Below are 57,671 nucleotides of genomic sequence, written 5' to 3' on the forward strand. Positions count from 1 at the left end.
AACAGGCTAAAACTGATGTTCAAGAAGCAAATAAAGCTTTAACACAAGCTCAAGAAACAGCTAATAGGTTAAATACTGAAGCTACAAGTGCGCAGCAGAAGTATGAAGAAGCTGAGCAGAAGGCTCAGGCTGCAGCTCAGCAGACTAGTGAAGAGCGCAATAAGCAGATTCAAAATCTTCAAGGTGAGCTCGATCAGCTGAAAGAAAAAGCCAAAACTCTGGAGCAGACTGCTAAACAAGCTAAGACAGCTGCTGATGCAGCAAAAAATGATGCTCAACTTCAAAAGAATAAGATTGATGGAGAGTTAACTCAGGCTGTTACACAAGCTAAGCAGAAGGTTGATCAAGCACAGCAGGCTGTTCAAGATGCAATCAAAGCTAAAGATAGTGCTGTTGAAGCTCTTGAGGCAGCAAATAAGAAGGTTACTGCGTTAACTGAAAAGATATCTGGATTTGCTGCAGCAATACAAAAGCACGACAATGAGATTAAAGCTGCTAAAACAAAGGTAGCAACTGCTCAGAGCGATCTTAAAACAGCAAAACAAAAGCAAACTAGCGCTGAAACTGAGTTTAAGAATGCAAAACAAACAGCAAAAGAAAAAGCTGAAGCTGTTAAGACTGCTGAACAAAATGTAGAAAAAGCAATTGCTGCTATTAGTGCTGCTAAAGAATCTGTTAAGCAAGCTAAGATTACGGTTGCTTCTGCTCAATCTGCTCTTGCAGCTGCTAAAACTAAGGTTACACAAGCTAAAACAAAGGTTGAGTCTTATAAGACTAAATTTGCAGCAGCCGTAGCTGCTCTTCCTGAACAAGTTCGAGTGACATATCAGGCGAATTTTGCTGCTGTAACTGGTAACTTTACAACAATGCTAGCAACCCTTAACTCTTGCTCTACTACTTTGAGTTCTGCTACTAGCACGTTGCAAAAATCAGCAGAAAGCCTGTCCAAGGCTGTTCCAGAACCAGCTCCAGAACCACCTGCTCCTGTGCCACCAGCTCCTGTGCCAGTACCAACACCACCTACACCACCAGTAGTACCTGCACCACCAGTGGTACCGGAACATCATAATGAAGGTGGTTCTAATACCAACACTGGCAGTGGAACACAAGAGCAAAACACTGAATCAGGCAATGCTAATCAAAATACTGGTTCAACTAGTGCAACGCAAAATAACACTAGCAGCAGTACGAGCAACAACACGAGTTCTAGCGAATCCTTCGAAAACTACTACAACCAGTATCTTGCAGGATACGCAAACAACTTGTTCGGAAATGAGCAACTCGGATTCCACGCTGCTATTCCAGCTGCACAATCGCAAAGCGCAAACGATGCTAACGGTGCTAACGGTGCAAATGCTCAAAATGCTAATGGCGTTGCAGCGAATAATGTTGCAGGCGCAGCACACGCTAACACTCTTAGCGCAAGCAGCGCTAACCGCATAGCAGCTGCTCTTGCATCTGGCGCTAAAGCTGCAGCTAAAGATCTTGCTAAAGCACAAGATGCTGCTAAGGATTCTGCTGCTAATAGCGAGTCCAATAATGATAATGCAAAGGATTCTGCAAAGAGTAAGTCTAAGAGCGAATCCAATAAGGATTCCAAGAGTGAATCTAGTGAATCCAAGGATGAGTCTAAGAACACTCAAGCTTCTGGCGGCGCACAAGACGGCGCGCAAAGCGCATACAACAACACTACACTTAAGGTTGTTGCAGCTCTAGCGGCTGTTGTTGCAGGGATCGCAGCAATCGGAGGCGGCACTTACTTCGCTCGCCATCGTCGTGCATAATCAAAACTAAAAAACAAAAATAAAACCGCGGTTAACTGGTCTTATAATTGACTAGTCTTCCGCGGTTTTTGTATCTGTCATATACAAAAATCGGCTCGTATCGCTCGAACATTCTCCTTATCTGTTGTTGAAGCGAGGGCTGGGTGATTCTTGTCTCACAACGCTCTGCCTCTTACGTGTAGTTTGTTGTTGCGGTTGTTCCGTTTTGTCTTTGATTTTGTTTTTGGGTTGAGGTTTGTTTGTAGTGGTGGCTCATTGGATTGTTTGGTATCGGCTGCCGCTCTTATATTGTTCGACCAAGAATCACCCAGCCCTCTTACATGCTAGGACTTTTGCGTATCTCGAATCTCCACCACACTTGACTCAGTCATGTAGTGCGATTGTACCTAATTTACGGCGTGTCGAACAACAAAACCCGTCACATCGTTCACACGGATTAGCCGCGCGAACGTCTTCGCTCGCGTTGAAAGCACACCGTGCTTTCAACCTTAAGCAAGCTCAGCGCTCCGAATTGCCTTCGCGCGCTACGCTTTGAGAGCTCAGGCAGGTCGTCGCGCCTGCGAGGAGAGAAATACTCAAACCTCGCGCAACAACAAATAGGAAATGTCGCGCGCTACGCTTTAAGCGCTTATGTAGGTCGTCGCGCGACGACCTACATAAGTAGCAACTAAACGCTAGTCGCGATTAGCGTGCATTGCGCGCATGCGACGAGTTACAAACGCTCCTCCAATTGCAGCAATCATAGTTGCCATCAATCCAGCAGTAGCAACGTCTGCGCCCGCAGCAACGCCTGCATTCCCGCGAGAACGCATGCCCTTTATAACGCGGCTGCGAACAGCTGCACGCACTTTTGCAGCATTGTCTTGAGCATCCGCAAGTGCTTTACGAGCATCCGCAAGCTTAACAGCAGCAGCGTCAACTTGCGCTTGCGTTGCATGCGGATCTGCAGCAACGCGCTTAGCTTGTGCCAAAGCTTCGTCTAGTGTAGCAGCAGCCTGCTTAACGGCAGCATCCGCTTGCTTTACTTCTGGAGCGTTTTCTACAGCGTTATTTACAGCCTTGTTGTCAACACCTGCATTGGCTGCGCCCGCAGTGCCAGTGCCCATTCCTGAGCCTGAAGATGTACCTGCAACACCCTGGGCGCCTGTAGCTGAGCCAGCGTTTGCGTTACCAGCATTACCAGAACCAGGATTGCCAGGCTTAGAATCAGTTTCAGCACTATCAATCTGAATGTTCAACTCGCCCTTATCTACAATGGTAGGCGCATTATCGTTCACACCATAACCTGCTTCAGAACCAGAACCAGCATTACCAGAACCAGCACCAGGATTTGGAAGTGGGGTTGGAGTTGGCTTCAAATCATTCTCAGCCTTCTTCAAATCCTCAGCAGCCTGATTCACCTGATCCTGAGTAGCATTAGGATTATTGTTAACCTCGTTAGCATGATCCAAAGCGTGATCATAAGCCTGCTTCTTATCCGAAGGAGCATTCGTATAATCATCAGACTTCTTCACATCACCGCTACCATTAATACCCTGCTGCAAGTGAGACTTATCAACAGAAGGCGTTGGGGTTGGCTCGACTGGTTTCTTACCATCAAGAGCCTCTTCAGCTGCCTTAAGCTTTGCAAGAGCCGCATCAACAAGCTTCTGCTTTTCAGCTTGAGTCTTAGTTGTTACATCTTCCTCGCCTTGAGCAGCCTTCTTCGTACCAGTTAGCTTATCGATAAGATCCTTAGCATCCTTAAGAGCCTGATCAAACGCATCCGTCTTAGACTTATCAGCATACTTATACTTATCTAAGTCTTTAACGGTGTTATCCTTACCAATCTCATTCTGCAACGCGGTTGTGTCAACGCCATCAAGCGCCTTACGCGCATTTTCAAGCTTCTGAAGTGCGTCGTCAACAGCCTTCTGAGCTTCTGCTTCCTGCTCTGGAGTTCGTGGAGTAGAGTCTGGCTTCGCTTGATCTGCGTTATCTTTTTTAGCTTTATTCAATGCTGCTTCAGCGTCAGAGAGTGCCTTGTCAAAGGCCTCTTTCTTCTCCTTAGAAGCGGTCGTGTACAGAGAATCGCCTGGCGTCTTAGGATCAGCTTTATCATTTGGCTGCAAGTTCTTATCGGACTCAATCTCTTTGTTTAGAGCTTCGGTGTTAACGCCAGCACCCTTAACTGTGTTGTCAAGATCCTGCATGGTCTTAAGAAGATCCTTATACAGCTCATTAACCTGATCAGCATTCTTGGCGTCGCCCTTGGCTTTGTCGAGAACGGCACCAGCTGCGGTAGCGGCCGTATTGAACGCATCCTTCTTGGTCTGATCAGAAGATCCAGTGAACTTTTCGCCCTTAGCGAACTTATCAGCGATCTCTTTCAGCTTCTCAAGACGACCCATGGCAGTATCGGTGTTAGTGGCATTTACGAGTGCATCGTCAATGTCGTCAACACCAGTGTCATTGCCATCATCATCCTTGTGATTACCAGCATCAGTGCCATTGATGATTGCCTTAAAAGCATCCTTTTGAGCCTTGTTTAAATGCTTAAATTCATCAATCTTCTTTAGAGCATCCGCAATCTTCTTGGCTTTCAAAGCACGATTAGCAATACCCGTTGGGTCGCCAAGCTTCTTTGCATTATTGATGTCTTCAATAGCCTTCTGCTTGTCAGCATCTGGAAGATTGCTATCGTTAATACGCTTCTTCTGAGCTTCCTTTTCTTGGTTGAGAGCGTCAGCGTTATCGTTGGTGTTACCAGTCTTATCGCGCTCAGGCGTATTATTCTTGATATCTTCCTTAGCAGCATTAAGCGAAGTATCTACACCATTAACAGCAGTCTTGATGTCAGAAGGCTTTGTTGCGCTATTAACTTTGCCTTTAGCTGTATTTATTTCGTTAACAGCAGCCTCATACTTAGCTTTAGCTTTTTCTTTCTGCTCATCATTCAATGCATTATATGCTGCATCAAGCTCTGCTTTCTTAGCTTCAAGCTTGGCAAGGCCAGCATTCTTGGCATTCTGCTCGTTAATTGCGTTCTGGCGCTTGGCTGCATCAAGAGCAGTCTTAATCTCTTTTGCAGTAGCTGCAGGATCCTTCTTTGCAAGAGCGGTTTCCAAAGCAGTGAGTGCTGCATCCTTCTTGCTTGGATCAGAACCGATTAACTCCTTAAGAGCCTTATCGTCGTTACTATCAGACTTGCCGTGGCTTAAGAATGGAAGCGCACCTTCCTTCAAAGCACCTCGAGCGTCGTTAATCGCCTTGGCCTTTTCGAGAATATTCTTAACTTCCTCAGGAGTTTGAGCATTATCAATTTCACCTGATAGCTTATTCTTATCGCCAGAATCACCATCAGTCAGATTGGTCAGGTTCTTGAGAGCTTCCTTGGCATCTGTTTTATCCTTTTGAAGCTGTTGTTTGTTATGCTCCTCCTCTTCTTTTTGCTTCTTGTCTTCGGCTTCTTTCTTTGCGTTGCCGCCACCCTTGTTGTCGGTTATAGTTTGCTTCTTTGACGGATCGTTTTGGTTATCTTTGCCCTGCTGAGCCGCTTTATTGAGAATTTCTTTGATCGCATCAGGAGTTTGAGCTTGCTCAATCTGCTTCTTATATTCTTCTTTTTGCTCTTTTGTCAGATTAGGATTACGGTCGATTTGCTTCTCAGCGTCCTTCTTCATTTGCGCAAGTGCATCAGGACTTGGCGCAGGGGTTCCCGCCTTCTTCTTGTATTTTACAGAAACGGTAAACAGCTGATTATTATTTTTGTCTTTGAAAATAAGCGTCTTAAAATCACTGTTTGCGTATGTAATCGATGAAATACCTGTTGCGTTAGTATCGGATGCAGGTTCCATTAAGACGGTATCTGTTTTTGGCTTGAGACTCGTAGGAACAGTATACGGCGCCTTATCTCCTGTTAGTGAACCCGTGCCATCGTAATTGGCTTTCAAGAATGCTTCCGCAGCTTTCTTAAAATCATCTTCAGACAGATTTTCTGGGTCGGTAACTTCAATCTCAGGAATTGGATTGTACTTGCGCTCCGCCTTCTTTGCATCGGTAAGCTTGCGGATAAGGTCGCGAAGATCCTTTTCACTCATACCGTCAATCTTGTCATTATTCAGCTGATCAGGATCGGAAATACCAGCGCGCTTCAAATCGTCGTTGGTAAGCTTGTCAGTATTCCTGCGTTTATCTAACAGATCTTTTGCTTGCTTCTTTAGATTGTCAATCGTATTATCCTGCTGTTGTGCACCACCTCTTTTGGTATATAATTCATCTGGCTTGATGGTAATCAAATCCATTATTGTACCAGGATCCCAATCTGGGTCATCGTCATCCAACCAAGGATGACCACTAACCTTAATGCCATTATCAAGACCTAAACTAATAGTTAGCATTGGTCCGGCATTGTTGTTAGTACCACCATAGGGACCCATATTTTTTGTATTAGCTTTTGGTTTCCAATTTGCACCGACAGCAACATCACTCGTAACATTTTGCAAATCAGAATCAGATACATTATCGTAATTGTCTTTTACAAATTGCTTTAAAGCCTTTACAGCTTCTTGAGCAGTTGGTGTATCACCTTCAGTCTCCGTCTTTGTAACCTTATACGTAAAGGTATTTTTCGGATTATCATTATCAGTTTCCGTCTTGGTTTCCGTAGAAGGCGTCTGAGGAGTTTGCGTACCAGGATCTTTCTTAAAGAATACGCTCATTGGGTAGGTAGCATCTTTGTACTTATCAGCCTTAAACGTAATGTAACCCTTACCATCTTTCACGCTATACGAAACATCGGTAATAGTTACATCTGAATTATCTTTAGCGTCCTTACCCTTAACCTTCTTTAAAGCATTTTTATTTGCATCAAGAGCTTGGCTGTAAGTTGTTAAATCTGTTTCCTTCATATTGAATGGATCAAATTTAACTCTTGTTTGCGTCGTAGGTGCTTCAACAATGAACTCTTTTTCGGCAGCAGGAGTTGGAGTTGGCGGCTGAGGATTTGGAGTTGGAGTCTTTGGCTTCTGCTTAAGGAATTGCCACGCGGCGATAGTGGTGGTTGAACCATCTGCCCATTTGATTGTTGCGTCGCCCGTCTTAGAATCAACCGTAACAGGAGCTTTATTGCTATTCTTAGTTTTAGCCTCATCGTATGGCGTAATACCAGTGTTGGCTGTATCAAAAGCAGATACTATATTGCTTACTTCAGTATCAGAAAGCTTTGTAAGATTCTCAACCTCAATCGCATCAGGCACAACGTACGGCGCCCAATCTGAGATCTTTGGCCCTTGGAATACCAAATCTTCAGCAGGAATAGTAAGTTTTGAATCGTCCTCGTACGTAACTTCTACGGAACCATCTTCATTAACTTTGAAGTCATACTGATTATTGGTTTGCTTCACATGCTTCAAGAACTCGTTTGGAGATGAACCACCATTAGCATCAATAATCGCTTGACGAATTTTAGTTTTTTCATCAGAAGTAAGATTCTTCAAATTCACTACAGGCGTGCGCTCAGGCATGACTGGCTTGTACTTATCTTTATCAGTCTCGTCTTTAGAAACAAGCAAGCTAGCTGGCATAGTGCGAGTCGTCTTATCTTTAAAGGTGATAGTTGCAGAGCCGTCCTTATTTATAACAATGCCGTCTTGACCGTCTTTAACTAATTCATCAAACAGAGTTTGAGTACCAGCCTTGCCGCGATTAGCGTCTTCTACGGCTGTTTTAACCTTACCCTTTTCCTTATTGCTAAGCGCATCAAGCTTCTTAACCTTCGTAACCTCTGGATAGTTAAGCTTCAAATGGTCCGCAATCTTTGGCGTATTGTGCTTTTGACCAACAGCATAGTGCCAGTTACCAGCAAAACGATACACGCCAGCAGCAAAACGAAGCGGATTCTCATCGCGCTTCTGCCAAGCATCATCCGTCATCTCGCCAACATAAGTCATATCGTAGAATCGCTGCCCTGCAGACTCCCAGTCTACAAAAATGCCTTGCAAGCCAGCGGTTTGATCTTTGTAATCACCCCACTGATCCTCCGTATTTCCAGCGTTATCGTAACTTCCGCCATTAAGACCAAGCAGCTGCTTCCACCCCTTACTTGCAAGCACATTTTGCTCATCAAAGTAGAAGTTGGAGATGCTTTTCCACTGCTTTGGAGTAGGATATGTTTTCTTAGACACAACGCCGTAGCCGTTTGTATCTGTAAACGTAAACTGCGAAGAGCCAGTTGGCACAAACGGCTGATTTCCGCGCTGATTTGTTAGTTTTTCAACGCGCGTATACGTAATATTTTGAACGTTCTTCAAGCCTTTTGGAACGCCATACCACCACATTGGGCGGAATCGCCAATCGTCAGCTGCGCCGTCTTTTTTGGCACAATTAGAAAGATAATGAACGCGAACAAACTTTCCAAGCGGGTCTTTACCTTCATCCTTGCCCGCCTGAGCATGCTCAAGAGTATCGTAATAATCCACTTCTATGTGGAAACGAGCTTCTGTATAACTTGCGTCTGTTTTATAACCGTAATAAATGTTGTTGCCAGTGCCGTCTACATAACCGTCAGCATAGGCAGGTGAGGAAACGAATACCCCCCCCCCCAAGCACCATTGCGCCAGTCAACATTGCAGCGCAAACGCTCTTTGAAAGAACTGGCTGAGAATCAGCCCCAACACCAGAATTAACGCCAGAATAGTGCTTAACTACACGAATCTTCTTAGACATACTCTTACTCCATTATCTTTTTCTTTGGATTAATGCGCCAACCCGACCGCAAAATCCACATAACTATGCAAGGCATATTTTACTAATTGTTTTATACAATTTAAGATTAATTCATATGATGAATTTTATGCGATTAACGCGCGCAACACACAAAAATCTCGGTGATGAAAATCACGCAATTGTTCTAGCATGTAAGAGGGCTGGGTGATTCTTGGTCGAACAATATAAGAGCGGCAGCCGATACCAAATAATCCAAATGATCAACCACTACAAACAAACATCAACCAAAAAACAAAATCAAAGCCAAAACGGAACAACCGCAACACAAGATAACACGTAAGAGGCAGAGCGTTGTGCGAATCGACGACTTCGAGCTGCATAATGCGCGAGAAGTCACTTCGATTCGCTGAGCTTGCTCAAAGTTGAAAGCACAGTGTGCTTTCAACGCAAGCGAAGGCGCGAGCGCGCTTAGACCGCGCGAACGTAGAAACACACAGCCCTCGCGCAACAGTAAACAGAGAATGTCGTTCGCGCAGATTAGCTGCGCTCACGTCTTCGTCGCGTGTAAAGTCCAGTGGACTTTACACTTAAGCGGCTCAGCGCTATATTCCTCACGGCTATTAGTAGCCGTTCGGCTGATTTGGCACATAAAGTCCACTGGACTTTATTCTTGAGCCAAATCACGCTTTGAAGGAGCTTGAAATGCGTTATGCAATTTCAAGCTCAGTCAAAGCGCTTGGTGCGGTTTACAAACGGCTCGCCCGAATATATGTACAAGTCCTCAACGAGGTCTTTTACGCGGTTCGCATACTTCTCATGATCCTTTTTAGCCCACGTAGCATCTCGCCTAAGCCCATGATAATCGTAGAAACTAACATCGCAAGCCGTATCTGTGTGCAAAAAGTAGCGATTCACTCCGCGGCTGCGCAAATGTTGCATTGTGCGCTTCCACAATCCGCCGCCGACTCCGTGCCCGCGAGCGTCTGGAGAAACAATAAAAAGCTCCAACTCTGCTTGCGTTAAGTCGTTAATATGGCTCATCGCCTCTAACTTGCGCTCAATCTGTCCCATGCCAATCGCAGAATCCAACGCTTTTGCGTGCAAAGAATCGCCTTTGCTAGACATCTTTGCTTCTTGCTCTTCTAGCATCTTCTGAACTTGCTTAAACAGCACTTTATCTCCGTAAACACGCGCAAGAAGCAGCCCCATAAATTTGCCGTTTATCGTTGCAACAGTTCCAAACGTGGATGGCTCTAAATAGTGCAGCACGAATCGCCTAGAAAGATTGCGCGAAGCGTCTGCTCCAACAGCATTCGCAATACCCCATGTGCGCTCGTATTCTTCTACGATTGCGTCAATGTCGTTAATTTTAACTGGACGAAACTCAACCGTCATTTTGTCCTTCTTTTACTTTTACTAACTTTACTTTTACTAACTTAAATCGGCTTATATTCTACTTTTAGATTATCAAAAAAGTTGATTTTAAAAAGACGCTTCACTCAAAATTTCGTCGCGCGTTTTACACAATGCGTGAATCTCGCGATTTTCCGCACGCGCCTCGCTAACGTAGTAAAGAGTGGCGTCAATGCATCTTAAATCAACGTTTGTTGCGCGCGCTAGCAGCATCCTATACCAGTCGAGCTGCTCTAGTTTTAGGCGAATATCTTCCGCGCTTTTTGGCCGCTTTCCCGTCTTCCAGTCAACGATTGTGTAGAGTTTTGTAGTATCGCTAGCGTCTAGTCCTCCTGCAAAAACAGCGTCCAAAGTACCGTTGATGATTCTATCTGCAAACGCAGAATCGTCGATTTGCATTAGAATCGGCATTTCTGCAGCTAGCGGCACTCGTTTTGCCCAACGCGATTCTATAAGCCGTTGCTTCCATTGATTTAATGCGCAGCTTTGCGAATCTGAATCTTTGCGACTTTGATTAAAATCGTCTATAACTTTCTGTCTGTTTTCAGGCGTTTTTTCTAACGATATTCCATGTTTTACAATGTTTTTCCACTCGTAGCATGCGCAAGATTCGCTCGGTGTTGCTGAGTCTACAAACTGTTGCGCCCAAGCGTGGAATTTTGTGCCTAGGTTTGCATCTATTGAAGGAATGGACGGGATTGGTCTAATGCAAGCCAATAGATTGTTGTAAACGCTTGTTTTTGCATTTTGTGCGATTTTGCTTATTTTTTGCAACGATGTTACGTTTAGTCTTGATTCGCTAGATATTTTATTCACTTTTTCGGCTAATTCTTCTAGCGAATAGTCGCAGTCATTTTGTGATGTTAAGTCCGCGTCTTGTATGAAGATTTTTGCCTTGTAGAGCAACGATTTAGGGTTTGTGTTGATGGATGAATCGTATACGGATTCTAAATCAGAATCGCAGTTTTCCACGAGTTTTGCTGATTCTATTAAGGATTTTTCTATAGTACTGCTCAATGTGCAAGGCCATTTAAGTGTTGGCTCTAAACTTGATGAGTCAGACTGAGGCGCGATTTTGCTAAACTCTGCAGCAAATTCCTGAGCATCGTCTCCAGCTATAAAACCGAAAACATCCTGATTTGAAACATCCTGATTTAAGCCATTTTGACTTAAATCATATTCTTTTGATTCTTTAGATTCTGTTTTATTTTCCTCATCTGAATCACAGCGTTGGACTTCGATAGCTCCATTGAGATTTTTAATAGCATTTATTGATTCGTTAAGAAACACTGACGCACTGCGCTTTCTGCCACTTTGAGCGCTATCTCCAGATGTAGCTGATCCTGTTAAAAGAGCAGCGAACTTTGCGCGCGTAAGAGCAACATACATAAGGTGACGCTCATCCATGTGAAGCTGAATTCCGCGCTCCTCACTTTGCGTAAATGGCATAGAATCAACGTTTTGCTGGGATTTATACGCGTTATACACGCGGCGCGTTTCTTCGCTCAAAAAATCGCCAGAATCCGAAGAATCGCAAGAATCTACTTCTTTAACTGCCTCCGCAAAATCGCACAAAGCTTTGATTCTATCTGGCTTAATCTCGTCAAAAATCTTTTGCACACTATCTAAACTTTGCATTGCTTTTTCTGGGTGCATTGCCTCCGCGCGCGTGACTGTATGCGGAAAATGCGGCAAAATGTTGGCATCCACGCGCAACGCAGAAGGCACGCTTGCACCAAACTCAATCGGTATGCGAGCGCTTGCCTGCCCATTATCATCAACTTTTAGCGAATCTCCTTGATTACTTGGAAAAGCGCCCTCATTTAGCCCAACTACAGCAACAGCAGGCCATTGCAATCCTTTGGATTGGTGAACTGTCATTAGCACGACTTGCGCTGGTTCTGTTTGAGACGAAGATGAAACAGAGGATCCTGACTGAGAATCAAGATTTTTTGCTGAGTCAATCCAGCTTATTAGTCCGCGCAAACTTACGTCCTGCCACTCGCCCATTTCCTGAATATATGTTTCTACAATTGCATTTAGCGAATCTAACACACTACGCATGTCGTCCAGCATGATTTGGTTGCTAAAATCCTTGTATTTTAAGGCAGACCCCACTGCTGTATCTATGTCTACATTAAGAGCTTGAACAGCGGCTTGCATTACGTTTGTTAGCGAGTTTCTTTGTATGCCTTCTACATTATGTAGGATTTTACTAAGTCTTTTTACTGCATCAAACCCTCTAATGCTAAGTTTTTGCTGCATTTGATTAACCCACTGGTCGTTTTTCGTGGAAAAATCACGCATTATTAGGTCTGCTAAATAAACTCCGCCATAAATATTTATGACTTGCCCAGATATTTCCCCACTATTCGCCTTGTTTCTAAGATTGCGAACGGCAGAATCCCACTGACTTTTAGGAAGATCTGCTTCTAATAATCCTGCCGACGAGTAAATGTTGTAAAGATATTCCGTGTTTGCGCTATTTGCGATTGCAGCTAATGCCCCCAAATCGTCGGCAGATAGCGCAAAACGCGGTGTAGCTAGAAGTCGCATAAGTGAGTTTGAGTCGCTGTGATCTTGCACTACTTTTAGGAGGCTTAATACATCTTTAACTGCTGGCTTTTCGATTAACGATGAGTATCCTACTATGCTTGTTCTTATACCTGCTGATTCTAATTTTTCAGCATATTTTGGCATATTTGCTTTACTTCTAAATAGTATTGCCAATTGTGGTTCGCGCGATACTTGAGATACTTGAGATCCTTGACTTTCCTGCTTTTCCTGCTTTTCTATAATTTTTTGCGCAAATCGCACTACTGCGTCGATTTCTTCTGCCTGAGATGGCATAAATAGCGCTGCAATCGTGCCATTTTGCGCATCCTCTTTTGGCTTTAAGGTTTCTACTTGCACTTCGCGATCGTCAATGCTGCTAAATCTACGACTTGCGTTTTGCGTTGAATTATCGCCATTTTCTCCGCGCATCGGCTCAGTTAGTGCGTTTGCAACTTTTAGTATAAAAAGCGAGTTTCTGCGTGTAACAGTTAGCGAATATTTGTTTTGTTTATTTATATTAAAGTCTTGTTCAAACTTGCAAAAAGCTCCAGTTGAAGCGCCTCTAAACGAGTAGATTGCTTGGAATGGGTCTCCTACTGCCATAACGTGTGTACGCTTTGACGCCGCAAAATCGCCATCATTATCGCCATCATTCTCCGCATCATTCTCCGCATGAAACAGCGTGTTTATAAGCATTGCTTGCGTTGTAGAAGTATCTTGGTATTCGTCTAAAAGAACTTGCGAATATTGATTCCTGTATTGCGCACAAATCGAAGGAAAATGTGTAACCAAATAGTAGGCTGCGATTGTAAAATCGCTAAATTGTGCCATGTTTACGCGCTTTTTTTCAGCGTCAAATTGCAAAACAAGATCTAACAGTATGTCTCTTTTTACACATGAGTTGTATAGATTCACGCAGAGTTGCAAGCATGAATCATCCCAATATTTTTCGTATTTTTTACACGCTTGTTTAAATTTTTCTGAAGATGTTTTTGTAACGTCTTCCGCACTCATTCCAGCAGTTTTTTTGACTTTTTTGTATTTTGGTATTGCTGGTGATTTAGCAGGTAATGGCGATTCGACTTTCTTGTTTCCTATGACATTTTTTAAGTGTTCTGCAAATTCGTTATTCCACTCTCGTATTTTTTGTACTGCTTGAGGCACACTGGAACAAGTGTTTCCTTGCGCGTCTACACCTATCATTGAGCATGATATTTCAGCACAGAGTTTCATAACATCTGAACATAACGTGTCAAAATCATATAATTTGTTTAAATTTTTATTGTGATTTTGTGGATTATCTAAATATTTTCCGATTATACTTTTTATAATTTCCATGGCACCAGCATCACTTAATGGCATGGTGTTTTGGTTGAATCCAACTAATAATCCGTATCTTCTTACGATTGACTGAAAGAATGCATCATATGTCATCACTTCTGGCTTTAAGAATGATTTTGCTCCGCTTGCACTCACCTCTGCGGAAACGCGACTTAGCAATTCTGCTGCTGCTTTGTTTGTAAAAGTTAGTCCGAGTATTGATTCAGGCGCTACGGAGCTTTGAATAAGTTGTATTACGCGACGGGTCATGGTGTATGTTTTTCCACTTCCTGCGCCTGCAACTATTAACACGTCTTGGTTTGTTGGAGCGTTTATTACGCGATCTTGTTCTACGCTAGGTTTTGATTTTACGGTTGTAACATTTGCATTATTCATTTTTACCTTCAATCATTTCGTAAACCGTGTCTACTTTTCCAGCGCAACCAGGACATACATCTAAACATCTGCAATGATTTTTATGGTCTGCTTTTGGCTCAACAACAAAACTGGTTGACTTAACAGCAGAAGCAGCAAAGAATACTCGAGATATCATCATAAGAGACCATTTTGTTCTCATAGGCAGGTTTACAAAATCCGACCACGCATTCTGGCTCACACCGTCCGCAGGATTTTGCGCATCAATATCTGGAAGCTCGTAAAGACGATTATCATCCGCATACCTGTATCGACTTATCAGTCCTTTAGTGCTCAACGCGCCATCAGCACCAAACAAAGACGGCTGACAAATGTTTTCTGCAACACCATTATCTTGCGCAGGAGAATCTTTGTATACAACGTGAAACAGCGCACTTCGCGCGATTTTTGTATGCTTAAACTTAAGCAATTGTTTAACGTCTTCAACATTTTCGTTACAAAACACAATCCCAAGCTGATAGCAGATAAGTTGTAAATCGTTAAACACCTGCTGCGTTTTAGGAACTTTTCCTGTTTTATAGTCGATTAAGCGAATTTGTTCCGTATTGTCATTTAACTTTCTAATTTCCATGCGGTCAATTCGACCTTGAATCCTCACTCGCAAATCGCTAGACGCGCCATTTTGCCATCCGCCTACTAAGAATCCCATTATTGAATAAAGATCTTCCAAGCTTGTTTGCGTCTTAGACGCACGATTATAGGCGTTTAAAATATCGTCGAATCCAAAAGTGGCATTTATATTACACTCACAATAGACATGTTCAAGATTCCCCAAATCGACGTCTGCAATTGTAGGTTTTGCAGACTTCGACTTTTCTAACGCTGGTAAAATATCAGTAACCACACCGTCTTCATCTTTTTTCGCCATAATCGGGTAGTTTGATCCAGTTAAAGAACCTACAAAATATTGAGCAATCGTATAAAGCGCTCGTCGAACATTTAAATCATTTTTTATAAAACGATATCGGTCTTTTACGTCTGAAATATTGGAATCGCTTGGGCAAATCGAATAATAATGCTCAATCATAGTGTTTGCAACATCTTCAATAGCCTTTTTTTGTAAAGCGCTTATAGATTCAAACGAAAAATCAAAGTCAGGCAATTCGCTAACTTTGTCATTTTTAATCGCAGCAAACGCTTGCAATTGTGGATATTTTTCGCGTAAATACTCGTTGTCTAAATGCTCATCTTGACTTGCCCATCTAGCAGTTTCATGAATAAGCGTGCCGAATTGTGCTGCCGTTCCTCCACGTGTAGGACCTGCAAATTTTCGCTCTAAAAGACAACAGACTGGACATGACCAAAGACTATCCACCATTGATGGAGATAGTGTGATTAAGTTTGATTTTGATTCGGTTTCAATAGATTTCTCTTCGGTCTTAGAACCGTAATTTTTACGAATAAAATCCCAATTTTCTGGATTTGCCGAATCCACTCCATTATTTTTCAAAAGATTCAACGCTGTTAAAGCATCTTTAACAGTAGGATTTCCGTCTAAGTTGTGACTATTTTCTGATTCATATATTGCACGCGCTACTTGTGTTCGCGCCGAGGCAACAAGCCCTCTAGGATCCGCATCCATTACAGCAAAATCTTCACAGAAATCAGTGTATTCACTACTTCCATCCGCATTACGCCAATATATTTCTGGCAAATAGTAGTAGAGAAAATCAGAAGGAACACAATCATCACTATTAACCGCGCTTATAAATAGATGACGGTTGGCGCGCGTAATCGCCATTAAAAAGCTTCGCTGCTCTCCAGTAAAAATCGCTTGTCTATCGTTTACGCAAATTCCAGTAGGATTAGCGTATTCATCTAATAATGATGATTTTTTAGAATTATTAGATTTAAGGTTTACTGAGCCGAAAATCCTATTATTTAACACCATGTTTACTAGAGTTTCTGACCCAAACATTGTGCTTCGAGCCGCAGTATTTGGCCAAACTCGCTGCTGTACGGCTGGAATCCACACATAATCCCAGCGAGAACCAACCGAGCCAGACGGAGTTGTGAGCGTTACAGAATCAGGAGCAGGAGCAACACTGGCAAGAGAATCAGCTTCAATTTCCATTTGACGAACTTGATCAATAAACTGTGTGATTGTTGGTGCCGCTGCAGAATAGTCGCCAGCAACCGACGACTCGTAATAATCCGCACGCGAATCTATGTAATTAAACGAATTAGCATACTCAAATAATCGCATAGCAGCATCTAGTCTATCGTTTGCAAGACGACCTTCATCGTTGTTTTTAAGCGCTTGAATCTGCCACTTTTTAGCGCAATTACAAAGATTCCACGCCTGCCCAAGTATGTAACTAGCCTCGTTTGTTTCACTATTTTGAATTTTTGCTAAATCTTGTTTTAAAATCTTAGACAGTTTAGACGTGATTTTAAAAACGCGCATTAAAGTACGAAGATGAACACTGTTTGGGCGCATTTTTTGCAAAACAGAAAAAATTTCTGTAGTTTGATCAGATTGAGTTTGGTTAGCTGGTGACTTATCAGCTGGTGACTTATCCAATAAATCAGAATCGCAGGAATCAACACTAAAATCATCACAATCCATTGATTTATCAATAGCACAACTATCAATAAGCGCTTTAATTATCAGAAGGTAGCAGGAATCAACACTAAATCGCGTGGAATTAGGGTTTGGATTTGAATCAAAAATACGATTGTCGAAGCTAAAATTAGCATCCAAACCATCATTCTTATAATCAGTCTTATTTAAAAGCTGATTTTGCAGTAAATCCCACTGTCTTATAAGAACGCTAAGAGGGGAATTTTCCTTAGATTTAACCATGTCACTAAGAGAGACAATGGAACGCATAAGCGCTTCTACAGCACTTAAATCAGCACAATTGTAATTATCTGAATCTATCAGAGGACTATCCATTATGGTTTTTATGCGACTTTTCACAAAACGCGCAATCGAAGAAATAGTGCGAGTTCCTAAAGATACGTCTTTAGCTAAATTATCCACGCTATTTTGGCTAAATTGCGCCAATTCAATAAGCGCAAACAGTGCTTTTATAAACGGCTCTTCCCTGAGAGCGCGAGTAACGGACGAGTATCGCACAGGAACACCATCTTTGCGAAGTCGCTCGCCGAAAGCACGAACAGTAGCATTATCGTGAGCAATCACAGCCATATTTTTCCACGGGATTTTGTGATCTAAGTGAGCGCGTTTTATTTGCCAAATAACACAATCCATTTCTTCGCGCGCAGTACGATACAAGTCGCCAGAAACCGAAGAATTTTCTGTTTCTTGCGAATTTGATTCGATTTTTTCTATAGGAAAAGCGCCTTTAACATTTGTCATCTTCCAAGCCCTTCGGGCGATAGGCATTGGCGTTGGCATAAGCGAAGGGATTGAAAGCGAAACCCTGGACGAAAAAAGACTCAGTGGAATTGAGCGACTATTTTGTTTTAGCAAATCTGAAGTATTTGAAGAATCTACATAGTCATTGGGATCATTGGGATCATTGTAAGACTCAGCTACACCGTCAATCCTGTAGTCACAAATTTTAAGTACCGCTGCTTGCATAATACCATGCTGAGCAGCTTCAACCACATAATCTGGGTATGATCCACGGAAGGATTGCACAGATTCGTCTGGGTTTGCCGTTAAAACAATACGAACGCCCAAACTAGATAGAGACTCAAGAAATGCAAGTCCAGCAAGTGTTACATCATGAAAATCATCTACTACCAAAAGACGTGGAAGTGAACATTTAAGCGCAAATAATTCTTTAGAAAAATCCTTTGAAGAGTCAGCTGAATAGTCGCAAGCAACCGACGATTCTTCTGTATTATCATCATATAAACTCTTAAAAATCTCATTCAAAATTTGAACACCGTTAGCCAAAAGTTTAGAAGAATCTAATCTAAAAGCATTTGGATATTTTTTCCGCACACAATCCGCATACTGACTACGAAGTGCAAAAGCCAAATTCCATTGCACACGCAAACGATTAGCAATGCTAGAAGATTGCAAATCCGCCTGCAAAGTTGCAAGCAAATCGGAACTAGAGCCGGATTGCAAATGCGACTGAAAATTAAGGCTATTTAATATTTGCAACTCTGCAGATTCGCTTACAATTCCCATTTCGTCTAACCGAGCGAGCATATCGCGAAGTTGATGAATGAAAGCACTATTTATTGGCAAATCCTGAGTATTTTGAGCATTATAAGCATTATAAGCATTATGCGCATTATGTGCATTCCGATAATCTGTAGAGTCGAACGAATCCATAAGATTATCACTGTTTTGCAACTGCGATATTACGTAAATCCAAGAATCATGTGATTTATAATCACCATCTTGCAAAGATTTAGAATACTCTCCAGAAAAATAATCGTTAAAAAGCGAGCAGATTTTGCAATCACCGCTATCGCCTTGCAAAACATGATTAACATGCATTCGCACTATTTCGCGAAGAATCGCATCTTGTTCAGCGCCGTTAAGCAATTTAGGAGATGGTATTCCAAAAAGCTTATTTCGTGCGGAAATCAGGCTGAATGCAAAAGCGGAAAGAGTGCCAACTGGACGAGACTGGTATGAAACACCAAGATTGCTTATTACGTAGTTAGACATGCGTGCGGCAGTTGCACGATTCTGAGCTGCGGCGATAGCAAAATCAGTGCGAATCGCATATTTGAGTAAAAGCTGTACGGCTTCATCGTATTTAGAGTCCTGCGTATTCTTCCAATTAGCTCGCAAACCGCATAGAAGAGCGTTTAGAGCGAAACTTGACTTTCCAGAATTTGGAGCGCCAAACACCAACAAAACATTGGTGTGACGTTCGCTGGTGTTTTTAAGACTGCCATCAAGCAACGATTGAACAGCATCTAGCGCAGAATCTTCCGTACACATAAACACAATTCTATCAACTGGCTTGCGTTTGTATGTAACCTCGTAGTGCGATTGTACCAAAAAATGCCCAAATTAGATACAATCGCACTACAGCTTTATGTAGTGTGATTGTATAGAGACACGCCGTAAATCAGGTACAAACGCACTACATGGCAGGTCATGTCGTTCGCACGGATTAGCCGTGCGAACGACTTCGCCGCCGTAGAAGCACACCGTGCTTCTACGCTAAGCGGCTCAGCGAGTCGAGGTGATTTCTCGCGCATTATGCAGCTCGAAATCGTCGACTCGCACGCGGTCTAAGCGCGCGAACGTCTTCGCTTGCGTTGAAAGCACACCGTGCTTTCAACCCTAAGCAAGCTCAGCGCTCCGAATTACCTTTTCGCGCTACGCTCTAAGCGAAAAGGTAGGTCGGAGCGCACTATTGTTGACTAAGAAGTCGCGTAGCGCGAGCGTTTTTAATCGCAAGAAATGCTATTCCAATGCCAATAAAAATCAGCGTAAAAATGGCAAGCAAATAAACAACACCCACTCCAAGCGTTGTGGAATTAAACGTGTTTGGCGCAAAACCAAACCATCCTGCAGGAGCCTTGTAATTCAAAAAATTGTACGGCGCTGCCATAGCATGCTCTCCCCATCGCACGCCAGCAAACTCGCTTAAACACACAGCGTACGCAACGTAAGTGAGCGGCGGAATCGTAGCAAAATAAACGTGCGCGCGGCTGGACTTGTACTTGTAATCAAAAAGAACAAAGTCAAAAATCGCAAGCAGCGGCGTTATAAAATGCACGCATAAGCTTGAGCACCCATTGTTCATGTACGCGCCAACAAATCCGAGCTTATTTGTAGGAGCCAAAAAGCACAGGTACAGCGTAAAAGTGACGGCGATTGAAATCGTCATCATAAATTTAAAAATGTACCATGCGTTTGGCTTTGCATCCACCCAGGCTCCAGCGCGCTCACTCTGTTCATCGTTTTTAGATTTAAGCGCACTTCGCGTGTCTAAAATCAGCGAGCCAAGCAGCGCAACACAAATCATCAAGTTAGAAAGATTCGTAAAATACGTTAGTGCCATTGAATCCCAAGACATTGCCATTCCGTAAATGGACGAAACTATTGCAATAATTCGAATCATGGTTCTTGTAACGTAATCTTTGCGCGCCAAGACTAGTGTTTCGCTCATTCTTATCTCGCTTTCAAATAATTTTTAACTCTCATCTATGTTCTTCAATGTTTTACATAAATAAGATTTACTATACTTGACTCCGATCTAGGAATAGCAAAACGTGCAAAATTTAATGGCGATTTTTGTAGATAAGGCCAAACAATCTCCTGCAGCGCAACGGTTCTGCCGAAACGTTGCAATGCTTGCTGTACGTTAACTCGCCACTAAATCCGTTTCCGCTAAGCACAGACGCCAACCATCCGCGCCTACCGAATGCGCCCGACGCGATGAAGAGTGCCATTAATATGCCGAACAAGAAGGTATACGTAATAGCAGCGTTTCCACCAGTAAACGGCAGCGGAATCGGCGACACGTTGATGCCAGTAATCTTTATGTATCCTATGATCGGAGCTGTTTCTTTACTCTCATCATAGCCAACGCTCTTATTATCTGACTTATCTTTTGTCTGCGCGTATACGGCGTAAACAGCCGTATTGCCATGCGTGACAAGCATCTGCTGCAATTTGTCAGAATCTACACTTGCGTTTCCGCTATTATCGCGCTTCAAAATAGGCGTGCAATCTTTATCTTGAGGCTTATTATTGTTCATCCAACGCACGCATACTTGAAGATTCTTCTCAACTACGTCTCGAGAATCAAAATCATCGCTAGCATCTACTAACAATTCTTTGCCGCCCACTTTACCGTTAGTGTCTGGATTACCTGTGAAAGTGAACTTAATGTCATTAGCACTAACCTCGTAAGGTTTAGCCATAGTCGAAGATTTAAGCAAACCAATAGATTCAGCTTTAGGCTTTATTACATCAACCGGCACTACGTATACTGGAAGAAGTGTAGGTGCAGAGGCAACATTCTTAAAATGAGTTTGTGCATCATAGCCATACGTGTTCTTTAAGCTATACATTGCCCAACCGTTAGAAAGCGACAAAGCATAAACTGGAGCAATAGCCTTTTTAGATGTTCCTTTTATGCCATCTGCAGTTTCTATGTTCTTATGTCCGCCTAAAACTTTTTCAAGATTAAATGATTCAGAATTGACACTCGTACAATTTGGATTTGCAGTATCACCGCCCTCACACCATTTGTTCACAGTAATATCTTGAGGACTCATATTCGAATAATTATTACCCAATGTACTGTAATTCATGCCATTAGTGTTAGAAACATTTAATCCGCCACCATAGTTTCCATTACCTAATACTAAATCAGGTATATTGATATACTCATCGTTCAGCGTGAAGAAACCAGAGCCATTGCCGAATTTATCTACTCTAGTTTTGCCATCAGGGAGCTGTACCGTAACTTCCTTACTACCTTCGCCATTTTTCTTATCTGTACCACTTACAACGCGCAAAGATGGTTGAATCTTCTTAAACTCATCTTCACTCATACCAGATGGAACATTCGGCTTAAGAGTGAGAGCATTCTGTAATTGGTTTAAATCGATGCGCTTGTCTTTCGTACTCGCGTTATAACGGTACACAAGCGATTGATGACCAGGCGCGCCAACCAGTTCAAAGCCAGGGTCGCTAGAACGCTCACCAATATATGGCTTCTTCTTATCCCAAGTAATCGTGTAGTCAGCGGCAGAATTACTATCACTTCGCAGCTTAGCAAATCTTGTTACAATATTGCGCCTAGGCTCTGGCGTTACAGTTCTCCTACGCCATCCGCGCGTAAGTATAAACGAGTCCTGCTCGCTACCTACATTAGAGTAATTATTGCGTCCATCATCCTGTTTTTGAGGAGCAACATAGTTCCCACGTTTCCACGTAACTTTCGACTCATTTGCGGCAAGAGTATCGTCATCATCATCTAAGCTAGCGTTACTATTGTCTACACTAACACCACTTCTTGTATTAGTAGCATTATCGAGCGAATCGTTATCACCCGAGTCTAGCCATTTGCCTCCTGCATTTCCGTTGCGCAATACATGATTCACAGCACGCTTTTCGGAATCATTCAGAAGCAGTGGATGCACTTGTACTACTTTCTTATTGACTACGACTGGGAAGAATACACAGTCAGACGGTTCACTCCACACCTTTGGAGCCTTACTTTCAGGACGGCATACAGAACTTCTCTTAGAAGACAAAGAGTCAACTGATTGAACACCTCGCATGTCTTCTTCTTTTGCACTATTTGCTCCGTTTTGAGCCTGACTTACATTTTCACTACCTGAAAGCTTCTTCAAATCATTATTAACAGAAGTAGTTTCATTAGCATCATTTGCTAACTCATCCAAATTTTCGGATTTAACGCCAGGCATATCTGACCAAGGTCCGTAAGATCCAGTGCGATTCCTTGCACGCACTACGCTTCCAGGGGCTAGGAAACCTGATGGGAACAATATTGCAGTTTTATCGCCACCAAATGCTGTCTGATTTAGATCATTTGTACTTAGCCCTTCTGGGAACGTGTAGCCATCACACAAACTCCACCTATCACCTGTTTTAGCTCTACATAATGCCAATGATTCACTAATATCACTATCATCATTTATACCTGTAGTAGCATCTGCACTTCTACTGTATATTGCATTAGCACCAGCATTCCTTAGCGATACTGTATTACCAGTTTTTGCTGCAGCTTTCTTTGCGCGAGCAAAATACACTACGAGTCGAGTTGCATTATTTCCAGAAATCACAGACACCTTATTGCTGTAATTAGGAGCAGAGGCTCCTTCCCAATCATGAAGCCACACGCCAGAACCAGACAAATCATTATAGTGATTACCATCGTATGCTCGCACAACTGGAGCTTTAGCTACAGTCCAATTGAACTTGAATTTGCCTACTACTGCTTCGTCACTCTTGTTTCCAGAGTCGTCAGTTACTTGCGCAATCATCTTGAAGGTTGGAGAATTTTTAGAATCGTTTCCACGCCATTTTTCTATAAATCCGCGCAACAGTTCCTTATTTGTATTGCCTCCTGTTACAAACCTTACGCGAGGAGCTTTTTTAGTTTTCGGATCTGTTGCACCTTCTGCTTCAATGTCTATGCTCAGAGTATCCTTCAAAGCTTTGCTTACACGCGTAGTCTTATCTGCAACATTGAAATCATCATCCAGTGCAAGCAAATCTACTACGTTGAATAATCCCGACTGCTTTGTAATATCAGTCTTGTTCATATCAATAGTCGTAACAGTTCCGCAAGAATTAGCATTTGTTTTAGTAGGATTGCACTCGCCAAGAAGCTTCTTACTAGGATCGTTAGCATCTTTTACTGAAATCCACGGCTTGTTCTTGTCTACTGGCACGAACCACACGTTAATTACATTTGGCGTGTGATCTTTGTCACCCTCGTCTCTGGCCTCTAATTCTCTCCACGGATTACCGTTGAAAATATATAGCTGCGCATGCAAAGGGTATTTGTTACCACTTTTCTTTAGAATAGCAGCACCAATATTAGCTCCAGAATCTTGCTGATTATAATCTTCGCCACCTGGCATAACGTAACCTTGAGGCTGAACAAAATTATCTTTATCAGTAATGTTATTGGTGAATATAGTCTGACCGCCGCCAAGATTACTGTAATTAACTAAATCAACGATATTAGCCCATTCTCCGCGCGCATTATTTACTTTACGAGCGTAGCCAATTCCATCACCACGATTAGGCATGCTGTTGTATCCACCCCACAGCTTTTCTATGGTTGTCTTATTAGTAGAATTAGCATCATTAGTGTTCAATGGGTATAGTGATGGCTGTATTTGGTTTCTAAGCCATCGGCTTTTCTTTGTGCCTTGGAATAAGCTCAAAGCCTCATTCGTGTTGAAGTTTTTATTATCACCTTGGTTAATGTTGAATCTGTACACCAAATACTGTGAGCTATTTTCATCACGACCGTACCACTTAAAGCCATCGTCTGTGTTACGACCGTTTATTTTTCCACTGCCGTATGACCAATCATAATCTGCACGAATATTAACAAATCGCGTGATTTTCTTCTGCTTTGGATCAAGTACAGTTTCCTGATTTTGATCATCTTTAGTGTCATTGCCTGTACCAGTTGCTTTTACTACTTTAAAAGTCTTTTCTGAACCTGACTTACCTTGAGCTGTATTTTTAGTGTCAGGAGTTACAGAAAGGCAGATTTTATACTGCTTTGTGTTGTCTTTACAAGAATATTTATCGCTTGTGCCGCCAAGAGTTTTAGTTTCATCTTTCGACCAACCAATTTCATCTTTTCGGTATTGGAACAAACGCGGATTCTTTTGCTTAATTTTATCTATCAAACCTTGTTTTTCGGAAGGATTCAGCTCATACGGGTTCACCTGAACCATGCCATCGTCTGGCCAAGTCATATCTAATGGCAATGGGTCAGAAGATGCATTCAAAGTTGTTTGAAGCTGAGAAGCATTATTGCCAACACCCGCATAAATTCTTGAACCAATCTCTGCCAAATGCTCTGGGATAGTTATTTCACCAGTTTTTGGATCAAATGTTATATCCTTCTCATAAGGCATAAAGTTAGTAAAGTACGAATGATCAGGTTTATCATCGTTAAGCTGTTGCCAATCTTCACCTGCTTGACGAGTTAACATAATACCGTGGCATGATTTATTAGGACAATCACTAAATATTCTGAATGTATCAGTTTCTCCTACAGGCTTCTGCTTTGGCTCACCTCTTTTCCATATGCGAACAGCTAATACTGCAACTTGCTTAGATTTTGTTAAAAGATTAACTTTACCAACGTATCTACCATTTGGCTGTTTTTGCCAACGAACATTAGGAGCAGTAAACTCATCGCCAGTTATAATAAGCTTAATCTTTTTTTGAACCTTATTTCCAGCATCATCCCAAGCGTGGAACGTAAACTCTTTAACACCAGAATCATTAGATTTAAGTTCAGGACCATTTGTTTCACTTGTAGTTACATAACCTGATTGATCTGTAGCACTATCAACGCCTACAGGCTTAGATTGATCATATTTATTAAAAGCAGTTGCTTTAAATTGTTCACTTGTTGACTGTATATCTGTTTTATTGTTGTTATCTTTTACCTTTTCTTTGGTTCCCATGTACACGTGTTTATCATCGTGACCAGTTACTAGGAATCTAATTCTGCTGCCAACCGATATTTTCATACCATTTTCAGGCACAGATCTAGGCTCTCCACCATTGATGCTAACTTTTACGTCTATAGTCGGCTTCTCATCATCAACATGCGTAAACACAAGTGGTAATACGCCAGTAGACTCATCCCAATACGTTATTTTTGCGTACTTTGCAGCAACATACACTGGCTTTACTTCTGGCTGTTCACCAAATTGAAGCATAATACGATTTTCATCATTAGGATTAGTTGGGGTTGCGTATTCTTCTTTTACAGGATTTGAGAAGTAGTCTTTTGCAAGTTTCGCATATTTTGCTTTTTCGTCGCCAGTTAACTTTTGGTCAACTGTTTTACCACTAGGCGCATCATAAAGTTTCCAAATATAACGCTTTGTATCATTTAGCGGCCTAAGCTTACACTCTTGACTATCTTTATTTTTCGCAGCTGCATCCGCTTGTGCAGACTTATCTGCAGCTTTATCAGCAGCTTTGTCATCATCGCCCTTGCACGGGTCTACTACGTTTACAACTGGTACTCTTACAGCAACCTTCGTTTCTGCATCTTTTAGAGTACTAGACTTCTTAAGTGAACCATCTGCATTTGTCCATTCAACACTATAAATGGCGCGATCTTTAATCGCCGCGTTTGCACCAGAATCTTGGCTATACAAATAACTATCGTTAAGCGGATACTCTAAACCATGAGCATCACCGGGAATTTTACCATCCTTAATAGAACCGTAGTAAACAGAGTCATCTGAATCTGAATATTTACTATAGTTTTCAAGATTATTACTACTATGCGAATCTGGCATATATAAACGCGGATTCAATGCGTGAGCAAATTCATATATTTTACCCTTGTTATCAAGATAATTTACATAATCTGCAGCTTTTCCTAAACTATCTTTAGAAGACCTATATTTTGGATTATCTTGCCACTCTTGAGTCTGCAGTGGTCTGAACACATCCGCTTGACCAATAATATTGTACTTTACTTTTTTAGCAGAACCCATTTGAAGCTTGTCATTCCAATATTGAACAGTCAAATCGTGTATGCCAAACTTTGAATCTTTTGTATTAATATTAGTTTTAGGATCTAATGGTTTTCGCCACCATCTGTTTCCACGAGCGTACTTGTTTTCTGACGCATTATACTTTGGCAATAATGAAAGCTGGCCTTTAGCCCAAACTGTATTATTACCACATTGTGCTTCAGTATCTTTATCACACACTTCTTGTCTTGTAGGTTGGAATAACAAACTCGTAACATCAATATTCTTAGTATGAGCCAATAATTGACCATTATTGCTAGTAAAAGGACCTAAATGTGTACCACGAAGGAAGGAGTAATGCGGCACATTTATATCTACAAGATTAGGTATTCCATACCATTGCTGATACAAAGTAGTGTATTCGTAAGTTGTATGGCCTGATCCAATACGATAATTTGACAAAGAGTATTTAGGATTCCTACTATATGGATCGCCTAAACCGTATCTTGAAAGAGGACCATGCCAAGTATCTCCATAATAGCTTCCTGCACCATAGTAGGAAGTACTCAGTTTTCCATATTTACCATTATTCGATGTTGTATAGTGAATATGGTAGCTATAAGGTGATTTGCTCTCATCAAATTGATTACGTAATGCAAAAATCTTTGCTCGTGGCTCTTTATCAGTTCCTCGAAGCTCAGAAAAGAGGTTATCTATCAATTTTATATAAGTGTCATTAAATTTTTGAGTACCATCTGGAGGAAGACGAGTACCAGCTTTATGTTCACCTTCACTTGGGAAACCATAGTTACCAGAATGATAGCAGTCAAAGCCGTAAGAATCACATAATCCAAGTTTACTATTGCTATCATCTCTAGACTTTTGCGTTCCACCTTCAAAAACACCAACATTGTCTATAGCATTTGAATTACCAATTCGATACCACGCTTTATCAAGGGTCTCGCCATCGTTAAGTGTCTCTTTTCTAGTGCCCTCATCAATACAAAAACCGTTTGGATTAACCCAATCTTTTGCGCAACCGCGATTCTTTGCATCAAAATGCAAGCGCTCTACATACTGGTCATACTGACCATTACTTGTGTCGAGACTCTGATCTTTAGGAACAACAAAATAGGTCAAAGCTTTAGCAGCACCATGAATGCGCGCACCCATGTTTACAAGTACATCCCAAATATATCCATTACCATCACGTTTAGGAGTACGTTTCATAAAAATGTAATCGTGAACATCGTCAAGCTGAATACGATTTAAAGAATCAACACCATTTTTATTTTTCAAATAAGCTAAGTTACGTATACGTTTTTGCAGGTATGTTCCACGCGGATATGGAGTAAAGTTTGGATCATTATTCGTATAAATACCCTGAGGTTGATCATAGCCACTATCTTCGCGCCAAGGATTATCTCCACGTTCCATATCAGCACCTTTTGACGCGCGATGACCTGTTTCATCACCATCATCTGTAATGCATTCAGAACGAGCATAATTACGATTACAGCCGGGACGAAACTCCATCCTGCTGCGATCGTAACCCATTTTGTCTCCATTTGAAGATCGTTCTGTATTATTGAATATTTCATTGGAGCGATCCATGCCAAAAGAAGTATAAGATGCACCCTGCTTAGCCATACCTTTGGCAGCGCTCATCATAGCACTGTCAATAAGTCCTTTATCAGACGCATCACCCTTAGCGGCGTTGTTAGCAAGATTATTATTTACGCTTACACCATTTTTCAGCTTTGCAAACGCATTGTTTTGTCCATCGACAAAAACTGGAGGTTGCGATGGCGCAGAAATATCGGCATTATCTGCATCTACATCGGCATTAGGCTTAGCAGCAGATTTAGGCTTATCGCCAGACTTATTGGACTCATGCTTTTTACCAGAATTACCAGAGATAGCCGCATTCGCGGCAGTGCCACTGTCAGCAGCTACAGCGGTGTTTGCAGTTAGGCACATCGGCAGCCACATAGCCACCGAAATCAGGAAAATAAGAGCAGCCTTAGTCGCATGCTGAGCTAAACGCCCTATCAAGACGATAACGCTTAGCAAACCCGTCCAAATACTTCTCATTTGTCCACCTAAACTCTCGTGTGCTAATTTCCACATGCCAATCAATGTATTAAGTTTTAAAATCTTAAATTTTGATGTATTTAAATTTTGATGTATTAAACGCATCAATTTTTTAACGTATTAAGTTTTAACCTATTAACTTTTCAGTTTTTTAAGCTTTGAAGCCTTCGGACGCTTGCCCTGCGCAAAACCATCAATAATCGACTCAAAGGATTCCTGACTAATCCTTCTCGCTTCTTCGGAATCCCTATACATCTGCTTGTTTTGGTCGCCATAAATGCCAAGCCAAAGAGTATCGTTAGTCTGGTCATCACCATTGGCATCACTATGGTCATCACCATTATTTCGATCATCGCCGTTCTGCTTATCGTTTTTCTTCTTTTTCTTCTTAACAATCGGCAGACCAGCCCAGTAAATGTAGCCTCCAACCACACTCAGGCTTGCAATGCTCCCAACAAGCCACCACGGGAATCTCGGAACATCTGGCTTTTTACCAAGCAAAGACTTGTCGGCGGCAGGCGTCGGCACTACGCGCTCCCCCGTGACCAAGATTCTCTGTGTGTTGATTCCAAGCGGTGTGCAAGTAATCAGAGTCACAAGATCCTTGCCTGGCACTGCAGCAATTTTCTTTGTTTCGTCTGGGTTTACAACAATTTTTTCTATCACCTTGTAAGTGAGAATCTCGTCAAAAACCTCGATCGTAAAAGAATCGCCCTTATCTATCTCATCCAATCTCGTGAACATTTCCGCACTAGCCAAACCGCGGTGGCCAGTAATCACGGAACGAGTTCCTAATCCTCCAACTGGTAGAGAAGTTCCGCGCAAATGTCCAAGTCCCTTAAGCAGAGTATCGTCCTGCGTACCGTGATACACGGGCAAATCTAGGTCAATTTTCTTAATGCGAAGGCGAGCCATAAGACCATCGTCATTCGCTTTCAACTGATCCCAATAGTTTTGACTAACGTCAGACGTTTCGCCATGGGATGTTGGAATATTCGTGTTCGCCTCATATATTGCGCCTACGGATAGCTTGCGATTGTATTCGCGCGCGCGAGCCAGCTGCTCATGCGGAGCTGGAATAGCATGCGTGATTAGCTTAGCGTATTCTTCGGCTACTTCCGACATGTGATACTGGCTTAACCACATTGCTGCATGTGGGTATAACAGTGAGGCGAACGATGCGGTTAATAGAAGCGCTGGAACGATAGAAGATTTAGAAAATCTCCACTTTCGCTTATCGCGCTTCTTATGCTTAACCACAACGTTTCGATTTAAGAATAAAAACCTAAGCATTTGTTGCTTTGCGATTGGACTTGAAATTGGATTTACGATTTTATTTGTGATTTGATCTGCGACTTGATCTGCGACTTAATTTTCGATTTTGTAAGCCGATGCGAGTATTCGCGAATCCGCGCAATTCACTCACTTGAATACGCAAACACTCGCATACAGCTTAAATCACAAAACAATCACAAAATAATCACAAAACCAAGTAAGCCTTACGCTTCTTCTTGTTCCTTGCGGCGACGGGTGATGATGTAGAACAACGTGCCGCCCAAGCCAACAATGCCGAATGCAGTGAGCAACACTAAGCCGCGCGCACCAGTCATTGGCAGTGCTGCGAGGATCTTGTCTAAGCCAGTGGCTTTCTTGTTTTCGATTTCCTTAGTATTGTTCTTTGTAGCATCTGCAGCAGTATCTGCCTTCAAAGCAACGCACTTAGGAGTAGAATCAAGCAAATAACCAGCAGGAGCCTCAGTCTCAACCACGCAGTAAAGCTTAGTTGTTACAGCAGGATTAGTTTCCTTTGAATTGTAGACGAACAATCTTACGGAATCTGTACCTTCAGTCTTAGCTCCACCATCAGTCTTTTCTTTAGTTTTTAGTGAAACATTATTGAGCTTAGTTCCAGCATCCTGATTATTCTTCTTAATCTTGCCATCTGAAACAGTAAAAGTGTCATTTGCAGTTGCAGATGTGTCAGTAACCTCATATACATCAAACTTTGCATCATTCAAAGGCAACTTTTTCTTATCACCATTTGCGCCGATTTCTTCCGTAACCTTATTAACAGTCAACGTACCAAAGTGAGCGGTATCATTAGGAATGTCGTCACCACCGCAGTCACCATCTTTCTTGGTTGGTGTACATGGATCATTACCATCACCGTTACCAGTCTTATTATCATCAACGTACGTATTGGCTACGTTAGCAATGTCCTTAACAGTATCAGCAACTTTAGTGACAAGCTCTACCTCAAGCTTAACAACTTTCCCATCAGTGGCTGCAGTATAAGCAGTATACGCTTTATTAAGACCTTTACCGGCATCATTCTTCAAAGAGAACGAAACTACTTTAGTATTAGAATCATTAGTAGCAGTATAATCATCTTCTGTAAGCGGTACTTCATCAGGAGTCGAGAGTTTCTGACCATCTTTACTATAAGTTACAAGTTTTGCACTGCTAATCTTATCGTAAGTTAAACCATTTTCTAGCTTATCCTTAAAACCGATCTTCTCGTACTTATTGCCATTCTTAGGAGCTGTGAGAGGAATCGCAATCTTCCAAGTTATAGTGGTTCCATTATTCGTCGTCAAGTCCTTACGATTTAACTCACTGACTGTCTTGGTTGGACGTTCCTTGCTTGTATCATTCTTTGGATACACATTAACAGCGTAAATCCAAGGATTAGCCTTGTCTTTAGGATTTGGAAGAGGAGTGGTCACAAAGAACGGAGAAACACGCTTTGTAATGGAAACCTTTTTCCATGTGCCGTCTTCTTGTAATTGTGCACCAGAAGTATCGGTTTCTTCGATGTAGTAAAGACCCATAGCAAGATTTTCAAACTTGGCTTCACCTTTATCATCGGTTTCTTTCTCAGTACCATTTGTATCAGCTTTAGCAAATTCAGCCTGAGCGCCATTAATAAAATCGGAAGCCGTCTTTTTACCATTAGTAGCTGTTTCAACTAAATTATCTAAGCCTTTAATCTTTTCCCAGTCTGAAGACTTTGAAAGATCAATCTCATCAGAAGAATTTGTATTCTTCTTCTTTACTCGCCATAGAGTAAACTTAACACCCTTAACTGGCTTCTTATCTCTTAAAGTCTTAACAGTACCATCAGAACGTTCACCAGTTGCAGGACCTTGATACTTGTGAATAATAATGGATGTAGCGCTCTTTTTGCCCTGATTAATATTAGCAGTGTCAACACCCTTAGCCTCACCCTGCGCATAAGCAATAGAGCCAGCAATACAGCATGTTCCAAGTGTGCATACCGCCGCCAAAACAGCAACGGTGCGCTTCAGCGAATTCGTATTTAAACGCATGTTTCCTCTCTTCTTTAGAGTGACATCTCGTTATGAGAATTTTGTGTTTAGAAAGAATCGCCCATGTGATTAGACTTTTCCGCAAAAATCGCATAAATATCGCGAACTACAGATTCCTCTCACTGGACTTCTATGCGCACTAAAGCTGTGCGCCAAACCTTCATTGACTAAAACAGACTAGCATTTTGCAGCGTAAAAATCACCTAAAAATCACCTAACAAAAGCCTACTAAAATAAGCTTTTAATACCCCCCCCCCCGGTATCGTTGAAATATCAGGGTTTTCTCAGCTTAATAAGTGATTAAAATTGTTAAAAATTCTTTCCGAATTTTTGCTAAATTCGCACCTTGGCGTGTCGAATAAACCGCGTCGTTATCGCTTGCGCGAACAGCGCGCGAACGTCTTCGCCGCGCAGAAGCAGTGCTTCTGCTTTGAGCGGCTCAGCGCTCCAAATTGCCTTTTCGCGCTACGCTCTAAGCGAAAAGGCAGGTCGTCGCGCGCGTTTGTTTTTCCCTTTTTCAGCAAATATGACTACAAACACGGGCAAAAATACACAAACACAAGCGAATCAAGTCAAATTGCATTTTATAGCAAAATGTCGATTCTGCAATAAATCATCAAAATAAAATTGTCGATTTTGCAAAAATCTGTTAAAATAAAATAATCGATTTTGCAAAGAATGGCGGAATTACAATGATTTATAACCTTAATCAATCAGCATCTAGCACAACAAACACTGCACGCAAATTTCCACGCAAAATCTATTCGCACATGCTCAATTGGAAAAACTCTTCTAACGGGAAAACAGCACTACTCATAGAAGGACCACGACGCGTAGGAAAATCCACTATTGTAAAAGAGTTTGCGCAAAATGAGTATGAAAGTTACATATTAGTGGATTTTTACACAGCATCTCCAGAAGTAAAACAACTATTTGAAGACCTTTCAGATTTAAACTACATCTTCTTGCAACTCCAGCTTACATATAAAACAAGCCTCAAAGAACGCAAGTCGTGCATTATTTTTGATGAAGTTCAACTCTGCCCAAAAGCGCGCCAAGCAATTAAAGCCCTAGTCAACGACGGAAGATACGACTACATAGAAACGGGCTCACTAATTTCAATCCACAAAAACGTTAAAAATATTCTTATTCCAAGCGAAGAACGCAAACTAAAAATGCATCCTATGGATTATGAGGAATTTAAATGGGCACTTGGCGACAATACAACCATTCCGCTTCTAAAAAAACTCTACGATTCTAAAAAACCAATCGGTCAAGCAGCATGCAGAAAAATGCTAAGAGATTTTAGACTTTATATGCTTGTTGGAGGAATGCCACAAGCTGTTGAAAGCTATATTGAAACCAACGATTTTAGTGCTGTAGATAGAGTAAAACGCGATATTCTTTCACTTTACGAAGATGATTTTATAAAAATAGACCCTACTGGTAAAATATCTGCAATTTTTGATTCTATACCAGCTCAGCTCATGTCTAACACTTCCCGTTACCATGTTTCGAGCGTTCTTGCTGGCAACAGAGCAAATACTGTTCTTGAACAACTAGCTCAACTAGAAGATTCTGGAACTGTGCTAATCTCCCATCATACTAACGATCCTAATTCCGGAATGGCTCAACACAAAGATTTATCTAAGTTCAAACTCTTTCTTGCAGATACTGGCTTGTTTGTTACGTTAGCATTTAAAGACAAGTCTTTTACAAGCAACGACATTTATATGCGATTGTTAAACGATAAGTTGCAAGCAAATCTAGGTTATGTATACGAAAATATTGTTGCTCAAACTTTGAGCACTCATGGACACGAATTGTATTATCACACTTTTATGGACGGCGACGCGCGCTTAATCGCGGACGATACTAATGTTGAGATTGACAATCACGATAATCGAAATAATCACAACAATCGCAGCTATGAAGTAGATTTCTTGATTGCTGATAAGAACAAGATTGTGCCGATTGAAGTAAAGAGCTCAGGTTATAAAACGCATGCTTCGCTTGATACTTTCGCGCGCAAGTTTTCTTCGCGAATCGCACGGGAAATTCTGATTTATACAAAAGACTACCAACATAACGGAATGCTGGAATACATTCCAATAGTAATGACTGAGTTCTTGTAATTCCCCACGTTTGTTCCCTTTCTGGTTGATTTGGAAAACAAAAGCAGGATAAAGTAAACGCAAAAAAAACAAAAAAAAACAAAAAGCCGCTGCAAGATGTGTAAAACAACTTGCAACGGCTAATTCAATTCAGACTAGCAAAATCAAACCTAGAGATTTAAGCAAATCACCCATAAATAATATAGATAGCCTAAAATCGCCAGTTATACCTAGCCTGATTAGTTAAGGTCATCGTCATAATCACCCTGACCACCCTGATCATCAAGGAAGTCATCTGGATTAAACTCATCCCCAAGCTGCATGTCGCCAAAATCAATGTTCGAGAAATCAACATCTCCCATGTTGCTCTCGCCAAAGTTTGACGGAGTGCCATTTGCTCCACCCAAACCAAGGTTTGGATAAACAGCATCACGCACCTCAGGATCTGCAAAGACATCCGCATTACGATAACGCGCCAAACCAGTACCAGCTGGGATGAGCTTACCAATAATAACGTTCTCCTTCAAGCCCTTAAGATCATCTTCCTTCTGGCTCAAAGCAGCTTCAGTAAGCACGCGAGTAGTCTCCTGGAAGGATGCGGCAGAAAGCCAAGAATCTGTAGCCAAAGAAGCCTTTGTAATACCCATAAGCTCTGGACGACCAGCAGCAGGCTTACCACCATTCTTAACAGCCTCAAGATTTGCTTCACGGAACTTAGCCTGATCCACAAGTTCGCCTGGAAGAAGGTTCGTGTCTCCAGAATCAATCACCGTAATGCGGCGAAGCATCTGGTGAACAATAACCTCAATATGCTTATCGTGAATATCAACGCCCTGAGAACGGTACACGTTGTGCACTTCTTCCACAATGTTCACCTGAGCAGCACGAGGACCAAGAATTCGCAGAATCTTCTTAGGATCCACAGAACCTTCAATCAGCTGCGTACCAACCTCAACGTGGTCTCCATCCTTAACAAGCATTGGAGCACGACGAGTTACTGGGTAAACGATTGGCTCAACCGTAGTATCGTCTGGAGTCAAAGTCACCTGACGACCATGGTCAGTATCCTCAACCTTCACAACACCTGGGAACTCAGCAATTGGAGCCTCGCCCTTAGGTGTACGAGCCTCGAAAAGCTCGGTAACACGAGGAAGACCCTGCGTAATATCGCTTGCCGAAGCAACACCACCAGAGTGGAAGGAACGAAGCGTAAGCTGCGTACCAGGCTCACCAATGGACTGTGCTGCAACAATACCAACAGCCTCGCCAACATCAACAAGAGAGCTTGTAGCCAAAGACCAACCGTAGCACTTTGCGCAAACGCCACGCTTAGACTCGCAAGTAAGCACAGAACGAGCCTTAACTTCTTCGACACCATGCGCAACCAAGTCACGCAAAACATCCATCGAAAGCGCGTCACCACACTTTGCCAAAACGGTTGTACCATCTGCTGGATCGAGAACATCTGCAGCAAGCAAGCGCGAGTATGGACCACCATCAGCAGCCTTAACAAGCGTCAAATTGCCATTTTCGTCGCGGTCCGCAATCTTCATCATAAGACCACGCTTTGTGCCGCAATCTTCCTCACGAACAATAACTTCCTGAGAAACGTCCACAAGACGACGAGTCAAGTAACCAGATTCTGCAGTACGAAGTGCGGTATCAGCCAAGCCCTTACGCGCACCGTGCTGGGAGATGAAGTACTCCAACACAGAAAGACCATCACGGTAGTTTGACTTAACAGGACGAGGAATAATCTCACCCTTAGGGTTTGCCACTAAGCCTCGCATACCAGCAATCTGACGAATCTGCATCCAGTTACCGCGTGCACCAGACTGAACCATGATGTTCACGTTGTTATCATCATGGAAGTTCTCGCGCATAGCATCTGCAACCTTATCGGTGCATTCAGTCCACAAGTTAATCAACTCTTGACGACGCTCTTCATCTGTAAGAAGACCCATATCGTACTGGGAGTTAATCTTTGCAGCCTGATTCTCGTAGTCTTGTGCAATAGCCTCACGATTTGAAGGAAGCACAATATCAGAGAATGCCATTGTAACGCCAGACCAAGGTGCTCGAGTAAAGCCAAGATCCTTCAAAGCATCAAGGGATGCGGCTACCTGAGCAGTGGAATAACGTGTAGCAATATCGTCAACAATCTTGGAGAGAACACCCTTTGGAACCTGCTGGTTCACAAACGGATAGTCCTCTGGAAGAGTGCCGTTAAACAACACGCGACCGTAGGATGTGGCGAACAATACAGTTCCATCCTTAAAGCGCTCTTCATGAACAACATCTGGGCTGCCTGGCTCTGGATCTACGACCTTAAGTTCTCCTGGCTCCCAATCCTTTGGTAGCACAAAGTCCTCTGGCACGCGGATTAATACCTTTGCCTGCATGTCAATCTCATGCTTGTCGAGTGCCATTTGAGCCTCTGCAAGCGAAGAGAAGATTCTGCCTTGACCCTTTGCACCGTCTATTACTGTAGACAAGTAGTACAAGCCCAAAATCATATCCTGAGATGGCATGGTAACAGTGTGACCATCTGCTGGCTTCAAGATATTGTCGGATGCCATCATCAAGCTGCGAGCTTCTGCCTGAGCTTCGGCGGAAAGTGGCAAATGCACTGCCATCTGGTCACCATCGAAGTCAGCGTTGAATGCGGCGCAAGCAAGTGGTGGAAGGTGAATTGCTTTACCTTCAACCAAAATTGGCTCAAATGCCTGAATACCCAAACGGTGAAGTGTAGGAGCACGGTTAAGAAGCACAGGATGTTCAGAAATAACTTCCTCAAGCACGCCCCAAACCTCGGAATCTCCGCGATCTACAAGGCGCTTTGCGCTCTTCATATTCTGAGCAAAGCCCTGATCCACCAAACGCTTAATAACGAATGGCTTAAACAGCTCCAACGCCATTGGCTTAGGCAAACCGCATTGATGCATGCGGAGGCTTGGTCCAACAACGATTACGGAACGGCCAGAATAATCAACTCGCTTACCGAGCAAGTTCTGGCGGAATCGACCCTGCTTACCTTTAAGCATATCGGAAAGCGACTTTAGTGGACGGTTCGATGCACCAGTTACTGGGCGACCACGACGACCGTTGTCGAAGAGTGAATCAACTGCTTCCTGAAGCATGCGCTTTTCGTTATTAAGCATGATTTCAGGAGCACCAAGTTCAATCAACCTCTTCAAACGATTGTTACGGTTGATTACTCGACGGTACAAGTCGTTCAAATCGGATGTTGCAAAGCGTCCACCATCAAGCTGAACCATTGGTCGCAAATCTGGTGGGATTACTGGAATAACGTCCAAAACCATTGCTTCTGGCTTGTTTCCAGTAGTCAAGAACGCGTTTACAACTTTAAGTCGCTTCAAAGCGCGCGCCTTGCGCTGACCAGTACCATTGTCGATTTCTTCGCGAAGTTCTACGGCAGCAGACTTAAGGTCGAAGTCCTGCAAGCGCTTCTTGATTGCTTCAGCACCCATGCAGCCTTCAAAATAGTCACCGTAGCGGTCTTCCATTTCTCGCCAAAGGTCAACATCGCCTTCCATATCTCCTGCGCGTAAGCCCTTAAAGCGATCGAAAACTGCGTTCAAACGCTGAATCTGCTCATCGTAGCGAGTACGAATAGCAGCCATTTCTCGCTCTGCTCCAGCGCGCAATTTAGACTTTGCGTTGCCTTTTGCTTCGCCTGATTCTTCCAGCTCGTGCAGGTCTTCTTCTACCTTCTTTGCGCGAGCTTCAATCTCATTGTCGCGGCGCTTACGAAGATTGCCGATTTCCGTATCGAACTCGTCTTGCAAGTCTGGAAGATCTTGGTGACGCTGCTCTTCATCTACCTTAGTAACCATGTAGGCTGCAAAGTAAATAACCTTTTCCAAGTCTTTTGGAGCAATATCAAGCAGGTAACCCAAGCGGCTTGGCACACCCTTGAAGAACCAAATGTGTGTTACAGGAGCCGCAAGCTCAATATGACCCATGCGTTCACGGCGAACGCGGCTGCGTGTAACTTCCACGCCGCATCGCTCGCACACGATTCCCTTAAAGCGCACGCGCTTATACTTGCCGCACGCGCACTCCCAGTCGCGAGTAGGACCGAAAATCTGCTCACCGAACAGACCATCCTTCTCTGGTTTAAGGGTACGGTAATTAATGGTTTCTGGCTTCTTAACCTCGCCGTGGCTCCAGCTACGGATGTCGTCGGCGGTTGCCAGTCCAATCCTCAGTTTGTCAAATGCGTTGACGTCCAGCACTATTATCGTCCTGTCTCATGAAATTGTTTTTCTAAGTTTCTTAAAGTGATTAGTGATTAGTGATTAAGTTATTTCTAATCACTGGCATCACTGGTATTCAGGTTCTTGAATAACTTGATCTTCCTTGGCGGACGAATCTGGTCGTGCACCAATGTTGAAGCCCAAATCTTCAGAAGACGACACCGGATCATCATCCTCATCCTTCATGTCAATTGCCACTCCTTCGGAGTTAAGCACCTCAACATTCAAGGAGAGAGACTGCATTTCCTTGAGCAACACCTTGAAGGACTCAGGAATACCAGCTGGTGGAAGGTTATCGCCCTTGACAATAGCGCCATACACGCGCACGCGGCCGTCAACGTCATCAGACTTTGTGGTCATCATTTCGTGCAATGTGTAAGCAGCGCCATAAGCCTCAAGCGCCCACACTTCCATTTCGCCGAAGCGCTGGCCGCCGAACTGCGCCTTACCACCCAACGGCTGCTGGGTAATCATAGAGTAAGGACCAGTGGAACGAGCGTGAATCTTATCATCAACCAAGTGATGCAGCTTCAAGATGTACATGTAGCCAACAGAAATTGGCTTAGGGAATGGCTCACCAGTGCGGCCGTCAAACAATGTTGCCTTACCGTCGGAACCAACAAGCTTATTGCCATCGCGGTCTGCAAGCGTAGTGCTCAAAAGACCCTTCAAGGTTTCTGGGCGCACGCCGTCGAACACTGGAGTTGCAACAGGAGTGCATGGATCGCCATGCTCAGCGCCTTCTGGCACATACTTCTTCCAAGCAGCCTCAAGGTCTGGATCCAAATTAATATCCCAACCAGCGTGAGCAATCCAACCCAAGTGAAGCTCGAGCACCTGACCCAAGTTCATTCGAGAAGGCACACCCAACGGGTTAAGCATAATGTCTACTGGAGTACCATCAGCCAAGAATGGCATATCCTCTTCTGGCAAAATGCGGGAAATAACACCCTTGTTGCCGTGGCGACCAGAAAGCTTATCGCCCTGCGTAATCTTACGATGCTGAGCAATGTACACGCGAATCATCTGGTTTACGCCATTTGGAAGCTCATCGCCATCGTCTTCAGCGTCTTCACGAGTGATTTCCTTAACAGCAATCACAGTACCAGTTTCGCCGTGTGGCACGCGCAAAGAAGTGTCTCGAACTTCACGGCTCTTTTCGCCAAAGATTGCACGAAGCAAGCGCTCTTCTGGAGTAAGCTCAGTCTCGCCCTTAGGCGTTACCTTACCAACCAAAATGTCGCCAGCTTCCACCTCGGCACCAATGCGAATAATACCGCGCTCGTCGAGGTTTGCAATAGCGTCTTCGCCAACGTTTGGAAGGTCGCGAGTAATCTCTTCGGCACCAAGCTTGGTTTCACGAGCATCGATTTCGTACTCTTCAATGTGAATCGAAGAAAGCGTATCGTCTTGCACAAGACGCTGGGAAATAATAATAGCATCCTCGTAGTTGTAACCATTCCAAGGCATAAACGCAACGAGCAAATTCTTGCCGAGTGCAAGCTCACCCTTGTCTGTTGCAGGACCGTCTGCCAAAACTGTACCAGCTTCAACACGCTCGCCATCTTTAATAAGCGGCACCTGGTTGTAGCAAGTAGTCTGGTTAGAACGCTGGAACTTAGAAAGCTTGTAGCTGGACTGAGTTCCATCGTCGTTCATAACGCGAATAATATCTGCAGAAACGTAGGTTACAACGCCTGGCTTTTCGGAAAGAATCACGTCTCCAGAATCAACTGCAGCACGCCATTCGGAACCCGTACCAACAAGTGGACGCTCCGACTTAATAAGCGGCACAGCCTGACGCTGCATGTTGGTACCCATCAAAGCACGGTGGCCTTCATCGTGCTCCAAGAATGGAATCAAGCTTGCGCCGAGGGAAACCATCTGACGTGGAGAAACATCCATGTAGTCAACAGTGCTTACAGGAACATCGACTGCTTCTTCTTCGTCAACACGAGCAAGTGCCTGAGTGCCAACAAAGTTGCCATTTTCATCGAGTTCCTGATTTGCCTGAGCAATAACGTGCTCGGCTTCGCGATCTGCAGTCATATATTCGACTTCGTTAGTCACATGACCATTAACGACCTTACGATAAGGTGTTTCAATAAAGCCGAATGGGTTGATGCGACCAAAGGTTGCAAGCGAACCGATAAGACCGATGTTTGGACCTTCTGGGGATTCGATTGGGCACATACGACCAAAGTGGGATGGGTGCACGTCTCGAACTTCCATAGATGCGCGGTCTCTAGAAAGACCACCAGGACCAAGAGCCGAAAGACGACGCTTGTTTGTAACGCCCGCCAAAGGATTGTTCTGATCCATAAACTGGCTAAGCTGAGAAGTTCCGAAGAACTCCTTAATAGTAGCGTTAACTGGTCGAATGTTAATCAACGACTGTGGTGTAATCGCCTCAGCATCTTGCGTGGTCATGCGCTCGCGCACAACGCGCTCCATACGGCTTAAGCCAGTACGAATCTGATTCTGTACAAGCTCGCCAACCTGACGGATTCGACGGTTTCCAAAGTGATCAATATCGTCCACGTCTACACGCAATTGCACATCTTCGCCATCACGCTTGCCTGGGAAGGTCTTTTCGCCCGAGTGCAAAGTAACCAAATACTTGATTGTGGCGATTATGTCTTCGCGATTCAAGCTGCGATCGTTGTAATCCGCTTCCAAACCAAGCTTGCGATTGATCTTGTAGCGACCAACGCGCGCCAAATCGTAGCGCTTTGTGTTGAAGTAGAAGGATTCAAGCAAATTGCGACCCGCGTCTGGAGTTGCGGTATCTGCTGGGCGAATCTTGCGATACAAGTCTGTAAGAGCATCATTTTGAGTGTCGATTGGCTCTTTTTCTAGAGCGTCGAGAACAAGAGGATACCCTTGGAATGCCTCGGCAATTTCTGGCTTAGTCATGCCAATTGCCATCAAGAACACGATTGCAGACTGCTTACGCTTGCGATCTACGCGCACGCCAAGAACATCGCGCTTATCAATCTCAAACTCAAGCCACGCTCCGCGACTTGGAATGATTTTTGCGCCAAAAACGTCTTTGTCGGAAGTGCGATCTTGCGTGCGGTCAAAATACACGCCTGGGGAACGCACAAGCTGGGACACGATTACGCGCTCAGTGCCGCCAATAATGAATGTTCCGTGTGGTGTTTGCAGCGGGAAATCACCCATAAACACAGTCTGGCTCTTAATCTCGCCAGTTTCGCCGTTTTCAAACTCTGCGTTTACGTACAAAGGAGCGGAATATGTGTAATCCTTCTCTTTGCACTCAAGCACAGTGTGACGTGGCTCTTCAAAATATGGATCCGAGAATGTGAGGCTCATTGTCTCAGCAAAATTCTCGATTGGAGAAATCTCTTGGAACACTTCTTCTAGACCAGAGACATGAGGCACAGTGTGAGTGCCATTTGCCTCATCTTCTTCGACGCGCTTCTTCCAACGCTCGGAGCCGATCAGCCAGTCAAAGCTGTCGGTTTGCACACCGAGGAGGTATGGCACATCGATTGGCTCACAAATGGAGCCGAAATTCACACGATCCGACGCTTTATGCAATTTAATGCTGTGCTCGTCGGCACGCGCGATGACTTTGGTGGTGTTCGTCGTAGCTTGTTCAGCAGCCAATGGACGTTCCTTTATCGCTAGCTAGTTTTCTTAATCCTTGGGAGCTTTAGAAAATCGCAGCAAACGCGCTTAAAATCAACGATTTTGGGTTTGCGGGCGCCTTCTTCGGTTCCTTGAGTATGCCCGCTATATGACACACCTTGTACAAGGAAACGATTTTACCCCTTCACATCGACTTTTGGCGCCATTTGTGCATGTGTTAGCGAACAGAAATAACCACGGGATTGCTTTGTAATCCTGACACATCCTTATGCGCAATTTGTGCAATGTAAGTTCCGCGCAAAACTTTAGGCAAGTCGGCGTCATCTAAGCAATCCTTGCCGGTAGGCGTTCCGACTGTAGCATCCGTGCTCCATACGATTTTTTTCTCGTACGAATCACCTTTTGCCATTAACAAAGGCTTGAGTGGAATTCCGCACACATCTGATCTCCACTGCGGCTCTATTTTCTGCTGCTTTTCTTGCTTTTCTCTAGATTTATCTGATTTATCTGATTTATCTGATTTATCAGCACTTACGCTGTCTCCAATTGTCAACACCATTCTGCCATCCGACGCATCTATTCTGCAGGAATCGTCTCCTTCATGAACTATGCGAGCAGTAAATTCTACGCTTCCTCCCATCGGTACAGATTGCGATGCTGAGGTTAATTCAATACGAACGTCTTTTGCACTACATTTTTTTATGATTCCAACAGGTCTTGGATCTGGCACAAGTTGTTTAGATAGAGTAACGTCTGAATGTTTGCTTATAGCACTTCCAATTGCAGATATGCCTTTAAAAATGCTAATTATGCAAAAGATACAAAACACTAAAACAGCCAGCAGCCCCACGCAAACTACGATTCGGCGGCGAATGTACATGCGACGGCGCGCAGCACTAATCTTCCGCTTCGGTTTACGTTTTAACACAGGCATAGTCACCATTGTAATGCATGAGTAGTTTTAAGACTATTTTTGACTATAGGCTATTTTGCTATTTTCTATAAGCTATTTTCTGTAGACTATTTTCCGCCCTCAAATCCAAGCTGACGCCACGCTTCATAAATGGCGATTGATGCGCAATTTGTAAGATTTAAGCTTCTAAGCGAAGGACGCATTGGCAAGCGAACCTGTTCCGCAACATGAGGGCCAGCCATAATATCCATTGGGTCTGGAATATCTCCTGGCTCTGGTCCAAAAAGCAAAATATCGTTCGGCTTATACTCAATATCTGTGTAAAGTTTTGTGGCATTTGCAGTAAACGCGATTATGCGAGAATTTGGCATTGATTCCACAAGGTTTTCAAAATTCGGGTGCATAACAACGTGTGCCATATCGTGATAATCAAGACCCGCGCGGCGAAGCTTTGTGTCTTGAAGATTAAATCCAAGCGGCTCTACAAGATGCAAAATGGTGCCCGTTACCGCGCAAAGGCGAATCGCAGAGCCTGTGTTTCCTGGGATTCTAGGCGAATAGAAGCACAAGTGCGGAGTTTGAGTTTGCGCAGTGCTTGCATCTTGCGCGCTTAGCATGGCATCCATAACGCTGATTGGATTTCCGTGCGCGTCTGTTACAAGCTCGTCCGGACCGTAGTTTGACTTTCGGTAGCCGTACTCATACATCTGCTCTACACGATTGACTGGGTTTTGTGCGTCTTGCATACTTTTATCTTCTTTACTTTTATCTTCTTTACCTGTGACTTGCATACTCGTAATAATCACCTCAATAAAATCATCATAATAAAAATAAGCGCAAATCCTGCAAAATCAGCCCACGAGAACACAGCTCCCGTAAACACAACAGCCGTGATTGCAGCCATAACAGGCTCGCTCGCCCCCAAAAGCGTTCCGCGCACAGATCCAACTCGCATAACGCCAGCCAAAAACATCCAATATGCGCCAAAAGTTCCGCCAACAATCGTAAAAGTAAACAGCAAGTACGCGCGCAAATCCAAAGGAGGCATTGTTTGCCATGGCTTCACAAATGGCATCATAATAAGACCTGCAATAATAAACGTAATTCCGTTTACAGTAAGATTTCCCCATTTTGCAATCAATTTAACTGGCATAATCGCAAGAGCCGCCGTACTTGCAGCATCTGCCAATCCCCACAAAAGTCCCATCAGCGGCAGCGAAAGCGAGCTAAAGTTGCCTCCCGTTGCCATAAGCGCAGTTCCTGCAAATGCAAGCAAAACACCAATGTTTTCGCGCATTGTAGGCATCCTTCGAGTTCGCAAACACACGTAAACAAGCACGAAAAGCAGATTCAAACTTTGCAAAACAGTAGCCGTGCCAGAGTTAGTCCAGTCGATTGTAAAAAGATACGCAACTTGCGTTAAAAGCACACACACGATGCCTGTTACGACTAGCATTGGCCATGATTTTTTTGTGCTTAATGCGCCAACGAGTTGCTTGCGATTAACTATTGACGCAACGATTACAAAAAGCACGCCTGCAGCAAGCTGACGAACGCACGCAATCTGCAACGGACTCACGCGATATTGAGACATTAAAATCTTAGAAACAGTGGCGTTTGTGCCCCAAAGCGCGCCACCAAGAATCGTTAAGATTATGCCAATCATCATTGTGCGCGGACTATGATCCACCGCAGGATTTGGCTTTTTAGGCTTTATTTTTTGGATATTCTTTACAAAACCAACATCCATGCTAAACACCTTCTAAACTTAAATCCTGTATTTGCTAATAATCCTGTAGTTTTGCGCATATGTAGTAAGTCGCAAGTCGCAAATATAGCAAATCGCTTACTACATATGAAAAATCTACACTATCACATAATCAACAACACGCAATTGCAAAGGTTGTGTGTGCAATAAATCTATTAAGGTGATTTAAGAATCGCAAAAACGTTAGAAATGTCGCTCGCGCGTTACAGCGCGCTATTCCTCACGGCTATTAGTAGCCGTTCGGCTGATTTGGCGCATAAAGTCCACTGGACTTTATGCCTTTAAGCCAAATCACGCTTTGAAGGAGCTTGAAATGCGTTATGCAATTTCAAGCTCAGTCAAAGCGCTTTACTTGCGTTGAAAGCACACCGTGCTTTCAACCTGAGCAAGCTCAGCGCTCCGAATTGCCTTTTCGCGCTACGCTTTAAGCGAAAAGGCAGGTCGTCGCGCAACGCGCGACTTTGCATTATCCTCAGTTTATGTTATCTTATTTAAGTTGTCTTTCGTTGTGCGTTTAGCACAATGATTGATGTGGAGAATTCGCCTAGTGGTCTATGGCGCACGCTTGGAAAGCGTGTTGGTGTAACAGCCTCACGAGTTCGAATCTCGTATTCTCCGCGAGTAGGGTTTCTAGCCAGCACAATTGGTTGGAACCCTTTTTATATATTTGCCTATGCATCAAAATATATGAACATACACAAGCAGCTTAGCGTCGAACTCAACTGTTAGGCAATTTCTGCGCAGAGCAACCATGCAAAATTGAAGCCATGCTACGTTTTTCCGCACTAGTAACGCTAAGATCGTACTTATACTTAACAGCAATCTGCCTAGCTACATAATCGCATCTAAAGGATTTATTAGATGGCAGCCAATAAGCTGCAGAAGCAGATCCTTTTTCTTGATTCGCTGCTCCTTGAACAGCAAGAAGATTAAGCATATCGTTACCAAACTTAAGCCTCTTGGCATGACTCCATTTCCAGGCTCCTGATTGCCAAGCGTTTTCTAGTGCTACAACATGGTCGATTTGAACAAGAGCACTAGTTTTTCTTCCTCGAACAAAATTAATATTTAAACCGGTATAAGGATCGTGCAAAAGCCCTGATGCTACTTTGCAAGAACCAGAATACTTAAAACGAACCTGTTTTAAATCGCGAGCAAGAACATCTTCTCTAACATCACAGCCATTTTTATCAACATCTGTAGTCCTGTATCCAAAGACACTCCTGTTGTATCCAGACGGATGTGATTTAGCGACTTTTAGCTTATTAAGAAGAGCAGCAGCATCTCCATCAGCAACGTATTCACCAGTAATTTCGCCAACATCATGATTGATTTTTGGCAAAACAAGCCCAATAACAATGCCTATAAGAATAGCCAAAGAAATAAGCCATATAAAAGAGGCTATTCTTTTAGATATAGGGTTACTTGAATAATGCGTATTACGATCGTACTGCATGATTTATATCTACAACCCAAGGGATACGCCTAATAACAACGTCTAGAACTTGTTGAATAAGGCTAATAAGCACAATAATTGCCATAACTGCGTAAACAACATTCCATTGTGGATTCTTAGTGACAATTGGGTGAATAGTGTTAGAAACAAGCATTATTGCGTTCGCAATACCTATAAGAGCAACAGACATAAGAATTGCCTGCATTCTTCCCACTTTACGAGATAATCGCACTCGCTGTTGCGAAAGCTTACGCATTGAATCAACAACACGCTTAACACAATGCTCACCCTGTCGGAAAGCTAGAACCTCATCAATACCAAGTTCTACATCATCAACTTCAAGCTCCACCATCTTTTGTTCTGAATGAACTTTCTTAATAAAACTGCGGAGTCTAAGTCTAAATAATCCTGGAATTATAAACACTATTAGAGCACAAATCACAACAGCAAAAATAGCAATTTGAATATCAAAGTAACATAACAAAACGATTGCTGGAATAATCGACAAAACCATTCCAACACTCATGCTTAAACCTGCCTTGTGCAAATGCGCATGATGAAGATCCACGCCAGCAAAAGATGTCACTAATGTTATGCATCTTAAACATGCGCATACGCTTACGATAAGCACGTATTCTTGCATAGCAAGTCCAAAAAGCGGTCGATTAGCGATAGCGAACATTGCTGCAAAAGTGCAAACAGGTATCAATACTGCGCAAACTATATTGATTGCTGTAGAGAATGCTGAAAGAATCGCAAAAAACGCCTTTTTCAACGAAGATATAGTTGATTTACTTTCATGAGATAAATCTTTCAATAAGCCTTCGTGTTTTGCATTATTAAAATTCTTATTAGAGTTTTCATCAAAACTTTTAGCATATTCGTCTACTTTATTAGCTTTATCAACACTACCATCTGCGAAATTTTCGACATAAGAGCTAATAGAACTAGAACTGGTGTAATGCGAATTATGATATACACTAACGTTAACCAAATTGTCCGCTTTAGAAACGTAGTTATCGTCTGGCAAAAATACAAGAATCGTAGCTTTTTTAGCAACATGACGCAAAATATCACATAAATTCTTAGCTTCATCAGAACTAATATCGCTTGAAGAATAGTCGAAAATATACACTGGAGTTCTACGAATAAGCGCACGAGCCATAATAATTCGTCGGAAAATATCTTGCTTATTTTCAACCTGAATATTGTCTACACGCAAATCTAATCCGTTATAATCCGCATAAACAACACCATCTACATGAGCAGTACGCAATGCTTGCCACATAGATGTAGTAGTAGCATTAGACGATGCCATGAGCAGATTCTCTCGCAAAGTGGCTGAAAACAGATGACTATTTGAACGAACAATAGTAACAAGATCTGCAATAGCACCAGGATTTTCATTATTTAGTGAAACATAAGTTGAGTTTCCAGAAATATCACCAAAATCAGATACCACAAAAGGCGATTCAACATCTACTTCAGAAAAACCATATCTATCACTGTAAGATAGCGCAACATCTGATTTATCGCTAAAAACTACGCCATTCAAAACATTATTAGTAAATAATTCGTAGTATTCCTTTGGCATTACATTCAATTTTCCACTTGAAATATTAAAGGATGCACGCAAAGGTTTATTATTTTCAGTGAAATTGCATCGCACATGAAGAGAAACATTATTAGCTCCATCTGGGATGCTTAGTGACTTTTTATTATCTGAGAAATCTATGGAATCTGCAGAAGCAGAAGATTCTACAGAGTCTAAATTAGAAGAATGAACTTTACTAGAAGCAACACTTTTAAACAAGTTACTAATGTTATTCAAACCTAAAACAGCCCGATTTTTAATATGCATACAGTTAGCAACTCTACGTATTGGATCTACGCTTAGCATAAGAAGTGGCAAAGTTAGCATTGCAGCAGGAAGACCAACAGATTTAACAGAAAGAAGCCAAACTGTAGAAATAATTGCCACACCAGTCATTAAATACGTTAAAAATACGCATAAACAGCGCCACAAAACGCGAACATCTGCAAGAGCAGATACAAGTGCCAAAGTAGAAAAAATTGACGCAAAAACGCAAATAGTGGCAACATAAGAGTTTATTGAAAACATTGCAACACTAACCGCAAAAGGCATAGGAAAAGCAGCAATAATCTGCGGCAAAAGTAAACCATACCAACGTTGAACCCACTCAACATCATCGTTCACGCGAATAGAAGAATATCCCTTAGACCATTTTTTAGAGGAGCTCAAAGAAAGCATAGAACGCAACATTTTTGGTCTAAGCTTCATAGATACGCGAGTTCCAATTTCGGTAGAAATAGTACAAGACTGATGGAACGCAATATATTTTACGATAAGTATTCCAACAAGAGAAATAAGATAAGACGTCAATTCAACAGAGCTTAACAAGGACTTGCCAGTATATTTTGCAGGAATAAGCACTGGCGAAAGAATTCCAACACAAACATACACAAAACCAATATTCGCAAGAGAAGATATAGCAAGACATGCCGCTCTTAAAACAACCAAGTGCTTAACACCTGGAACAAAAGCGAAGAAACGACCAATCATTTAACTATCCTTTTCTTTTCCATAGAAAACTCTTTTAAATTCCAAAAATACTTTCACGCACTACAAAGTACACACACGATACCCTGCAGATTGAATCTACAAATTCGAGTAGCTCGCACTGTTAAAATCAGCTTTAAATCTCTTAAAAACGCTATCTAAACACTCTCTACAAACACATACCCACGCACTAGCTCACTACCCCTTTAGCATTCAAGATTACGCTGAGCATCAGGCATCAACACGCCGAAGAACTTTAGCTTAAATGCCAACTAATACGATGCAAATCACTAGGACCATACTCTAAAATCGCAGCTCTATGCGATTTAGAACCATAACCTTTGTTATGTGCCCAATCATAAATTTTATATTTAGGATCATCAGACAAGCTTGTCATAAGAGAATCTCGAGTCACCTTTGCAATCACAGAAGCTGCAGAAACACTAGCACACTTCTGATCAGCCTTAACTAAAGTGTGAACTTTAACAGGAAAATCAATACTAGGCGCATCAAAAGTTCCAGAAACCTTACCAATATAATTAAATGGTCCATCTAAAATCGCTGCAATATGAGCATTTTCAAGCTTATATCTCATACTGTTTTGCACATCTGAAATTGCACGAATCGCAGCAACACCAAGAGCATAACTTATTCCCCACTCATCAATCTCGCGATTTGTACAAGAACCAACAGCAAAAGCATCGCACCAATTTTCAAGAGGCTCCAATAATCCTTCACGCTTGTGAGCGTTAATAAGCTTGGAATCAGCTAATCCATCAGGAAAATAACCAGAATTAATTTTATCGGCACCAAAAAGAGCAGCACCAACCATAACAGGACCAGCTAAACTACCACGTCCAACCTCATCTAATCCAATAACCCAATCGAAGCCACTTTTTAAAAGGTCTTGCTCAAAGTTAAAAGACGGAACAGCAGCCAAAATCTCCCCAAATCTAATATCTACGCACGTTTAAAAGAACTATTTAGCATCTGACTTATTTCTTACATCATCAAACGCATCGCTATGATTTTCAAAAATACCCATACGATTCAAAGGCCAAAAACGCATAAATGCCACGCCTTCAACCTTAGAAATAGGTACCAAACCATCGTCACCATCATTCTTATGATACCTAGAATCCGCAGAGTTAGCGCGATTATCTCCTAGAACAAATACATGACCAGGTTTAACCTTCACCTTAAACGGGAAGGAACTAGGACTTACACCTGGTTTAATATAAGCAGATTCAAGCACAGGAACACCGTTAACAAGAATTGGGTCACCATCGCCCTTACATTCAACAGTATCCCCAGGCAATCCAATTAGACGCTTTATAAGATCTTTACCAGACACAATTCCGCCGCGACTATTTTCACCTTGAAGCCAATTAGCAGGATCTTCAAAAACAACAATATCTCCACGATTTAGTGGAAACAGGCGAGGAGTGAGCTTAGACGTAACAACATAATCGCCAATATGAATTGTGTCTAGCATGGAGCCAGATGGAATAAAATATACGCCGAGAATAAAAACACGAAGAAAAATAACAACAAGAATAGGCACAAGATACCATGCAACAAGCTCTTTCCAAGATGTTTTAAAAAGCTTGCGAGTACGAACCTTGGACTGAGATTTAGAGGAATCATAATCACTATCTTGATATCCAGAAATATGATTCCCTTTTATTTTTCCATGCCTAGCACGTTTAGCACTGAAGCCAGAAGTTAGACTTGGTCTTTCTTCTGGCTCCGGTGGAACTGGAGAAGGATTTAAGCCGTGACCTGCCACATTAACAATGTGACCATCGCTATTTTGCAAGTCTTCGGCAGACATATTAATCCTTAATGTTAAATCCTTAACCTTAAATAAATTTACTTAGCAGCGCTGTTGTCACGACGCTCGGCAATACGAGCAGCCTTACCACGCAAAGCGCGCAAGTAGTAAAGCTTAGCGCGACGAACGCGACCACTACGAACCAGCTTAATCGAATCGATAGCTGGGGAATGAAGTGGGAAGCGACGCTCAACACCAGTGCCGAAGCTCACCTTACGTACAACGAAAGTCTCGCGAACACCAGCACCCTTACGAGCGATAACAACGCCAGTAAAGGTCTGAATACGAGTGTTGTTGCCTTCCTGAATCTTAACGTTAACGTCAACAGTATCTCCAGGACGGAAAGCTGGGATTTCCTCAGCAGACTTAAGATGCTTAGCATCAAATGCTTCTACAGCATTCACCATGATAATTCCTCCTCGCCGCCGCATATCGACGTAAGCTACATCAAAGTAAGTTAGTCTAATTTTAACTTTTTCAACTTTACTTTGAATAATCCTTCCCAAAAAGTTTGCTTTTCAGGGCTTCCATCTGCCAAAACTTTAAAAAAGCAGGCTAGACTATTGATAAGTCGACTATGCGGCATCGCCTTATCGAAAGCATACAGAACACAAATTTATGCTCAATAATGGACATTATTGAGCATTATTTCGCACTATTTCAGCGCACAACGCCATTAAGCGGCGCCGTCTCAACAGTACGAGTTAATTCGTCATCATCGGCATCGTAGTCAAAAAGCTCACCATAACGACCCCAGCTAATCGCAATATCAAATTGCTGACGAGCCAAGGCGTCCGTATGCTTGCTGCGAAGCAAATCCAAAATCAACTCGCCACGAAGCTTGCCATTGCGGTTTCGGCTCAAAGCCTGATCAATTGCATGAACAAGAGGAGCATGCTCAATTGCAAGACGCGCAAACACCTGCTTGCTGTGCAAAATGTCGGCATTATGCCATTCTTGACCTGCTGGAGTAATAGTAATATGACCATTTTCTGCTGTAAGCAAATTAAGCATTGTTCCAGCATCTACAAGTGGGAACAAATCATCGATTTCGAACGACAGATCCGCAGCCAAATCAGCCAAATCAATGCCATCTGGCTCTTCCGAAATAACGTCTAGCAAACCTGCCATTCCTCCTGGCGTTGCGTTCGGCAGCAAGTGCACAGCAACAGGCTCAGGCTTCGGCTCCCCCGCATCCGCCTGCTCCTCGTTTTGCTTAGCTTCTGCCTCCGCGTCGTGATGCTTTTGAATAAGCATGTCGGCGATTGCAGCAGCTTCTGTTTCTTCCGCATCCGTCTGTTCCACAGGTTGAGAATCGCCATCTGCAGCAGACAAGTCGCCAGCAACCGTTGTATCAGTATTATCTGGCTCAGATTCACCCTCTGGCATAGAACCAGTCAAAATCGCATAAAGATTATCAACCATCGCCTCAAATTCAGCACTATGTTTGTCTCTCGGGCGAGGCAAATCAACTTGCACGTCTGCAATCAAATGCCCAGGATGAGATCCCAAAACCACCACGCGATCTGCCATTTGCACAGCTTCTTCAATATTGTGCGTAACGATTACAACAGACTTGATATCACGCTCTTCACTAGACCAAAGCTTAAGAACTTCCTGACGAAGATTTTCTGCTGTAAGGACGTCAAGCGCAGAAAATGGCTCGTCCATAAACAGAGCATCTGGGCGCAAAACAAGCGCGCGCGCAATACCTACGCGCTGACGCATGCCGCCAGAAAGCTCCTTTGGGTACGCTGTTTCAAAGCCGTCCAAACCAATAGCATCAATTGCTGCGAGAGCAAGCTCCGTGCGCTTTTCTTTGCTAACGCCTCTAGCGCGCAAACCAAGCTCCACATTGTCTTGAACTGTAAGCCATGGCATAAGTGCGAAGGTTTGGAAAACGATTGCCACACCTGGGTTTGGACCAGTAAGCTCGCGACCGCGATACGTTACAGTTCCCTCTGTTGGCTGAATTAAGCCTGCCATTGTTCGCAAGAAGGTTGATTTTCCAGCGCCAGAACGCCCTAGAATTGCAACGATTTCGCCTTCGCGCAACGTAAACGATATATCGTGAAGTACGTGCTGAGTAGTGCCACTATCCGATGTGAAACTTTGAGTTATGTGTTTTGCGTCGATGATATCGCTTGTAACTGAAGATTGTGCAGCAAAGTTCTGCGCATCCTTTTCTGCGGTTTTGTTCAAAGTGTTCATAATATTTGCCAATCTGTTTTGTAAAGTTAAAAAGTTTATAAACTTAAAAAGTTTAATTTTCCGTAGTTTATTTGATTTATTCGATTGATTATTCGATTGATTATTCGATTGATTATTCGATTGATTAGTCGATTAATTCAAAACAAATCTTTTTGCCGAATACCTTTGCAAAGGCGTCCAGAACAGTCGATTACTTAACACCACTATTAAGCTCATAACCGTTACTCCCACAAGCGTTTTTACAGAATCACCAACGGTTGTTGCATTCGTAATATACGCGCCCAAACCTTGAGTTGCCATGTGATTCTTGCCGTATTCCACAATCTCTGACACAATCGAAGCGTTCCAAGCACCGCCAGCGGCAGTAATTCCGCCAGTGCACCAGGATCCAAAAATCGCAGGCAAAACAAGAGTTTTCCACTTGAGCATACGATTTAATCTAAAGCTTCTTGTCATTTCTCTTAAATCGTCTGGAATCGCGCTAGCGCCTGCAATAACGTTAAACAGAATGTACCATTGCGTGCCAAGAGCCATCAAAATAATACTTCCCCATCCAAGGTCAATGTGCCAAGCCATAAACCACATCATTGCAAATGGGAACACAAAGTTTGCTGGGAAGCTAGCCAGAATTTGCACAACAGGTTGCATAATTCGCGAAATCTTAGGATTCATGCCAATATATACGCCTACTGGAACCCAAATCAGCGAGCTCACAAAAATCAACACAGCTACGCGAGCAAAAGTCAAAGCTCCTAACGCTCCAGCTGTAGCGAACTCCTGCAAACCTGTGCGAGTTGCTACAAAGTAAAGCATTTGAGCAGCAAGCCCCAAAATCAGCACAGCCATAACAATGTTGAAAACCAAGTCGCCAAGTTTACGCTGTGATGCTTTACGCGGCCACTGTGAACCTGTGCGTCCGAATGGTCGTGTAATAATTTCAAGCCATTCGCGAATCGGAGAAAACAGCTTGCTAATAACTTCGTCGGCATGCGAATGACGAATAAGTGTCAAAACAGCACTCTTTCGCTCCTCGTCGGATGCGCTTTGAGTTATGCGGAATCGTTCTGCCCAGGCGGTAAGCGGCTTCCAAAGGAAGAAGTCAATCGCTAGCACAACAACAATCATGGATAAAATAGCCCACCAAATGTTTCCAAGCTTGTTTTCTGCTGCAGATTGCGCCACAAAACTACCTACTCCAGGAAGCGCGTAAGTGTGATTGTTTACGGAAATCATTTCGGAAGCAGTAAGGAAGAACCATCCGCCGCCAACGCTCATCATGCAATTCCAAAGCAGCGGAATCATTGCGTTTGGCATATCTAGTACCCAGAATCGCTGCCAATGCGTAAGTTGCAAGCTGCGCACTGCCTCATCTAGCTCTTTTGGCTCGCTTAAAAGCGAACGGTGGAACGAGAAAGTCATATTCCAAGCCTGGCTTGTAAAAATTGCAAAAATCGAAGCGGCTTCAACGCCCATCATCGATCCTGGGAAAATCACCAGCCAAATCGTTACTGTAGCTGAAAGGAAGCCAAGAATTGGAACGGATTGCAAAATGTCTAGCAACGGAATAAGAACCTTGCCTAGTCGGCGGCTGCGCGCTGCAAGAGATCCGTAAACAATCGTAAAAATCAGCGACGCAATAAGCGCAAGCATCATACGAAACACTGATCTAAGCGTGTAGTAAGGCAAATTAATAAGGTCGGTTGAAACCGTGGAAGGTATTCCTTTAGGTCCAATTGGCTGGTTAATGCGCTGCAAAAGGAATGCACTTACGCCGAAAAGTGCGATTATACCAACGCACACAATAATGTCGGACCAAAAACGAGTGTTTTCGTCTACTTGCGTACTAGCACCGTTTTTTCCAGATGTTGTAAATATTGTCATGATAAGTCCTCTGGGAACGCGTATTTTTACACGCGTTTGCCGCTTATCACCACTATTTTTTGCGTTTATCTTAAATTTTGCTTAGAATTTTAGACTTTATTTTAGAAGCGCCTATTTAGCGCGCGGCTGCTGGCGACTTATCCCAACAAATCAAATAAAATAAAATCTTTAATCGCAAAACCTGTAATCGCAAACATTTTGGCGGTGACTGCCGGTTTTTTATATTCATCTTTTGTATATTCAGGGGGAACGTCCGTACTACTACTAATACTGTCTGAATCGTCACTAACAGCATTAACTGTATTAGCACTTTGATTACAACTGGTACTACTGCTACTGTCATGTTTCACGGCAATCACCTCCTCTAGCTTGTGCGCGCCAACGCAAAACCGTATCATCGTATCATCATTGAACCGGACGGCAAGCAAGAAGACACAAGGTGATTTTTAAATCAAAAGAAATCAGCCTTAATCTTGTCGTTCAAGCTTCAGCTTCGCAGGGCGGTGGTGTTGCATTAGTCGAAGCCTTGAAATCGACAACGACTGTTGACCAACTTGCAGTGTCTCCACTGTGTTGCGGCAGCAACCCGTATCCCCGTGGTAGCCTTACCTACCGACCGTGCTCATTATAAATTATCACTGCTCTTGTGTCAACCTATTTTTGAATCGAAGTGCATTCGCGCGCTACGCTCTAAGTGCTCATGCAAGTCGATTAGAGAAAAAGCCTCTTGAAGATTTAATCAACAAGAGGCTTTAAATCAACAATCAAATAAGATTGCTACACACTCACTACTACTTGCGATGAGCGCGATAGAAGCGAATCAAGCTCTGGGTAGAAGCATCCTGAGCTGCCAAAGCATCGTCATCCTTAGAGATTGCAGGAGTAATCTGCTTTGCAAGCTGCTTGCCAAGCTCCACACCCCACTGATCGTAGGAATCCAAGCCCCAAACAGTGCCTTCGACGAAGGTGATGTGCTCGTAGAGAGCAATCAACTCGCCCAAGCTAAATGGAGTCAAAGCTTCGCCGAAGATAGAAGTGGTTGGACGGTTGCCGCTAAATACGCGAGCTGGAACAATCTCTTCTGGAGTTCCTTCAGCGCGAACTTCGTCAGCAGTCTTGCCGAAAGCAAGAGCCTTAGTCTGTGCAAGATAGTTGCCCAAGAAGAGCTCGTGCACATCCTGATCGCCATCCTTAGTAGGATTTGGCGTGTTCACGAAAGCAATGAAATCAGCTGGAATAAGCTGAGTGCCCTGGTGAATCAACTGGTAGAAAGCGTGCTGGCCGTTGGTGCCTGGCTCACCCCAGAAGATTTCGCCGGTTTCGCTTGTTACAGGAGTGCCGTCCCAGCGCACAGACTTACCGTTGGATTCCATGGTGAGCTGCTGCAAATAAGCTGGGAAGCGGTGCAAGTACTGATCGTATGGAAGCACAGCGTGGGAAGCAACCTTGTAGAAGTTGCGGTACCAAACGTTGAGCATACCGAGAAGCACAACAACATTCTTCTCGAATGGGGTTTCAGCAAAGTAGGTATCGATTGCGTGGAAGCCCTTCAAGAACTCTTCGAAGCGCTCTGGTCCAAGAACTACAGCCAAAGAAGTGCCAACAGCGGAATCCACAGAGTAGCGACCGCCAACCCAGTTCCAGAATCCGAAAGCGTTGGTTGGGTTGATGCCGAACTCTTCAACCTTCTCGAGGTTGGTGGAAACAGCCACGAAGTGCTTAGCAACAGCTTCAGCCTTCTTTGCGTCGCTGCCGTCAATAGCACCGCTCTCCTGAAGCTTGTTAAGCAACCAGGTACGAGCTGTACGAGCGTTGGTCAAAGTTTCCAAAGTGGTGAAGGTCTTGGAAACAATGATGAACAACGTTGTTTCTGGATCCAAATCCTTGGTCTTTTCTGCCATATCGTTTGGATCAATGTTGGAAACGTAGCGAGCGCTAATACCAGCGTCAGCGTATGGCTTCAAGGCTTCGTAAACCATGACTGGACCAAGGTCGGAACCGCCGATACCAATGTTTACAACGGTCTTGATGTTCTTGCCAGTAACGCCCTTCCAAGCGCCGGAGCGAACTTCGTTAGCAAAATCGTAAATGCGACCCAACACTTCACGCACGTCGGCAACGGTATCCTGACCGTCTACCATGAACTTACCAGCATCTTCGGCTGGACGACGCAAAGCGGTGTGCAATACTGCACGATCTTCGGTGTTGTTAATGTGCACGCCAGTGTACATCGCCTTAGTGCGCTCATCAAGCTTAACTGCCTTTGCAAGGTCGGCGAAAAGCTTAAGCGTCTCTGGCTTAATCAAATTCTTAGAAAGATCGAAGTGGAGGTCTCCAGCTTCGAAGCTCAACTTATCCACGCGATTTGCATCCTGAGCAAACCACTTCTTCAGGCTCACGCCTTCGGACTGCAATTCATCATAGTGCTTCTGCAAAGCAGCCCATTCAGGTGTTTTAACGGCGTCAACTGGTGGATTGATGGCCATTTCTTGGTCCTTTCATCTTGAATGAAGTGACGTGATGCCTTGTTTTATCAATCTTTAGGCACACTTGAACACGTTTTAATCACAATAATCATCGAGAATCATAGTGAACTATAAAGTAAACACGTGTAAATGCGCGCAAAGTGGAACTTGTGCATCACTATCTTCCAATTGCCAAGATACTCACAAAAGCGGACAGAAATACACTTTGACTAGAACACATGCGAACATTTGCGGCGCGTCATGCTAGACAAATTGCAAATATTAATATATAGTATTTGATTTGTGCGCGAGTCGCGAATGCTTCTCGGGCAAATTGCCACTTTAGCTCAGTCGGTAGAGCGTCTCACTCGTAATGAGAAGGTCGACAGTTCGATTCTGTCAAGTGGCTCTTAAAGTTTCTTTTTCGCTTGTTTTAGGCGATTTAAGCGCGAGTGGCGAAATGGTAGACGCGCAGGATTTAGGTTCCTGTGTCTTACGACATGTGGGTTCAAGTCCCATCTCGCGCACAAAAATGGACCAGATGCTATTGCACCTGGTCCATTTTTTTCTTAAACGAAACAACCAGAGAAAATATTAACTCTTAGTCTAAAACTACACTCCAAAAGCATAAGTCTTAGTATCTTTGAGTGTACCATTAGATGTGTAGGCTTCAAAATGTGTCCAATAAATTCCAGGTTTAGGACTCCACAAAGCCCACGGACCCTTAAATTGGCTCACCCATTGTTTGGCGTTATAGTCATATATTTTGATAATCGTGTAACCATTAGGATTATTTGTAG

General features: G+C 43.1%; 26 protein-coding genes, 3 tRNA genes and 1 riboswitch (2 of these 30 only partly in view). Of the genes, 5 read left to right on the plus strand and 24 right to left on the minus strand.

Going from position 1 to position 57,671, the window contains the following annotated elements; all coding sequences use genetic code 11:
- A protein-coding gene (locus HXT20_RS05285) for a hypothetical protein (RefSeq protein WP_422114296.1) crosses the window boundary here: on the plus strand, positions 1-1,784 show its 3' portion. 2,842 nt of this gene lie to the left of the window's left edge; only the last 1,784 of its 4,626 coding nucleotides appear in the window; the start codon falls outside the window, past its left edge; the stop codon is at positions 1,782-1,784.
- 674 nt (positions 1,785-2,458) lie between these two features.
- Here the strand turns inward: HXT20_RS05285 and HXT20_RS05290 are convergent.
- The 9 genes from HXT20_RS05290 to HXT20_RS05330 form a co-directional block, all read right to left on the minus strand.
- A complete protein-coding gene (locus HXT20_RS05290; protein WP_422114297.1) occupies positions 2,459-8,368 on the minus strand; it encodes a GA module in 5,910 nt (1,969 codons plus the stop codon).
- A complete protein-coding gene (locus HXT20_RS05295; RefSeq protein WP_004114498.1) occupies positions 8,328-8,489 on the minus strand; it encodes a hypothetical protein in 162 nt (53 codons plus the stop codon). Before HXT20_RS05295 ends, HXT20_RS05290 begins: the two co-directional genes overlap by 41 nt.
- Before the next feature lie 723 nt (positions 8,490-9,212).
- A complete protein-coding gene (locus HXT20_RS05300) occupies positions 9,213-9,884 on the minus strand; it encodes a GNAT family N-acetyltransferase (protein ID WP_004138751.1) in 672 nt (223 codons plus the stop codon).
- A gap of 87 nt (positions 9,885-9,971) precedes the next feature.
- Positions 9,972-14,174, minus strand: a complete 4,203-nt coding sequence (locus HXT20_RS05305) for a UvrD-helicase domain-containing protein (RefSeq protein ID WP_422114298.1) — start codon at positions 14,172-14,174, stop codon at positions 9,972-9,974.
- The gene (locus tag HXT20_RS05310) at positions 14,167-19,092 is read right to left on the minus strand and encodes a PD-(D/E)XK nuclease family protein (RefSeq protein WP_422114299.1); all 4,926 of its coding nucleotides are present in this window, start codon (positions 19,090-19,092) and stop codon (positions 14,167-14,169) included. The genes HXT20_RS05305 and HXT20_RS05310 overlap by 8 nt, the downstream gene beginning before the upstream one ends.
- A 418-nt stretch (positions 19,093-19,510) precedes the next feature.
- On the minus strand, positions 19,511-20,272 hold the full coding sequence (locus HXT20_RS05315) for a hypothetical protein (protein ID WP_410309783.1): 762 nt from the start codon (positions 20,270-20,272) through the stop codon (positions 19,511-19,513).
- Positions 20,273-20,384: 112 nt separating this feature from the next.
- On the minus strand, positions 20,385-28,424 hold the full coding sequence (locus tag HXT20_RS05320) for a cell wall-binding protein (RefSeq protein WP_422114300.1): 8,040 nt from the start codon (positions 28,422-28,424) through the stop codon (positions 20,385-20,387).
- 135 nt (positions 28,425-28,559) lie between these two features.
- Positions 28,560-29,717, minus strand: a complete 1,158-nt coding sequence (locus HXT20_RS05325; RefSeq protein ID WP_410310840.1) for a class C sortase — start codon at positions 29,715-29,717, stop codon at positions 28,560-28,562.
- A gap of 206 nt (positions 29,718-29,923) precedes the next feature.
- Positions 29,924-31,753: a SpaH/EbpB family LPXTG-anchored major pilin gene (locus HXT20_RS05330; RefSeq protein WP_422114301.1), complete on the minus strand. Its 1,830-nt coding sequence runs from the start codon at positions 31,751-31,753 to the stop codon at positions 29,924-29,926.
- 692 nt (positions 31,754-32,445) lie between these two features.
- Between HXT20_RS05330 and HXT20_RS05335 the strand changes: the two genes are divergently transcribed.
- Complete coding sequence (locus tag HXT20_RS05335) at positions 32,446-33,888, plus strand: ATP-binding protein (protein WP_103013348.1); 1,443 nt, start codon at positions 32,446-32,448, stop codon at positions 33,886-33,888.
- A 218-nt stretch (positions 33,889-34,106) separates the two neighbouring features.
- Here HXT20_RS05335 and HXT20_RS05340 read toward each other — a convergent pair whose 3' ends face one another.
- The 5 genes from HXT20_RS05340 to HXT20_RS05360 form a co-directional block, all read right to left on the minus strand.
- Positions 34,107-38,126, minus strand: coding sequence for a DNA-directed RNA polymerase subunit beta' (locus HXT20_RS05340; protein ID WP_004573798.1), 4,020 nt, complete (start codon positions 38,124-38,126; stop codon positions 34,107-34,109).
- A gap of 87 nt (positions 38,127-38,213) precedes the next feature.
- Positions 38,214-41,780 carry a DNA-directed RNA polymerase subunit beta gene (gene rpoB / locus HXT20_RS05345; protein ID WP_004116667.1) on the minus strand — a complete coding sequence of 1,189 codons (3,567 nt, stop codon included), beginning with the start codon at positions 41,778-41,780 and terminating at the stop codon, positions 38,214-38,216.
- 199 nt (positions 41,781-41,979) lie between these two features.
- Positions 41,980-42,696 carry a peptide ABC transporter permease gene (locus tag HXT20_RS05350; RefSeq protein ID WP_422114302.1) on the minus strand — a complete coding sequence of 239 codons (717 nt, stop codon included), beginning with the start codon at positions 42,694-42,696 and terminating at the stop codon, positions 41,980-41,982.
- A gap of 86 nt (positions 42,697-42,782) precedes the next feature.
- Positions 42,783-43,421: a tRNA (cytidine(34)-2'-O)-methyltransferase gene (locus tag HXT20_RS05355; RefSeq protein ID WP_226988348.1), complete on the minus strand. Its 639-nt coding sequence runs from the start codon at positions 43,419-43,421 to the stop codon at positions 42,783-42,785.
- 56 nt (positions 43,422-43,477) lie between these two features.
- Positions 43,478-44,425, minus strand: a complete 948-nt coding sequence (locus tag HXT20_RS05360; protein WP_422114303.1) for a DMT family transporter — start codon at positions 44,423-44,425, stop codon at positions 43,478-43,480.
- 551 nt (positions 44,426-44,976) lie between these two features.
- On the opposite strand from HXT20_RS05360, the gene HXT20_RS05365 reads away from it, so the two are divergent.
- A tRNA-Ser gene (locus HXT20_RS05365) sits at positions 44,977-45,061 on the plus strand.
- A gap of 100 nt (positions 45,062-45,161) precedes the next feature.
- Here HXT20_RS05365 and HXT20_RS05370 read toward each other — a convergent pair.
- The 9 genes from HXT20_RS05370 to pgi form a co-directional block, all read right to left on the minus strand.
- Positions 45,162-45,899, minus strand: coding sequence for an HNH endonuclease family protein (locus HXT20_RS05370; RefSeq protein ID WP_285085264.1), 738 nt, complete (start codon positions 45,897-45,899; stop codon positions 45,162-45,164).
- Positions 45,883-48,483: an ABC transporter transmembrane domain-containing protein gene (locus HXT20_RS05375; protein ID WP_285085266.1), complete on the minus strand. Its 2,601-nt coding sequence runs from the start codon at positions 48,481-48,483 to the stop codon at positions 45,883-45,885. The genes HXT20_RS05370 and HXT20_RS05375 overlap by 17 nt, the downstream gene beginning before the upstream one ends.
- 253 nt (positions 48,484-48,736) lie before the next feature.
- Positions 48,737-49,420: a ribonuclease HII gene (locus tag HXT20_RS05380; protein ID WP_004114467.1), complete on the minus strand. Its 684-nt coding sequence runs from the start codon at positions 49,418-49,420 to the stop codon at positions 48,737-48,739.
- A gap of 39 nt (positions 49,421-49,459) precedes the next feature.
- Positions 49,460-50,314, minus strand: coding sequence for a signal peptidase I (gene lepB, locus HXT20_RS05385; RefSeq protein ID WP_004114465.1), 855 nt, complete (start codon positions 50,312-50,314; stop codon positions 49,460-49,462).
- Positions 50,315-50,352: 38 nt separating this feature from the next.
- The gene (rplS, locus tag HXT20_RS05390) at positions 50,353-50,721 is read right to left on the minus strand and encodes a 50S ribosomal protein L19 (RefSeq protein ID WP_004114457.1); all 369 of its coding nucleotides are present in this window, start codon (positions 50,719-50,721) and stop codon (positions 50,353-50,355) included.
- A gap of 253 nt (positions 50,722-50,974) precedes the next feature.
- Positions 50,975-52,525 carry a nitrate/sulfonate/bicarbonate ABC transporter ATP-binding protein gene (locus HXT20_RS05395; RefSeq protein WP_421780139.1) on the minus strand — a complete coding sequence of 517 codons (1,551 nt, stop codon included), beginning with the start codon at positions 52,523-52,525 and terminating at the stop codon, positions 50,975-50,977.
- Positions 52,526-52,657: 132 nt separating this feature from the next.
- Positions 52,658-54,406 carry an ABC transporter permease gene (locus HXT20_RS05400; RefSeq protein WP_102720809.1) on the minus strand — a complete coding sequence of 583 codons (1,749 nt, stop codon included), beginning with the start codon at positions 54,404-54,406 and terminating at the stop codon, positions 52,658-52,660.
- Positions 54,407-54,543: 137 nt separating this feature from the next.
- A complete protein-coding gene (locus tag HXT20_RS05405) occupies positions 54,544-54,756 on the minus strand; it encodes a hypothetical protein (RefSeq protein ID WP_226913173.1) in 213 nt (70 codons plus the stop codon).
- Positions 54,757-54,869: 113 nt separating this feature from the next.
- A riboswitch (M-box (ykoK) riboswitch) is annotated at positions 54,870-55,030 on the minus strand.
- Positions 55,031-55,197: 167 nt separating this feature from the next.
- The gene (gene pgi / locus HXT20_RS05410) at positions 55,198-56,892 is read right to left on the minus strand and encodes a glucose-6-phosphate isomerase (RefSeq protein ID WP_004114451.1); all 1,695 of its coding nucleotides are present in this window, start codon (positions 56,890-56,892) and stop codon (positions 55,198-55,200) included.
- A 315-nt stretch (positions 56,893-57,207) separates the two neighbouring features.
- Here pgi and HXT20_RS05415 point away from each other — a divergent pair.
- Positions 57,208-57,280: transfer RNA gene (locus HXT20_RS05415), tRNA-Thr, on the plus strand.
- A gap of 37 nt (positions 57,281-57,317) precedes the next feature.
- Positions 57,318-57,398, plus strand: a tRNA-Leu gene (locus HXT20_RS05420).
- Between the two features lie 85 nt (positions 57,399-57,483).
- Here the strand turns inward: HXT20_RS05420 and HXT20_RS05425 are convergent.
- Positions 57,484-57,671, minus strand: partial view of a glycoside hydrolase family 25 protein gene (locus HXT20_RS05425; protein ID WP_422114304.1) — the final stretch only. It continues 1,714 nt past the right edge of the window; 188 of the gene's 1,902 nt are visible here — the last part of the coding sequence; its start codon lies beyond the right edge, outside the window — the gene reads right to left on this strand; its stop codon occupies positions 57,484-57,486.

It is taken from the genome of Gardnerella sp. DNF00109 (assembly GCF_049262845.1).
Classification (GTDB): Bacteria; Actinomycetota; Actinomycetes; order Actinomycetales; family Bifidobacteriaceae; genus Bifidobacterium; species Bifidobacterium vaginale.

Bases quoted from the DNA above. Each gene is read 5' to 3' on its own strand.
- rplS (WP_004114457.1), bottom strand. From the start codon at position 50,721: ATGGTGAATGCTGTAGAAGCATTTGATGCTAAGCATCTTAAGTCTGCT.
- HXT20_RS05310 (WP_422114299.1), bottom strand. From the start codon at position 19,092: ATGTGTACGGAAGATTCTGCGCTAGATGCTGTTCAATCGTTGCTTGAT.
- HXT20_RS05350 (WP_422114302.1), bottom strand. From the start codon at position 42,696: ATGCCTGTGTTAAAACGTAAACCGAAGCGGAAGATTAGTGCTGCGCGC.
- HXT20_RS05300 (WP_004138751.1), bottom strand. From the start codon at position 9,884: ATGACGGTTGAGTTTCGTCCAGTTAAAATTAACGACATTGACGCAATC.
- HXT20_RS05325 (WP_410310840.1), bottom strand. From the start codon at position 29,717: ATGCTTAGGTTTTTATTCTTAAATCGAAACGTTGTGGTTAAGCATAAG.
- HXT20_RS05375 (WP_285085266.1), bottom strand. From the start codon at position 48,483: ATGATTGGTCGTTTCTTCGCTTTTGTTCCAGGTGTTAAGCACTTGGTT.
- HXT20_RS05305 (WP_422114298.1), bottom strand. From the start codon at position 14,174: ATGAATAATGCAAATGTTACAACCGTAAAATCAAAACCTAGCGTAGAA.
- HXT20_RS05355 (WP_226988348.1), bottom strand. From the start codon at position 43,421: ATGCAAGACGCACAAAACCCAGTCAATCGTGTAGAGCAGATGTATGAG.
- HXT20_RS05320 (WP_422114300.1), bottom strand. From the start codon at position 28,424: ATGAGAAGTATTTGGACGGGTTTGCTAAGCGTTATCGTCTTGATAGGG.
- HXT20_RS05335 (WP_103013348.1), top strand. From the start codon at position 32,446: ATGATTTATAACCTTAATCAATCAGCATCTAGCACAACAAACACTGCA.
- HXT20_RS05330 (WP_422114301.1), bottom strand. From the start codon at position 31,753: ATGCGTTTAAATACGAATTCGCTGAAGCGCACCGTTGCTGTTTTGGCG.
- HXT20_RS05370 (WP_285085264.1), bottom strand. From the start codon at position 45,899: ATGCAGTACGATCGTAATACGCATTATTCAAGTAACCCTATATCTAAA.
- HXT20_RS05395 (WP_421780139.1), bottom strand. From the start codon at position 52,525: ATGAACACTTTGAACAAAACCGCAGAAAAGGATGCGCAGAACTTTGCT.
- HXT20_RS05315 (WP_410309783.1), bottom strand. From the start codon at position 20,272: ATGAGCGAAACACTAGTCTTGGCGCGCAAAGATTACGTTACAAGAACC.
- HXT20_RS05295 (WP_004114498.1), bottom strand. From the start codon at position 8,489: ATGTCTAAGAAGATTCGTGTAGTTAAGCACTATTCTGGCGTTAATTCT.
- pgi (WP_004114451.1), bottom strand. From the start codon at position 56,892: ATGGCCATCAATCCACCAGTTGACGCCGTTAAAACACCTGAATGGGCT.
- HXT20_RS05360 (WP_422114303.1), bottom strand. From the start codon at position 44,425: ATGGATGTTGGTTTTGTAAAGAATATCCAAAAAATAAAGCCTAAAAAG.
- lepB (WP_004114465.1), bottom strand. From the start codon at position 50,314: ATGTCTGCCGAAGACTTGCAAAATAGCGATGGTCACATTGTTAATGTG.
- HXT20_RS05400 (WP_102720809.1), bottom strand. From the start codon at position 54,406: ATGACAATATTTACAACATCTGGAAAAAACGGTGCTAGTACGCAAGTA.